53 protein-coding genes, 1 tRNA gene and 1 pseudogene (2 of these 55 cut by a window edge) are annotated in these 57,387 nt (G+C 68.5%); 40 read left to right on the top strand and 15 right to left on the bottom strand.

Going from position 1 to position 57,387, the window contains the following annotated elements:
* The 4 genes in view from ileS to ndk are tightly spaced (each overlapping or abutting the next) and all read left to right on the top strand, a layout consistent with a single transcriptional unit that may run on beyond the window.
* On the top strand, positions 1-894 hold the 3' end of the coding sequence (ileS, locus tag CXY76_RS16770) for an isoleucine--tRNA ligase (RefSeq protein WP_104166536.1). Its footprint begins 2,532 nt before the window's first position; 894 of the gene's 3,426 nt are visible here — the last part of the coding sequence; the start codon falls outside the window, past its left edge; the stop codon is at positions 892-894.
* Entirely contained in the window at positions 887-2,257 is a 1,371-nt protein-coding gene (locus tag CXY76_RS16765; RefSeq protein ID WP_104166534.1) for a folylpolyglutamate synthase/dihydrofolate synthase family protein, read from the top strand. Before ileS ends, CXY76_RS16765 begins: the two co-directional genes overlap by 8 nt.
* Positions 2,254-2,595 (top strand): DUF4233 domain-containing protein, encoded by a 342-nt coding sequence (locus CXY76_RS16760; RefSeq protein WP_158253927.1) that lies wholly within the window; start codon positions 2,254-2,256, stop codon positions 2,593-2,595. The genes CXY76_RS16765 and CXY76_RS16760 overlap by 4 nt, the downstream gene beginning before the upstream one ends.
* Entirely contained in the window at positions 2,592-3,011 is a 420-nt protein-coding gene (gene ndk, locus CXY76_RS16755) for a nucleoside-diphosphate kinase (RefSeq protein ID WP_088456374.1), read from the top strand. The genes CXY76_RS16760 and ndk overlap by 4 nt, the downstream gene beginning before the upstream one ends.
* Before the next feature lie 99 nt (positions 3,012-3,110).
* Here ndk and CXY76_RS16750 read toward each other — a convergent pair whose 3' ends face one another.
* The gene (locus CXY76_RS16750) at positions 3,111-3,710 is read right to left on the bottom strand and encodes a vitamin K epoxide reductase family protein (RefSeq protein ID WP_104166530.1); all 600 of its coding nucleotides are present in this window, start codon (positions 3,708-3,710) and stop codon (positions 3,111-3,113) included.
* Between the two features lie 278 nt (positions 3,711-3,988).
* Here CXY76_RS16750 and CXY76_RS16745 point away from each other — a divergent pair, with 278 nt between their 5' ends.
* From CXY76_RS16745 to CXY76_RS16730, 4 genes are all read left to right on the top strand, one after another.
* Entirely contained in the window at positions 3,989-6,643 is a 2,655-nt protein-coding gene (locus CXY76_RS16745; protein WP_104166528.1) for an Rne/Rng family ribonuclease, read from the top strand.
* 118 nt (positions 6,644-6,761) lie between these two features.
* Positions 6,762-7,823 carry a permease gene (locus CXY76_RS16740; RefSeq protein ID WP_104166526.1) on the top strand — a complete coding sequence of 354 codons (1,062 nt, stop codon included), beginning with the start codon at positions 6,762-6,764 and terminating at the stop codon, positions 7,821-7,823.
* Positions 7,813-8,595, top strand: a complete 783-nt coding sequence (locus tag CXY76_RS16735) for a TIGR03943 family protein (protein ID WP_104166524.1) — start codon at positions 7,813-7,815, stop codon at positions 8,593-8,595. Before CXY76_RS16740 ends, CXY76_RS16735 begins: the two co-directional genes overlap by 11 nt.
* Positions 8,585-10,039 (top strand): hypothetical protein, encoded by a 1,455-nt coding sequence (locus CXY76_RS16730; RefSeq protein WP_104166522.1) that lies wholly within the window; start codon positions 8,585-8,587, stop codon positions 10,037-10,039. Before CXY76_RS16735 ends, CXY76_RS16730 begins: the two co-directional genes overlap by 11 nt.
* A gap of 6 nt (positions 10,040-10,045) precedes the next feature.
* Here the strand turns inward: CXY76_RS16730 and CXY76_RS16725 are convergent, their stop codons facing one another.
* A complete protein-coding gene (locus CXY76_RS16725) occupies positions 10,046-10,309 on the bottom strand; it encodes a DUF4031 domain-containing protein (protein ID WP_104166520.1) in 264 nt (87 codons plus the stop codon).
* Between the two features lie 260 nt (positions 10,310-10,569).
* Between CXY76_RS16725 and rplU the strand changes: the two genes are divergently transcribed.
* The 11 genes from rplU (at position 10,570) to CXY76_RS16670 (ending at position 18,419) form a co-directional block, all read left to right on the top strand.
* Entirely contained in the window at positions 10,570-10,878 is a 309-nt protein-coding gene (gene rplU, locus CXY76_RS16720) for a 50S ribosomal protein L21 (RefSeq protein ID WP_066595881.1), read from the top strand.
* Positions 10,879-10,896: 18 nt separating this feature from the next.
* Positions 10,897-11,154, top strand: a complete 258-nt coding sequence (rpmA, locus tag CXY76_RS16715) for a 50S ribosomal protein L27 (RefSeq protein ID WP_066595878.1) — start codon at positions 10,897-10,899, stop codon at positions 11,152-11,154.
* 84 nt (positions 11,155-11,238) lie between these two features.
* On the top strand, positions 11,239-12,822 hold the full coding sequence (gene obgE, locus CXY76_RS16710) for a GTPase ObgE (RefSeq protein WP_104166518.1): 1,584 nt from the start codon (positions 11,239-11,241) through the stop codon (positions 12,820-12,822).
* Positions 12,819-13,625 carry a glutamate 5-kinase gene (gene proB, locus CXY76_RS16705; protein ID WP_104166516.1) on the top strand — a complete coding sequence of 269 codons (807 nt, stop codon included), beginning with the start codon at positions 12,819-12,821 and terminating at the stop codon, positions 13,623-13,625. The genes obgE and proB (CXY76_RS16705) overlap by 4 nt, the downstream gene beginning before the upstream one ends.
* A gap of 52 nt (positions 13,626-13,677) precedes the next feature.
* A complete protein-coding gene (gene proB, locus CXY76_RS16700; RefSeq protein WP_104166514.1) occupies positions 13,678-14,487 on the top strand; it encodes a glutamate 5-kinase in 810 nt (269 codons plus the stop codon).
* Positions 14,488-14,491: 4 nt separating this feature from the next.
* Positions 14,492-15,832 carry a glutamate-5-semialdehyde dehydrogenase gene (locus tag CXY76_RS16695; protein WP_104166512.1) on the top strand — a complete coding sequence of 447 codons (1,341 nt, stop codon included), beginning with the start codon at positions 14,492-14,494 and terminating at the stop codon, positions 15,830-15,832.
* Between the two features lie 124 nt (positions 15,833-15,956).
* On the top strand, positions 15,957-16,163 hold the full coding sequence (locus CXY76_RS16690) for a hypothetical protein (protein ID WP_104166510.1): 207 nt from the start codon (positions 15,957-15,959) through the stop codon (positions 16,161-16,163).
* Between the two features lie 2 nt (positions 16,164-16,165).
* Positions 16,166-16,768, top strand: a complete 603-nt coding sequence (gene nadD / locus CXY76_RS16685; protein ID WP_255408488.1) for a nicotinate-nucleotide adenylyltransferase — start codon at positions 16,166-16,168, stop codon at positions 16,766-16,768.
* Entirely contained in the window at positions 16,765-17,730 is a 966-nt protein-coding gene (locus CXY76_RS16680; protein ID WP_146073478.1) for a hypothetical protein, read from the top strand. The genes nadD and CXY76_RS16680 overlap by 4 nt, the downstream gene beginning before the upstream one ends.
* 55 nt (positions 17,731-17,785) lie before the next feature.
* The gene (rsfS, locus tag CXY76_RS16675) at positions 17,786-18,250 is read left to right on the top strand and encodes a ribosome silencing factor (protein ID WP_104166506.1); all 465 of its coding nucleotides are present in this window, start codon (positions 17,786-17,788) and stop codon (positions 18,248-18,250) included.
* 93 nt (positions 18,251-18,343) lie between these two features.
* A tRNA-Ala gene (locus tag CXY76_RS16670) sits at positions 18,344-18,419 on the top strand.
* A gap of 134 nt (positions 18,420-18,553) precedes the next feature.
* Here CXY76_RS16670 and CXY76_RS16665 read toward each other — a convergent pair.
* Both CXY76_RS16665 and CXY76_RS16660 read right to left on the bottom strand, forming a co-directional pair.
* A complete protein-coding gene (locus tag CXY76_RS16665; protein ID WP_104166504.1) occupies positions 18,554-19,348 on the bottom strand; it encodes a PspA/IM30 family protein in 795 nt (264 codons plus the stop codon).
* Positions 19,345-20,004 carry a hypothetical protein gene (locus CXY76_RS16660; protein WP_146073477.1) on the bottom strand — a complete coding sequence of 220 codons (660 nt, stop codon included), beginning with the start codon at positions 20,002-20,004 and terminating at the stop codon, positions 19,345-19,347. The genes CXY76_RS16665 and CXY76_RS16660 overlap by 4 nt, the downstream gene beginning before the upstream one ends.
* Before the next feature lie 247 nt (positions 20,005-20,251).
* On the opposite strand from CXY76_RS16660, the gene CXY76_RS16655 reads away from it, so the two are divergent.
* The 3 genes from CXY76_RS16655 to CXY76_RS16645 all read left to right on the top strand — a co-directional run bounded on the left by CXY76_RS16655 (position 20,252) and on the right by CXY76_RS16645 (position 21,631).
* A complete protein-coding gene (locus CXY76_RS16655; protein WP_104166500.1) occupies positions 20,252-20,602 on the top strand; it encodes a zinc ribbon domain-containing protein YjdM in 351 nt (116 codons plus the stop codon).
* Between the two features lie 70 nt (positions 20,603-20,672).
* Positions 20,673-21,188: a heme-binding protein gene (locus CXY76_RS16650; protein ID WP_104166498.1), complete on the top strand. Its 516-nt coding sequence runs from the start codon at positions 20,673-20,675 to the stop codon at positions 21,186-21,188.
* Positions 21,189-21,208: 20 nt separating this feature from the next.
* Entirely contained in the window at positions 21,209-21,631 is a 423-nt protein-coding gene (locus CXY76_RS16645) for a YchJ family protein (RefSeq protein WP_104166496.1), read from the top strand.
* A 30-nt stretch (positions 21,632-21,661) separates the two neighbouring features.
* Here the strand turns inward: CXY76_RS16645 and CXY76_RS16640 are convergent, their stop codons facing one another.
* A complete protein-coding gene (locus tag CXY76_RS16640) occupies positions 21,662-22,864 on the bottom strand; it encodes a PLP-dependent aspartate aminotransferase family protein (protein ID WP_104166494.1) in 1,203 nt (400 codons plus the stop codon).
* Between the two features lie 118 nt (positions 22,865-22,982).
* Between CXY76_RS16640 and CXY76_RS16635 the strand changes: the two genes are divergently transcribed.
* The 8 genes from CXY76_RS16635 to CXY76_RS16600 all read left to right on the top strand — a co-directional run bounded on the left by CXY76_RS16635 (position 22,983) and on the right by CXY76_RS16600 (position 34,964).
* Complete coding sequence (locus CXY76_RS16635) at positions 22,983-24,668, top strand: ABC-F family ATP-binding cassette domain-containing protein (RefSeq protein ID WP_104166492.1); 1,686 nt, start codon at positions 22,983-22,985, stop codon at positions 24,666-24,668.
* Between the two features lie 93 nt (positions 24,669-24,761).
* Positions 24,762-26,192, top strand: a complete 1,431-nt coding sequence (locus CXY76_RS16630) for an FAD-binding oxidoreductase (RefSeq protein WP_104166490.1) — start codon at positions 24,762-24,764, stop codon at positions 26,190-26,192.
* A gap of 82 nt (positions 26,193-26,274) precedes the next feature.
* Positions 26,275-27,309 (top strand): LLM class flavin-dependent oxidoreductase, encoded by a 1,035-nt coding sequence (locus CXY76_RS16625; RefSeq protein ID WP_104166488.1) that lies wholly within the window; start codon positions 26,275-26,277, stop codon positions 27,307-27,309.
* Positions 27,310-27,415: 106 nt separating this feature from the next.
* Positions 27,416-29,644, top strand: coding sequence for a glycogen debranching protein GlgX (gene glgX / locus CXY76_RS16620; protein WP_104166486.1), 2,229 nt, complete (start codon positions 27,416-27,418; stop codon positions 29,642-29,644).
* 5 nt (positions 29,645-29,649) lie between these two features.
* Positions 29,650-31,965, top strand: a complete 2,316-nt coding sequence (gene treY / locus CXY76_RS16615) for a malto-oligosyltrehalose synthase (RefSeq protein WP_104166484.1) — start codon at positions 29,650-29,652, stop codon at positions 31,963-31,965.
* The gene (treZ, locus tag CXY76_RS16610) at positions 31,962-33,728 is read left to right on the top strand and encodes a malto-oligosyltrehalose trehalohydrolase (protein ID WP_104166482.1); all 1,767 of its coding nucleotides are present in this window, start codon (positions 31,962-31,964) and stop codon (positions 33,726-33,728) included. The genes treY and treZ overlap by 4 nt, the downstream gene beginning before the upstream one ends.
* Positions 33,729-33,796: 68 nt before the next feature.
* Positions 33,797-34,351, top strand: coding sequence for a hypothetical protein (locus CXY76_RS16605; protein WP_104166480.1), 555 nt, complete (start codon positions 33,797-33,799; stop codon positions 34,349-34,351).
* A gap of 40 nt (positions 34,352-34,391) precedes the next feature.
* Entirely contained in the window at positions 34,392-34,964 is a 573-nt protein-coding gene (locus CXY76_RS16600) for a hypothetical protein (protein WP_104166478.1), read from the top strand.
* A 271-nt stretch (positions 34,965-35,235) separates the two neighbouring features.
* On the opposite strand, the gene CXY76_RS16595 is transcribed toward CXY76_RS16600, so the two are convergent.
* Positions 35,236-36,096: an oxygenase MpaB family protein gene (locus CXY76_RS16595; RefSeq protein ID WP_104166476.1), complete on the bottom strand. Its 861-nt coding sequence runs from the start codon at positions 36,094-36,096 to the stop codon at positions 35,236-35,238.
* Between the two features lie 175 nt (positions 36,097-36,271).
* Between CXY76_RS16595 and CXY76_RS16590 the strand changes: the two genes are divergently transcribed.
* Complete coding sequence (locus tag CXY76_RS16590; protein ID WP_104166474.1) at positions 36,272-36,832, top strand: YceI family protein; 561 nt, start codon at positions 36,272-36,274, stop codon at positions 36,830-36,832.
* A 350-nt stretch (positions 36,833-37,182) separates the two neighbouring features.
* Here the strand turns inward: CXY76_RS16590 and CXY76_RS16585 are convergent, their stop codons facing one another.
* The 4 genes from CXY76_RS16585 to sepH are packed head-to-tail and all read right to left on the bottom strand — an operon-like array spanning position 37,183 to position 41,258.
* Positions 37,183-37,875 (bottom strand): TMEM175 family protein, encoded by a 693-nt coding sequence (locus CXY76_RS16585; RefSeq protein ID WP_104166472.1) that lies wholly within the window; start codon positions 37,873-37,875, stop codon positions 37,183-37,185.
* A 9-nt stretch (positions 37,876-37,884) separates the two neighbouring features.
* Complete coding sequence (locus CXY76_RS16580; protein WP_369826168.1) at positions 37,885-38,928, bottom strand: aromatic acid exporter family protein; 1,044 nt, start codon at positions 38,926-38,928, stop codon at positions 37,885-37,887.
* Between the two features lie 51 nt (positions 38,929-38,979).
* Positions 38,980-40,113 carry a winged helix DNA-binding domain-containing protein gene (locus CXY76_RS16575; RefSeq protein WP_104166470.1) on the bottom strand — a complete coding sequence of 378 codons (1,134 nt, stop codon included), beginning with the start codon at positions 40,111-40,113 and terminating at the stop codon, positions 38,980-38,982.
* Positions 40,114-40,142: 29 nt separating this feature from the next.
* Entirely contained in the window at positions 40,143-41,258 is a 1,116-nt protein-coding gene (gene sepH, locus CXY76_RS16570; protein WP_104166468.1) for a septation protein SepH, read from the bottom strand.
* 196 nt (positions 41,259-41,454) lie between these two features.
* Between sepH and CXY76_RS16565 the strand changes: the two genes are divergently transcribed.
* On the top strand, positions 41,455-41,748 hold the full coding sequence (locus CXY76_RS16565) for a DUF4193 domain-containing protein (RefSeq protein WP_066599570.1): 294 nt from the start codon (positions 41,455-41,457) through the stop codon (positions 41,746-41,748).
* 6 nt (positions 41,749-41,754) lie between these two features.
* Here CXY76_RS16565 and CXY76_RS16560 read toward each other — a convergent pair whose 3' ends face one another.
* On the bottom strand, positions 41,755-42,210 hold the full coding sequence (locus CXY76_RS16560; RefSeq protein WP_104166466.1) for a DUF3093 domain-containing protein: 456 nt from the start codon (positions 42,208-42,210) through the stop codon (positions 41,755-41,757).
* Between the two features lie 38 nt (positions 42,211-42,248).
* On the opposite strand from CXY76_RS16560, the gene dut reads away from it, so the two are divergent.
* The 7 genes from dut to CXY76_RS16525 all read left to right on the top strand — a co-directional run bounded on the left by dut (position 42,249) and on the right by CXY76_RS16525 (position 50,813).
* Positions 42,249-42,761, top strand: a complete 513-nt coding sequence (dut, locus tag CXY76_RS16555; RefSeq protein WP_104166464.1) for a dUTP diphosphatase — start codon at positions 42,249-42,251, stop codon at positions 42,759-42,761.
* Positions 42,762-42,847: 86 nt separating this feature from the next.
* The gene (locus CXY76_RS16550; RefSeq protein ID WP_104167337.1) at positions 42,848-43,450 is read left to right on the top strand and encodes a DUF3710 domain-containing protein; all 603 of its coding nucleotides are present in this window, start codon (positions 42,848-42,850) and stop codon (positions 43,448-43,450) included.
* A gap of 31 nt (positions 43,451-43,481) precedes the next feature.
* Positions 43,482-44,294 (top strand): DUF3159 domain-containing protein, encoded by an 813-nt coding sequence (locus CXY76_RS16545; RefSeq protein ID WP_104166462.1) that lies wholly within the window; start codon positions 43,482-43,484, stop codon positions 44,292-44,294.
* A 121-nt stretch (positions 44,295-44,415) separates the two neighbouring features.
* The gene (gene acnA, locus CXY76_RS16540) at positions 44,416-47,235 is read left to right on the top strand and encodes an aconitate hydratase AcnA (RefSeq protein WP_104166460.1); all 2,820 of its coding nucleotides are present in this window, start codon (positions 44,416-44,418) and stop codon (positions 47,233-47,235) included.
* Positions 47,236-47,345: 110 nt separating this feature from the next.
* Positions 47,346-49,307, top strand: coding sequence for a 1-deoxy-D-xylulose-5-phosphate synthase (dxs, locus tag CXY76_RS16535; protein ID WP_104166458.1), 1,962 nt, complete (start codon positions 47,346-47,348; stop codon positions 49,305-49,307).
* A gap of 151 nt (positions 49,308-49,458) precedes the next feature.
* Positions 49,459-49,836 carry a MerR family transcriptional regulator gene (locus CXY76_RS16530; RefSeq protein ID WP_104166456.1) on the top strand — a complete coding sequence of 126 codons (378 nt, stop codon included), beginning with the start codon at positions 49,459-49,461 and terminating at the stop codon, positions 49,834-49,836.
* A complete protein-coding gene (locus tag CXY76_RS16525; RefSeq protein WP_104166454.1) occupies positions 49,833-50,813 on the top strand; it encodes an aldo/keto reductase in 981 nt (326 codons plus the stop codon). Before CXY76_RS16530 ends, CXY76_RS16525 begins: the two co-directional genes overlap by 4 nt.
* Positions 50,814-50,913: 100 nt before the next feature.
* Here CXY76_RS16525 and CXY76_RS16520 read toward each other — a convergent pair whose 3' ends face one another.
* From CXY76_RS16520 to CXY76_RS16505, 4 genes and pseudogenes are all read right to left on the bottom strand, one after another.
* On the bottom strand, positions 50,914-53,106 hold the full coding sequence (locus tag CXY76_RS16520) for a 3-hydroxyacyl-CoA dehydrogenase NAD-binding domain-containing protein (RefSeq protein ID WP_104166452.1): 2,193 nt from the start codon (positions 53,104-53,106) through the stop codon (positions 50,914-50,916).
* On the bottom strand, positions 53,103-54,308 hold the full coding sequence (locus tag CXY76_RS16515; RefSeq protein ID WP_104166450.1) for a thiolase family protein: 1,206 nt from the start codon (positions 54,306-54,308) through the stop codon (positions 53,103-53,105). The genes CXY76_RS16520 and CXY76_RS16515 overlap by 4 nt, the downstream gene beginning before the upstream one ends.
* Positions 54,309-54,385: 77 nt before the next feature.
* The gene (locus CXY76_RS16510; protein WP_233200062.1) at positions 54,386-55,582 is read right to left on the bottom strand and encodes an HRDC domain-containing protein; all 1,197 of its coding nucleotides are present in this window, start codon (positions 55,580-55,582) and stop codon (positions 54,386-54,388) included.
* A 523-nt stretch (positions 55,583-56,105) separates the two neighbouring features.
* Positions 56,106-56,660, bottom strand: a pseudogene (locus CXY76_RS16505) (DUF3000 domain-containing protein); the annotation flags it as partial.
* 64 nt (positions 56,661-56,724) lie between these two features.
* Here CXY76_RS16505 and CXY76_RS16500 point away from each other — a divergent pair.
* Positions 56,725-57,387: the 5' portion of a S9 family peptidase gene (locus tag CXY76_RS16500; RefSeq protein WP_104166448.1), read on the top strand. 573 nt of this gene lie beyond the right edge of the window; 663 of the gene's 1,236 nt are visible here — the first part of the coding sequence; its start codon is at positions 56,725-56,727; the stop codon falls past the right edge of the window.

The following is a 57,387-nucleotide window of genomic DNA, read 5'->3' as shown; positions in this document are numbered from 1 at the left end:
GTGCACCTCACCGACTGGCCGGACGCTGCGGTGTTCCCCGCCGATCCCGGCCTGGTCACGGCGATGGACCAGGTGCGCCTGGTCAGCTCCACAGTGCTGTCGCTGCGCAAGAAGGCCGGCCTGCGGGTGCGCCTACCGCTGGCGAACCTCACCGTCGTCACCACCGACACGGCCGCCCTGGCCGGGTTCGAGGGCATCCTGCGCGACGAGCTGAACGTCAAGGCCGTCACCCTTGTCGAACAATCGGCCGACAGCGCAGAGAGCTACGGCATCACCTCCAAGCTCACCGTCAACGCCCGCGCCGCCGGCCCGCGCCTGGGCAAGCAGGTGCAGCAGGTCATCAAGGCCGCCCGCACCGGGGACTGGTCGGAGACCGACGGCGTCGTCACCGCCGGCGGCATCGAGCTGGCCACGGGGGAGTACGAGCTGGAACTCCAGGCCGCCTCCACGGCCGCGGACGCCGAATCGGTGCTGAACAGTTCGGCACTCGCGCTTCTCGCCGGCGGCGGCTTTGTGCTGTTGGAGACCACCACCACGCCCGAACTCGAGGCGGAGGGCCTGGCCCGCGACCTCATCCGCGCCGTTCAGGACACCCGCAAGTCGGCCGGTTTCGAGGTCAGCGACCGCATCCGACTCGACCTGGTGTTCTTCGCCGATACCGACGCCGACACCTTCGCCCTGGCGGCGGGCGTCGACGTCGCCGGTGAAACCCTCGCCACCCGCTTCACCGCGCATTCCGCCCCGGCTGACACCGCCGGCACCCCGTCCGAATGGCTGCCGGGCCTGACCGGCTCGATCGTGGAGCACTACGTGCGCTTCGAAGCCAACCACTACGCGAACCACGGACCGGTCATCGTTGCCGTCGCCCGCGACAAAGGAACCATCAATGTCTGACGACTACTACCCCGACGAATTCCGTGACGCCGGCGACGCCGTGCTCGCCGCACTGCTCGAGCGAGTGGGCGAGAGCTCACCCCAGCCGCGGTTGCAGGCCACCCGCCGGGCGGTCGAACTGCTCGGCGACCCGCAGAACTCCTACCCGATCATCCACGTGACCGGCACGAACGGTAAGACCAGCACCAGCCGCATCATCGAGAGCATCCTGCGCGCCTACGGGCTGCGCACCGGCCTGCTGGTGAGCCCGCACCTCGTGCGGCTCAACGAACGCATCGTGATCGACGGGCAGAGCATCACCGACGAGGCCCTGGCCGCGAATTGGGCCGACATCCAGCCCTACCTGCTCATGGTCGACGCCGAACTCACCACCGCCGGTGACGAACCGCTCACCTTTTTCGAGGCCCTCACCGTTCTGGCCTTCGCCTGCTTCGCGGATGCGCCGGTCGATGTGGTCGTGCTCGAGGTCGGCATGGGCGGCGAATGGGACTCCACCAACGTCGCTGACGGGCAGGTGGCCGTGTTCACCCCGATCGCGCTGGACCACACCAAGCGGCTTGGGAGCACCATCTCCGAGATCGCCCGCACCAAGTCCGGCATCATCAAGCCCGCAGCGGCCGTCGTGACCGCCGCGCAGCCGCCGGAGGCCATGACCGAGCTGAGCCGGGCGGCCGAGCTCACCGAGTCGACCCTCGTGGGCGAGGGAAGCGAATTCGCCCTCCTCGCCAGCCACGTGGCCGTCGGCGGCCAGCTCATCTCGGTGCGCGGCATCGCCGGCACCTACTCCGAACTCTTCCTGCCGCTCTACGGCACCCACCAGGCCCAGAACGCGGCCGTGGCCATCGCCGCCGTCGAGTCGTTCCTCGGCGCGGGCAGCCAGGCCCTCGTCGAAGACATCCTGGTGGAGGGCCTCGCCACGGCCACCTCGCCGGGACGGCTGCAGCTGGTCGGCATCGAGCCGACCGTGCTCGTCGACGCCGCGCACAACCCGCACGGGGCCCTCGCCCTGTCCGCGGCCCTGGAGAGCTACTTCGACTTCGACGAGATCGTGGTCGTGGTAGGCATCCTCGCCGACAAGGACGCCGCAGGCATCATCGAGGCCCTGCGCCCCGCCGTGGCCCGCTTCCACGTGACGCAGTCGCACTCCGAGCGCGCGATCCCGGTCGACGACCTCGCCGACCTCGTCGCCGAGCACGTCGGCGACGCCGACACCTTCAGGTTCGGTGACCTCGCCCAGGCCCTCGACGCGGCTCGCGGCTGGGCCCAGGACGCCCCCAAGCGTGCGGTGCTCGTCGCCGGGTCGATCACCCTCGTCGGTGACGCCGTGGCGTTGGCCGACGCGGGGGACTGGATGACCAAGTGAGAAGCGGATCGGTGCGGCGCTCGCTCGCCTCGATCGTGCTCGGCTTCGAGCTGATCGTGGTGTTCCTGGCCACGCTGGTGATTTTCGGGCTCAGCGACCTGCCGGCCTGGGTCACCCTCGGCGGCGGAGCGCTGCTCTGCCTCATCATGGTCGCCACCCTCGGCTTGCTACGGTACAACTGGGCCTACACGATCGGCTGGGCCGTCCAGGTCGTCATCGTCGCCACCGGATTCCTCAACCCGGCGATGTTCGTCGTCGGGGCACTCTTCGCCGGCATGTGGGTCTACTGCATGATCACCGGCTCCCGCATAGACAGACAGCACAAGGAGAACTCATGACGAACGTTCAGGAAACACTCGTATTGGTCAAGCCCGACGGCGTGGCCCGCAATCTGTCCGGCGAAATCCTTCGCCGCATCGAGGCGAAGGGTTACTCCCTCGTCGACATCAAGCTTGTGCAGGCCGAGCGATCCCTCCTCGCCGAGCACTACGCCGAGCACGCCGGTAAGCCGTTCTTCGAGCCGCTCGTCGAGTTCATGGAAAGCGGTTCGATCCTGGCGCTGCGTGTCGCCGGCGACCGCGTGATCGAGGGCTTCCGCGCCCTGGCCGGCACCACCGACCCCACCACGGCAGCCCCGGGAACCATCCGCGGCGACCTGGGCAGGGACTGGGGCCTGAAGGTTCAGCAGAACCTCGTGCACGGTTCGGACTCGCCCGAGTCCGCGGCCCGCGAGCTGGCCCTCTGGTTCGCCTAGACCTCGTCTTCCCAGAAGCCTGACGGCCTCGTCCCGCGTTGCGGGCGGGGCCGTTTCTTCGTGCGCCGCCTTGTCGCTCCACGCGAAGGTGGGCGAGGGCTAGAGGCGGTGGAGGAAGTCCATTTGGAGCTGGGCGATCGTCGCGGCTACGAGGTAGCAGACGATGGTGATCACGAATATCCAGGAGTACGCGCCGGCCGCCAGCCGCCGCACGCGGGCCGAGCCCGGGATGATGCCGGTCTTGAGGTTGTACAGGGTCACGGCCAGGAACACCGGGATGGTGACCGTCCAGGTGACCATGCACCACGGGCACAACACGTCGAGCACGAAGAAGCTCTGACCCATCAGCCAGATGACGAAGGCCAGCGCACCGGCGACCCCCAGGTTCAAGCCCAGCCAGAACCACCGGGCGAAACGGGCGCCGGAGAGGATCGCCGCTCCGATGGTGATCACCACGCTCCAGCCGGCCACCCCGATCAACGGGTTCGGGAAGCCGAACACCGCGCCCTGCCAGGAGCCGAGATTGGTGCTGCAGCCGACCAGGACACTGAAGTTGCAGGACAGCTGCGCGGTGGGATCCTCCAGCATCGTGAACTTGTCCAGCGTGAGCGCGAATGCCGCCGCGAAGCCGATTGCCCCCGCGAGAATCAGGAAAACGGCGAGACCGATCGGAGGCTTTTTTGACGTGGTGAATGGCACATTCGGATTATGCCATGTGTCGCGTGCGCGTCCCTGAGAATGCGTGCGATAATCGAAACAGTCGTTTGAGCCGCGCTCAAACCGATGCCATAAGGCTTAATGGGCGGCATTCGCCCAGATTTATTGGTCCTAGACCAAAGGTATTTGCAACCAGAGCCAAGAGCCGGTTGCGGCACGCAATAGGATTCGCGGGGTTTTCGCGCAAGCGAAAGCATCGCACGAGAGAGCAACCGAGTGGGTGGCGCGGTCACCCACAGCGGTCAAGGAGCGCACCAGTGATGGTGGAAGACAACGACAACAAGAAGCGCAAGGGCCTCTTCGGCACTCGCAAAACAACCAGGAAGGCGGCACCGGCCAAGCAGCTCGAACCGATCGGTGAGACGCCCGGCGTCCCCGCTCAGATCGACCCGGCCGTGACGCCGGAGTCACCGTCGGCCCCGGCCGACCGAGTGGAGCAGGCCCCGGCCGACCAGGCGTCAGCGGCGACGGACCAGCAGGTGGCATTCCCCGCCCTGCCGACACCGTTCGACGAGACCGTCGAGGTTGTTCGCCGACCGACGACGTCCCTGATCTTCCAGGCGCCGGCGATCCTGCCGGCCCCGGTCCGGTCCGGCGGCCGCCAGCTCGACGACGAGGATGACGACGCAGAAGAGGGCTCGACGGTGCGCCGCCGCGCCCGCCGTCGCACCGGCGAAGAGGGCCGCAGCGACGACCCCGCGAACACCGTGGTGCGGGTGCGGACCCCCCGCGAGCCGGAGCTGATCACCGAACCCCAGCGGATCAAGGGCTCCACCCGCCTGGAGGCGAAGAAGCAGCGCCGCCGCGACGGCCGTGACGCCGGCCGCCGCCGTCCGGTCATCACGGAGGCCGAGTTCCTCGCCCGCCGCGAGTCGGTCGACCGCGCCATGGTCGTGCGTGCCAAGCACAACAAGATCCAGATCGGCGTTCTCGAAGACGGCGTGCTCGTCGAGCACTACGTGGCCAAGAACCAGGATGCGTCGCTCATCGGCAACGTCTACCTCGGCCGCGTGCAGAACGTGCTGCCGAGCATGGAAGCCGCCTTCGTCGACATCGGACGCGGCCGCAACGCCGTGCTGTACTCCGGTGAGGTCGACTGGGACGCCGCCGCCGTCAACTCCCCGGGGAACGCCCAGACCCGCCGCATCGAACTGGCCCTCAAGCCCGGCGACAAGGTGCTCGTGCAGGTCACCAAGGACCCGATCGGCCACAAGGGCGCCCGGCTCACCAGCCAGGTCTCCCTGCCCGGCCGGTACCTCGTCTACGTGCCCAACGGGTCGATGAACGGCATCAGCCGCAAGCTGCCCGACACCGAGCGCGCCCGGTTGAAGAAGATCCTCAAGGAGGTCCTGCCCGACAACGTGGGCGTCATCGTGCGCACCGCCGCCGAGGGCGCGACCGACGAACAGCTCACCCTCGACGTCAATCGCCTCACCGCGCAGTGGGCCTCCATCGCCAAGCAGGTCGAGACCGTGTCGGGCCCGGCCCTGCTGCACAGCGAGCCCGACCTGCTCATCAAGATCGTGCGTGACGTCTTCAACGAGGACTTCCACAAGATGGTCATCTCCGGCGACGACGCCCAGGAGGTCATCGAGTCCTACCTGCGCCAGGTGGCTCCCGACCTTGTCGAGCGCGTCCAGCGCTACGAGGGCGAACGCGACGCGTTCGACGAATACCGCATCTCCGAACAGATCGAAAAGGCCCTGGACCGTAAGGTCTGGCTGCCGTCGGGCGGTTCGCTCGTGATCGACCGCACCGAGGCGATGACCGTGGTCGACGTCAACACCGGCAAGTTCGTCGGATCCGGCGGCAACCTCGAGGAGACCGTCACCAAGAACAACCTCGAAGCGGCCGACGAGATCGTGCGCCAGCTGCGCCTGCGCGACATCGGCGGCATCATCGTGGTCGACTTCATCGACATGGTCCTCGAGTCCAACCGGGACCTGGTGCTCCGCCGTCTCGTCGAATGCCTCAGCCGCGACCGCACCAAGCACCAGGTGGCCGAGGTCACCTCGCTCGGGCTCGTGCAGATGACCCGCAAGAAGCTCGGTCTGGGCCTGCTTGAGTCATTCAGCGAGAACTGCGAGGCCTGCGCCGGACGTGGAATCGTCATCCACCACGACCCCGTCGTCAAGCACCGCCAGACCGCTCAGCCCGCTCAGGAGCGCCGCCCCCGCAGCAAGTCAAACGGCAACGGCGGCTCCGGCCACGACGCCGGCAACTCGGGCCAGCGCGGCAACGGCAACCAGAACTCGGGTCAGGCGCACGCCGCACCCGCGCAGACGGATGCCGCCAAGGCTGGCCACGGCACGCACGGAATCACCGAGGACGCCAAGCACGCCCTCGCGCTGATCGCCGCGCGCACCATCAGCCGTTCACTGACCGGCTCGATCCCCGTGATCGCGCCGACCGAGACCGCTGCCCCGGCTGCCGAGGCTGCCGCCCCGGCCGCCGAGCCCGACGCCGCGACCGAGGCCGAGAGCTTCGAGACCGCACCCACGTCCCGTTCGACGTCGCGCGGCAACCGTTCGGGCAGTCGTTCGGGTGGCCGCACCGGCCAGCCGACCGACAGCGCGCCCTCCGCACAGCCCGAGCAGGCGTCCACCAGCCCGGCCGCCGCAGAGCCCGAACCCGCCGCCCCGGCGGTTCAGGCCCCGACCCTGGCTCCGGAGGCCGTTCCGGCCGACTCGGCCGAGGGTGTCGCGATTCTGGACATCCCCGTGCAGAAGTCACCGCGCAGCCGTCGTCCGGTGAGCAAGCAGGTCACCGACCAGCTGCTCGATTCGGTGCTCGAAGCCCTGCCGGAGCCCAAGCAGCCCGGCCAGGGCCGGTCGCGCAGCCGCCGGGTCACTACCGCCGGCGGTCCGACCGCCACCGCGCAGCCGATCGTGGCTCCCACGCAGGACAACCTCTAACGGTCGTCGGCCCTCAACGGCCCAACTGCGGTGCCGCCCCGTCCGGGCGGCACCGCAGTTGTCGTCTGGGCCTGTCGTCATGACCGGTCCGGTCACCTGGCACAGGTAAGATCGACGGATGCACAGGGATCGGGGGGCGGTGCGGCGCGTGCCCACCGGACTCATCCTCGGTGTGGCGCTGGTGGCCGCCGCGTTCGCGATCCGCGGCGTCAGCCCGGCCTTCACCGGCTGGGGACTCCCGGACCGCGCCCAGGACACCATCACCCTCGCCCTGAGCGTGATCATCGAATCAGCCCCATTCGTCTTCCTCGGCATCCTGCTGTCCACGGTGGTGCAGGTGTGGCTTCCGCACGGGTTCATCACCCGGTTCCTGCCCCGCCAGCCCCTGCTGCGCCGCGCCTGCATCTCGCTGCTGGGCATGTTCTTCCCGGTCTGCGAATGCGGCAACGTGCCGCTGGCGCGCGGATTCATGGTGGGCGGCTTCACGGTGCCGGAATCGATCACCTTCCTCCTCGCGGCGCCCATCCTGAACCCGATCACGATCATCACCACCCACCAGGCTTTCGGCTGGGGAGATGGGATTCTTCTCACCCGCATCGTGGCCGGCTTCGTGATCGCCAACGTGATCGGTTGGCTCTTCAGCCGGCACCCGGATCCGGACAGCCTCCTGACCCGCACGTTCTCGGCGTCCTGCGCACTGCCGGATGCGTCAGGGCACGACGACGGGCGCGCCGGCGGCCAGCACGAGGGGCACAGCCACACCCATGGTGCCCGTGCGGGCCGCATCGAAAGGTCGGTGGACCTCTTCACCCGCGAAACCGCGGTGATCATGCCCGCCCTGTTCATCGGATCGCTGATCGCGGCCCTCACCCAGGTTTTCGTGCCCCGCTCGGTGCTGTTGGCACTGGGCAGCAACCCGGTCTGGTCGGTGCTGGCCATGATCGCCCTGGCCTTCATCGTCGCGGTCTGCTCCAACGTCGACGCCTTCTTCGTGCTGTCCTTCGGCAGCACCTTCATGCCGGGCGGCATCGCCGCCTTTCTCACCTTCGGAGCCATGATCGACGTCAAGATGCTCGCCCTGATGCGCACCACCTTCACCACCCGCACCCTCGTGCAGATCACCGCGCTGGTGGCGCTGATGAGCACGGCCGCCGGACTGCTGGTGAACTATGTCGCCTAAGGACAAGCTGGCCGGCTACCTGGCCGAGCGCTGGCGCGGCATCGGCCTGAGCCTGGTGATCGTGGTGGCCACCATCTGGCTCGGCGCCACGGGACAGCTCGGGTTGTACATCCACCCGCGCTACTTCATCTTCACCACGGTGATGGCCCTGCTCGGCCTCGTGTTCGTGGTGGCCAGCTTCGTCTTCCGCACCCCGGCGGCCGGGGAGCCGGAGCCGGCCGGCCGCGGGTCCGCCGGTCGGCGGACCCTGGCATTGGGTGGCAGCGCCCTGCTCCTGGTCGTCGCGGCGGTCACGGTGCTGGCCCTGCCGCCGGCCACCCTGACCAGCGCCACGGCCACCCAACGCGAGGTCAACTCCGGTGGGCTGGACAGCGAGGCCGCCGCAGAGGAGGCCGCCGCCCTGGTGGGCACCGGCGACTACGAACGCTTGAGCGTGAAGGAATGGGTGTCGCTCCTGGCCCAGTCCGAGGACCCCGCCCTCTACGCCGACAAGACGGCCAGCATCACCGGCTTCGTCCTGCCGGACGCCGCAGATCCCGACAACGTCTTCTACGTCGCCCGGTTCGTGGTCACCTGCTGCGCCGTCGACGCCCAGCCCATCGGTGTCGCCGTCTACCAGCCTGGCTGGCAGGCCAGCTACGACACCGACGACTGGGTGCAGGTGACCGGCACCTTCGTGAGCAACCCGAGCGCCCGATCCAGTGACACCCTCGCCGTGCTGCCCACCTCCATCGAGCCCGTCGACCAGCCGAGCGACCCGTATGTCTACTGACCCGACGTCGGCTCCGCTGCGCACACCCGATCCGGCCGCGACTGCCGCGAGCCGGCGGTTCCGCCGCACCCTCGCGGCCCTGCTCACCGGCCTGATCGTGCTGTGCCTGGGCCTGGTGGCCGTCAACCTGCTCAACGGACCCCGCCTGACCGGTTCACACGTGGACACGAGCGCCGTCGTCACCGCGGCCAACCAGCGGCTGGTGCTCGAGACGAACCAGCAGCTCACCGAGGTGAGCGCTGACCAGGTCACCGTCAGCCCCGCCGGCGTCGTGGACGTGCAGACCAGGAACGACTCCATCGTGATCGTCTTTCCCCAGCCGCTCGCCTACGACACCGAGTACACGGTGTCCGTGAGCGACGTCACCGGCCCGTTCGCCGACAGGTCAAGCGACCTGGCCGTCTCCTTCCGTACCGACGAAGCGCCGCTCTTCCTGCTCAGCCGGTCCCCGGCCCAGGCCGGCGAGTCGACCAAGGCACCGGACCGGATCGTGCGCACAACCGTGGGATCCGCCGAGACCACTGTCGCGTTCAGCGCCCCGTACATCCAGTCGTTCGTTCCCGTGGGCGATGAACTCGTGGTGGTCACCGTCACCGACGATCTCAGCAACGCGCTCAGCCTGGTGGACCGCGACGGCCGCGCCGCCGAACTCACCCTGCCGGGCACCGGGACCGTGCAGGACCTGCAGGCCTCCCCGTCCTCGAGCACCGTCGGCTTCCGATTCAGCAGCGCCCCGGGGGCGGGAGGCCACGTCTACGACAACACCCTGTTCCTGCTCGACCTCACCCGCGGCACCGTCGACACCGTGGCCGGGCTCGATGGTGAGCCCGTGCAGGCCATCGCCTGGGGGTTCATGGCCAACCGGCCCGAGGTCGTGGCGCAACTCTTCGACACCACCCTGCTGCTGATCGACCCGCGCGCAGCGGCCGACACGGTGCCCATCCCCATCGGCCAGTTCCCCAACCTCAACGCGTTCGCGCCCGACGGGCTGCGCATCGCCGTGTCCGACCAGGACCGCCAGTACATCCTCGACCTGTCCACGGGCGCCGAGGCGGCGATCGTGCCGCAGGATGTCGCCGGCACCACCCCGTACACCGCCGAACTGCGCTTCCTCACCGGGGGAGAGGGATACGTGCAGAGGGTGGCCGAATTCGACCAGGCGACCGGGCGGGTGCGGCAGTCGCTGATCCTCGTCACAGGGGACCCGGCCGCCCCGACGACCCGGGTGGTCTACGAACCCGTGTTGCCGAACGAGACCATCGTGGGATTCGCCATCTCACCCAACGACCAGTACCTGGCGATCCAGACCGTGCCGAACAGCCAGGCCCAGGTGACGGATGGTTACCCCGTCGACCCGCAGGCCATCACGGCGACGACACTGTTCGTGGACCTGGCGACCGGGGCCATCAGCCGCAGCATCGTGGGCATCGACGCCACCTGGTGAGCAACGTCAGCGGTCCTTGCCGCGCACGCGCAGGCCGCTCGCTCGCAGCCGGGTGACGAGGCCGCGGAAGTCCACGGGTTCCGCTCCGGCCGCCACCAGGGCGTCGTAGCGATCCCGGGGCACGTCGTAGTGGTCCAGATCGAACCCGCGCCGGGGGATACCCTGGGCGGCCGCGAAGGCGTGCAGCTCCTCGAGGGAGGCGTCGCTCACCAGGTGCGACCAGAGCGTGCCGTGAGCCGCCCAGGCCGGCTGGTCGATCAGTATGCCCATGCTGAAAGTGTATGGACAATCCCGGCCCTAAGCTTGCCCACGGCGGCACCCTCGAACAGAGGGCGCGACACGCCCTCTCGAGGTGGTTTGACCGGGGCAATCCGATCCGCTAAAGTCGAGTGTTGGTGTGCGAAGGACTCTGTCCACGTAGCACCCAAGGTTTTCTGAAGTGACATGGTCCGACTTGGTCCATGTGCACTCGGTAACTTTCCATCATAGGAATCGGAGCCCCCGGGGTTCCCCAGAGATAGGTACGTAAAGTGGTTTACGCAGTTGTGCGCGCCGGTGGGCGGCAGGAGAAGGTAGAGGTCGGGACCATCGTAACGATGGACCGAATCAAGGCTGACAAGGACGGCAACGTCGAGCTGGCCGCCGTGCTTCTCGTCGACGGCGACAAGATCACCTCTGACTCGACGTCGCTGGCCAACGTCAAGGTCACCGCCGAGGTCCTCAACGACCTTCGCGGCCCGAAGATCGTCATCCAGAAGTTCAAGAACAAGACCGGTTACAAGAAGCGTCAGGGGCACCGTCAGGAGCTCACTCGCGTTCAGGTCACCGGCATCGCCTAGGCCTGAGGAGAATAACAAATGGCACACAAAAAAGGTGCGAGTTCCACTCGCAACGGTCGTGACTCCAACGCTCAGCGCCTCGGCGTGAAGCGCTTCGGTGGTCAGGTTGTCGGCGCGGGCGAGATCATCGTCCGTCAGCGTGGCACCCACTTCCACCCCGGCGTGAACGTCGGCCGTGGTGGCGACGACACTCTCTTCGCTCTCGAAGCCGGCTCGGTCGAGTTCGGCGCCAAGGGTGGCCGCAAGGTCGTCAACATCGTGGTAGCTGCCGCTTAGGCATCCACACAGCTTTTCAGCATGAGGGCGGGCTTCGGCTCGTCCTCATGTTTGTTTGTATCGCCACCTGAAAGGGGCATTCCCATGGCCACGTTCGTTGACCAAGTCACGCTGCACCTGCGAGCGGGCAACGGAGGAAACGGTTGTGTCTCGGTCAAACGCGAGAAGTTCAAGCCTCTCGCCGGCCCCGATGGCGGAAACGGCGGCAACGGTGGCGACATCGTGCTCGTCGCCGACCCGCAGGTGACCACCCTGCTCGCCTTCCACCGTTCGCCGCACCGCAGCTCCGCGAACGGCGGCCCAGGCATGGGTGACCACCGCAACGGCTACGGCAGCGACATCATCGAGCTGTCGGTGCCGCTGGGCACCGTCGTCAAGGACGTCGAGGGCAACGAACTCGCCGACATGACCGAGCCCGGCTACCGCATCGTCGTCGCCGCGGGTGGTCAGGGCGGACTCGGCAACGCCGCGCTCGCCTCCACCAAGCGCAAGGCCCCGGGATTCGCACTGCTCGGCACCCACGGCTTCGAGGGAGACGTCTACCTCGAACTCAAGACCGTGGCGGACATCGCACTCGTCGGCTACCCCTCGGCCGGAAAGTCCAGCCTGATCGCCGCCATCTCGGCAGCCCGGCCCAAGATCGCCGACTACCCCTTCACCACCCTGCAGCCCAACCTCGGCGTCGTGGATGCCGGTGAGGTGCGCTACACCGTCGCTGACGTGCCCGGCCTCATCGAGGGCGCCAGCGAGGGCAAGGGACTCGGCCTGGAATTCCTGCGCCACGTTGAGCGCTGCACCGCACTCCTGCACGTGCTCGACTGCGCCACCCTCGACCCCGGCCGCGACCCGATCAGCGACCTGGACATCATCCTCGGCGAACTCGCCGCGTACCCGGTGCCCGAGGGCCAGACGCCCCTGCTCGAGCGTCCCCAGCTGGTCGCGCTGAACAAGATCGATGTTCCGGAGGGCCGCGAGCTCGCCGACTTCGTGAAGGCCGAACTCGAAGAGCGCGGCTACCGCGTCTTCGAGATCTCCACGGTCAGCCACGAGGGACTGCGCCAGCTGAACTTCGCCCTGGCCGAGACCGTCGAGGCCGGCCGGATCTCCAGCGCCGAAGCCGCGGCCCTCAAGCCGCGTATCGTCATCCGCCCCAAGGCCGTCGACGACAGCGGCTTCATCGTGCGCGTCGAGGGTGGCACGTTCGGCAACATCTTCCGCATCCTCGGCACCAAGCCCGAACGCTGGGTGCAGCAGACCGACTTCAAGAACGACGAGGCCGTCGGCTTTCTCGCGGACAGGCTGGCCAAGCTCGGCACCGAGGACGAACTGTTCAAGGCCGGCGCTGTCGCCGGTTCCACTGTCGTCATCGGCCCTGGCGACGGCATGATCTTCGACTGGGAGCCCACCCTCACCTCCACTGCCGAGCTGATCACCGCCCCGCGTGGCACCGACAGCCGCATGGACGACTCCAAGCGCCGCACCAGCAACGAACGTCGCGAGGAATACCTCAAGCGCATGGACGCCAAGTCGGCCGCGCGTGCGGAGCTCATCCGCGAGCGCGAAGCCGGCATGTGGTCCACCGGCGAAGAGGAGTACAACGCCGGCGAAGGCGAAGTCACCGAGAACAACGCCGCCCGGCGGCGCCTCAAGGAGGGAGACTCCGAATGAGCTCCCACGAGCGCGCCCGGATCTCCACGGCACGGAGAGTCGTTGTGAAGGTCGGCTCGTCGTCGATAACGGGTGACAACGCCGACCAGATCGGCCCGCTCATCGAAACGTTGGCGAAGTTGCATGACCGTGGCGCCGAAGTCGTCCTGGTCTCCTCCGGGGCGGTTCCCAGCGGGATGCGACACCTGGGCCTGGAAGACCGCCCGGCGGATCTGGCCACCCAGCAGGCCGCGGCATCCGTCGGACAGAACGTGCTCGCCGCCACGTACCAGAAGACTCTCGATCGGCACGGCATTTCCGCCGGGCAGGTGCTGCTCACCGAGGGAGATCTCCTCAACGAGCCGCACCGCAGCAACACCCGCCGAGCGGTCAACCGTCTGCTCGACCTGCGCATCCTGCCGATCGTGAACGAAAACGACACCGTGGCCACCTACGGCCTGAGGTTCGGCGACAACGACCGGCTGGCGGCGATGCTGTCCGTGCTGATCCGGGCCGACCTGCTGGTGCTGCTCAGCGATGTCGATGCCCTGTACACCAAGCCGCCGCACCTGCCGGGTGCCGAGCGGATCGACGACATCGGTTTCGACCAGGAACTCGTCGGCATGGAGTTCGGCGGAAGCAACGGGCCCGGCGTCGGCACCGGCGGTGCGAACACCAAGGTCAAGGCCGCCAGGCTGGCAGCGTCCGCCGGAACAGCCGTGCTCGTCACCGCTGCCGGATTGGCGGGGCCCGCCCTCCGCGGCGAACACGTCGGCACCTGGTTCGAACCTGCGCCGATGGCACCCGGACGGGCGCTGTTGTGACCCGGCCACGCGTCATCGCCGCCCGGCCCAGTATGCCTGGGTGCGTGTGTGAATGAGCGTTCTGACCAGGGACGGGGTGTCCGGTGCCGCACGCATCGTGGTCAAGGTGGGCTCCTCCTCGATTAGCGGCGCCAACGCCGGCCAGATACCGCGATTGGTCGACGCCCTCGCGGGCGCCCACGGCCGTGGCACTGAGGTCGTCCTGGTGTCATCCGGAGCGATCGCCACCGGAATGCCGTACCTGCACCTCGACGAGCGTCCCACCGACCTGGCCACCCAGCAGGCCGCGGCCTCCGTGGGTCAGAATCTGCTCGTCTTTCGCTACCAGGAGAGCCTGGACCGTTACGACATCGTCGCCGGTCAGGTTCTGCTCACCGCGGGGGACCTCGAGAATCCGTCCCACCGCAGCAATGCCCAACGCGCCATGGACCGTCTCCTGGGCCTGCGTATCCTGCCGATCGTCAACGAGAACGACACCGTCGCCACTCACGAGATCCGGTTCGGCGACAACGACAGGCTCGCCGCCCTCGTCGCCACCCTCGTCAGGGCCGACCTTCTCGTTCTGCTCAGCGACGTGGATGCGCTCTTCACCCGGCCCCCGCACCTGCCCGGCGCCGAACGGATCGAGCACGTGGCACTGGGCGACACCCTGCCCGGCGTCGAATTCGGCTCCTCCCAGTCCGGGGTGGGAACGGGCGGCGCCGGCACCAAGGTGTCCGCCGCCCGGATCGCCGCTGAGGCCGGCACGGCGGTCCTGGTGACGTCGACGGCGCTGGTCGCCGAGGCCCTCCGTGGCGACCGGATCGGCACCTGGTTCGAGCCCGCCGACCCGGCACGCCTGCAGCGGCCTGCCGTAGGCTGAGGGCATGACGCAGACCTCTCCCGCCGAACTTCCCGCCGCCGGAGTGCCCGCCGCCGAACTTCCCCTCGCCGGACTGCCCGGATCCGCTCCAGACGCCGACGGCTCCTTCACGGCCTTGCTTGTCGCGGGCCGTGCGGCTTCGCTCGCGCTGGCGTCCGCACCGACCCAGGTGAAGAACCAGGCCCTCCGCGGAATCGCCACGGCGTTGCGCGAGAACGTGGCGCAGATCATCGCCGCCAACGCCCTCGACCTGGCCGCCGGCACCGAGAACGGCCTCAGCGCAGCTCTGCTGGACCGGCTGAGCCTGGACGAAGCGCGCATCCGGTCGCTGGCCGACGCCGTCGACGAGATCGAAGGCCTGACCGACCCTGTCGGCCAGGTGGTGCGGGGCAGCAGCCTGGCCAACGGTGTCAAGATCAGCCAGGTGCGCGTGCCGTTCGGCGTCGTCGGCGTCATCTACGAGGCGCGCCCGAACGTGACCGTGGACATCGCCGCACTGGCCCTCAAGAGCGGGAACGCCGCCGTGCTGCGCGGCGGCTCCGCCGCCGAGAACTCCAACCGGGTGCTCGTCGCCCTGATCCAGGGGGCGCTGGTCGCCACCGGCCTGCCGGGGGAGTCCGTGCAGACCATCGACCCGTTCGGCCGGGCCGGGGCGACGGCGCTGATGCAGGCCCGCGGACAGGTAGACGTGCTCATCCCGCGCGGAAGCGCCGGGCTGATCCAGGCCGTCGTGACCGAGTCGACGGTGCCCGTGATCGAAACCGGCGCCGGTGTTGTGCACATCTTCCTGGACGCCTCCGCGAACGAACAGTGGGCAGCGGACATCGTGCACAACTCCAAGGTGCAACGGCCCAGCGTCTGCAACGCCGTGGAGACGGTCCTCGTTCACGAGCAGGCCGCCGGACGGGTGCTGCCCGGAGTGCTGGCCAAGCTCGCCGGAGCCGGCGTCACCATCCACGGCGATGCCGCGGTGCGCGCCCTCTACCCGGCGGCCGTTCCCGCGACAGACGAAGACTGGGCAACCGAATACATGAGCCTGGACCTGTCCGTCGCCGTGGTGGCCGACCTCGACGCCGCGATCGCCCACATCCGCCGGTACTCGACCGGGCACACCGAATCGATCATCACCAACGACATCGTCAACGCGGAGCGCTTCCTCAACGAGGTCGACTCGGCCGCGGTCATGGTCAACACATCCACCCGGTTCACCGACGGCGGCGAGTTCGGATTCGGCGCCGAGGTCGGGATCTCCACCCAAAAGCTGCACGCTCGCGGACCGATGGGCCTGCCGGAGCTCACCAGCACCAAGTGGATCGTGCGCGGTACCGGCCAGATCCGCCACTAGGGCCAGATCCAGGGCGAGGGCCCGTGCCGCTCGCCTGCGCGATCGGATGCTCCCGCTAGACTGGTCGCGGTACCGCTGCCGCCCGCCCACGCAGCGCGAAAAAGTATTCCTGAACGGAGATTCCATGTTGTTCGTGACCGCTGTCCTTGCCGAGGTTGAGCACACCCAGCTGCCCGTCGCGACCTGGGTCTACGGCCTCGTTGCCCTCATCGTGTTCGCCGCCCTCGGTGTCGTCGTCTGGAGCTTCCGCGACGTCGCCAACCGCCACAGTGCCAAGGCCAACGCCTACGCCGCCGCACACGGTGGCGCAGCCAGCCACGGCGGCCACTGAGAATCGGTGCCGTGACTCGGAACCGCCCGCGCATCGGAGTGATGGGCGGTACCTTCGACCCCATCCACCACGGGCACCTCGTCGCAGCCAGCGAGGTTGCGCAGAGCTTCGACCTTGACGAAGTCATCTTCGTGCCCACGGGGCAGCCGTGGCAGAAGGCCGACGTGACGCGGGCCGAACACCGGTACCTGATGACCGTCATCGCCACGGCGTCCAACCCCCGGTTCACGGTCAGTCGCGTCGACGTCGACCGGACCGGCCCGACGTTCACGATCGACACCCTCCGCGACCTGCACGCAGAACGCCCGGACGCCGAGCTGTTCTTCATCACCGGCGCCGACGCGATTACCCAGATTCTGGGCTGGAAAGACGTCGCCGAGCTGTGGAAACTGGCCCATTTCGTGGCTGTGAGTCGACCGGGTCACGACCTGAGCATTTCAGGATTGCCCAACCAGGACGTAAGCTTGCTGGAGGTTCCGGCTCTGGCGATCTCGTCTACTGACTGCCGGGCACGCGTGAACCGGGGTTTCCCGGTCTGGTACTTGGTCCCCGACGGGGTTGTCCAGTACATCTCAAAGCACCATCTGTATCGGAGTGTGGCATGACGTTGGGTAATAGCCCGCAGCCACTGACGCGACGACAGTTGCGCGAGTTGGCTCGGGAGCACGAGCCGGCTGCGGCTGATTCCGCTTCGGAAGAGGAAAACTCCACCGGCGATACCGGCGAGCCCGCGGATGCGCCGGCTGCCGCCGACGTGGCCGCAGCGCCTGACGATGCCAAGCCTGTCGAGTCCGCGCCTGTTGAGTCCGAGCCGCACCACTCGCGGCACACCTCCGAGGCCGCCGCCCCGGTGCCGAGCCCCGAGGCTCCGGCCATCGTCGACGACGGCCGCACCCTCACGCGTCGTGAGATGCGGGCCCTGCAGGCCGCCTCGTCAGCGAGTGCCGCCGACGCGGTGTCCGGCCAGGAGCCGGTCGCCCCTGCCCCGGTCTCGGCGCCCCGCTCCGCCCCCGCCGACGACCAACCGCGCACTGATGCGCCGGACGCGGTCAACTCCCTCAACCCGCCGATCGGCCATTGGTCCGTTGACCGCGAGGACGACAGCCACATCGAGACCATCGGGCGCCGCGACGACGCCACCTTCGACGACCTCGTAGGCCGCGGCGTCGGCGCCGGCGGAATGCCCACGACCACCAACGCCCTGATCCTGCCGTCCATCCCGCGTCAGGGCCCCGGCGGACCCATCACCAGCACCGGCGAGATCATGATCACGGGTTCGATCGACCTGCCGCGAAGCCTCGGCGCCACCGGTCAGCACCCCAACCTGTACGACTCGTCGGAAATGGACCGCATGCTCGACCAGCTCGACGAGGGCGGTCACCACAACGATGTGGCACCCGTGAGCGCCAGCCGCGCCGTGAGCACCCACACGTCCACGCGGGGCGTGATGACGCCGCCTCGCAAGCGCGGCGCCTCCCTGCCGACGGTTCTCGCGATCACCGCCGCGGTGCTCGCCATCGGCGTACTGTCGCTCTTCGTCGTCGGTTACGCCTTCAATATCTACTAATGCCCTATTCACCCATGCCATCCTTTTCGCTTTTACTAACTCAGGGATTCAATCGATGACCGCTTCTGCCCACGCTCTCGAGCTCCTCAAGGTGGCTGCCGCCGCCGCCGACTCGAAAGCGGGGGAGGACCTCGTTGCCATTGACGTCTCCAACCCGTTGCCGTTGGCCGACATCTTCCTCATTGTCACGGGACGCTCTGAACGCAACGTCGTCGCGATCGCCGGCGAAATCGAGGACAAACTGATCGAGGCCGGCTACAAGCCGCTTCGCCGCGAGGGCCGCGCAGAGGGACGCTGGATTCTCGTCGACTTCGGCGACCTCGTCGTTCACGTGTTCCACGAGGAAGAGCGCGTCTACTACTCGCTCGAGCGCCTGTGGAAGGACTGCCCGGTCATCCCGATCGACCAGGCCAGCGCCCGCGCCATCGACGAGTCCGACGAATCCAACACCTCCGACACAACCTCCGCAGACAGCGCCGCACAGACGTCTGTCGACGGCGTGGATGTCGATCTGCCGTAGAAATTGACGCCGCGGACTAGCGTTTGGTTCGCGAGCACTCAAAACATGTAGTAACCTAATGAAGTTGTTTCGGAGGAATTCGAAACAAAGTCTGGGTCCGTGGCGCAGCTGGTAGCGCACCTGCATGGCATGCAGGGGGTCAGGGGTTCGAATCCCCTCGGATCCACCAAGCAGAATAAAAACCCCCGATGACAATAGTCATCGGGGGTTTTTTGCGTCCGCTGTCCGACCCGGGAAAAAGATTCCTGGAATATTTATTTGATATTTTTTGCCGGGTCCGAGCCGGGATGTTGTCGACCGGCCTCAGGGGGAGTCCGGACCAGTCCCGGTCGTTCCCTTCCCGATACTGAGCCACGCGTCCGGCCCCGCTCCCCGCGACCCGGCCGGCCGGCCCTGCCGAGCGGCCCTGGCATCCTTCATGGCCCGCAGCTGCCGCTCGACCTCGGCCGAGGTCGCACCGGACGACAGCTGCCGCTCCAGGTCGGCATCGGGTGGGGCGGTGAGATCGGTGAGGGCGCCGCTGGCGAGCAGTTCGTCGGTTGCGGCGGCGCGAGCCTGCATTTGGGCGATCCGGTCCTTGGCCCTGTCCAGGCTGACCCCCACCTCGCTCATCTGGGAGCCGAGGCCGGCCGCGGCCTCGTTCGCCTTCACCTGCGCCTGGGAGGCCGCATAGCTGGCCTTGATGCTCTCCTTCTCGGTGCGGAACGCGGCGACCCTCTCGGCCAGACGCCGTTCGTTGTCCTGCAGCTGCCCCTGCTGTTTCTGCAGGAGGGTGTACTGGTCACGGAGTGAGGCCACCTGACCCTCGAGGAGAGACCGGCGTTCCAACGCGGTCCTGGCGAGGTCTTCACGGCCCTGGGTCAGGGCGGCCTCGGCCTGGTCGGCCAGGCGTTGGTGCCGGGCGCCCATCTCCTGACCCTGCAGCTCGATCCGTTTCTTCGCCGTCGCAACCTCGGCCAGTCCCAGCCTCACGTCCTGCAGCATCCGCACCAACTGCTCGTAACTGTCATCGAGGGCTTCGCGGGGGTCCTCCAGCCGGTCCAGGGTGCGCGATGCCTTGCTGCGGAAGATGACACGCAGCCGGTTGGTGAAGGTCATAGGGTGCTCCTCTTGTCGAACCGGTGCGCCGATGTGCGCTGCACTGCTGTCCGCTGCCCCGCGATCTGGTGGCCTGACCTGTACGGCTCCGGATCCGGCAACCCGTCCAGCAGGGTGAGGGCGTGCAGCTCCGCCACTCCGGCGTCGACAGCGGCGATCTCGCGATCGACATCCGCGCCCAGTGTCGTGAGAGTGTCATCGGTGCGCACACCGAGGCCGGCGGCGACAACGGAGCGGACCCGTCGGACCAACTCGGTGATCTGGTCGACGCGCCGCCCGGCCACCGGGAGGGTCTCGGCGAGCACGACCGGATCCCGTTCGGTGGCCAGCAGCAGCAACTGGGATTCCACTCGGGTCCCCTCGTTCTGTAACCGACCCACGAGCCTCTGCAATTCACCGCGCGGGCCTCCGCTCTGCACCGCGAGGTCAACGGCGGCCTGCCCGCTGGCGAGTGATTCCCGTAGCCGCAACCGGAGCCGCAGGATCTCGTGTTGCGGGCCGAAACTCACCCGCGTGCGAACGCGCAGCACGGCACCGTTGACGGCGCTGCTGCGCCGTATCCTCCGGTACAGCACCCGCACGATGACGATGACCGTCACGGTGGACACGACCATGATCGCCGCGAGGGCGATCAGTACCTCAGCCAGGACGCTCACGTCGACCACCACCGGCCTCGTCCGGTCGCCAGCGGCGGATTCGAAAGGAGGTGCAGGGTCATGTGTCCACCTTCATCCCAGGGCTCGTGCGGTGCCGAATCGATCGACGGCACGCTCTACCGGGCAAAATACGCTCATTAGCGTGGAGTTGTCAGGGAAATGCCCGGTTCTTCTCTGAACGCCTCTGGACCCCGACGATTCACCGGGCGGGACCATCGACTCTGGGTCCCGGCTCTACGATGGGGAGGTGACTGAGACCCTGCCGCCGTGCCCGGAATGCTCCAGCGATCTGACCTACGAGATGGGGGCGCTGCTGGTCTGCCCGCTCTGCGGGAACGAGTGGGCGGCAGAGTCCGAGGCTGCCGGTGAGCCGGCGCAGAATGCCGCCATCACCGACGCCTACGGCAGCGTGCTCGCCGACGGCGACTCGGTGACCATCATCAAGGACCTCAAACTCAAGGGCAGCTCGACAGTCATCAAGGTCGGCACCAAGGTGCGAGGCATCCGGCTGCGCCAGGGCGTGGGCGATCACGACATCGAATGCCGGATCGAGGGCGTGAGCATGCAGCTCAAGTCCGGCGTCGTCAAGAAGGCCTAGTCTCGCCCCAGTAGTCAAGGGGTGCACAGATCCACCCCCAACTGGGGGGTTACGGATTACACTCCCCGATATGACCGAGCGGCAGCAGTACACCGTGGTGCGTGCCTTTCCAGGCTTCGATGTGCGCCGCTATCCGGACTGTGTGCTCGTGCAGGTGCAGGTCGACGGGGACTTCACGCGAGCGGCCAGCCGGGGCTTCCGGCCGCTCCAGGACTATCTCGACGGCAACAATCGGTCTGCCACGACGATTCCTATGACGCCACCGGTGCTGCATGAGCGGGCGGGGGAGTCCGGGCACCTGATCAGCTGCGTGTTGCCGGGTGAGTCTGACCCCGGCAGCGTCCCCATGCCGCTCGACGAGAGGCTGCGAATCCTCGTCCTACCGGCCCACGAGGCCGCAGCGCTTCGTTTCGGCGGGGGCTGGAGCACGAAACGGTTCACCGAACACGGTCGGTCGCTGCTCGGGTCCCTGACAGCCGCTGATCTTCTGCCGGACGGGCCGGTCTACTACGCACGGTTCGACCCGCCGTTCCGGCCGGGCCTCCTGGGGCACAACGAGGCGTTGGTGCGAGTGACCTCGGCCTGACAGTCGCCGATAATGGCTGTGTGCCTCCTACAGAACCCGCAGCCCGATCAGACTCGTTCCCGGCCGCTCCCGTGCGGTGTCCGTGCGGCAGCGGCAACGGCTACGACGACTGCTGCGGGCGCCTGCACCGGGGCGACACCCGCGCCGCAACGGCCGAGCAACTCATGCGATCACGCTATTCGGCCTTCGTGGTCGGCGACGACGGCTATCTCCTGCGCACCTGGCATCCCCGCACCCGGCCCGACGCCGTTGAGCTGGACCCGTCGGTGCGGTGGATGCGTCTCGACATCGACCGGACCGAGAGGGGCGCTCTGTTCGACACCACGGGCATCGTGGAATTCACCGCACACTCGCGCCAGGACGGCCGGCGGGCTCAGCAGCACGAAATCAGCCGATTCGAGAAGGTGACCGGCGCGTGGCTGTACCTGGACGCCGTCGACTGACGTGACGGAGTCGTCGGTGCGCCGGGCGCGTCAGGCGAAGGTCTCGTCGAGGGCGGCCGAGAGGTCACCGATCAGGTCGTCGGCGTCTTCCAGGCCCACCGAGAGGCGCAGATGGCCGAGCCGCCGGAATTCCTCCGGGTAGTAGGCGGCCCGTGGCCCGGCGCCGGATACGTGCACGATGAGGCTCTCGTCGTGGCCGAGCGAGACCGCTGAGGTGATCATCCGCAGCGCAGCGACGAACCGGTTCTGCGTCGCGGGGTCTCCGTCAATCGCGAAGGCGAGCATCCCGCCGAACCCGTGCGGGAACTGCCGGACTGCCGCGTCGTGCTGGGGGTGGCCGGGCAGGCCGGGGTAGGCCACGTACGCCACCCGGGGATCGGCGTCGAGGAACTCAGCCACCCGTTGGGCGGACTCGGTGTGCTGGCGGATCCGCAACGGCAGGGTGACCGAGCCGCGCATGATCAGCCAGGCGTTGAACGGACTGATCACCCCGCCCACGTCGACCATCGCCTCCGACTTGATGCGCTGGATCAGCCCGCGTGAGCCGATGACGGCACCGCCCATGGCGTCGCCGTGGCCGTTGATGTATTTCGTGAGGGAATGCACCACCAGGTCAGCCCCGAGCTCGAGGGGGCGCAGCACCGGCGGCGGGGTGAACGTCGAGTCCACCGACAGGAGCACGCCGGCCGCACGGGTGACGGCCGCCACGGCGGCGATGTCGGTGACCCTGGTCGTGGGGTTGGCGATGGCCTCGACGTGCACCAGCCGGGTCTCCGGCCTGATCGCCGCCGCCACCGCGGCCGGGTCGCTGGTGTCGACGAAGGTCGCCAGGATGCCGTACTTCTCGGGCAACAGCTCCCTGAACAGTATGAAGGTGGCCTCATAGGCGACGTCGGACACCACCACGTGGTCTCCCGTGCGGAGGAACGTGAAGAACACGGCGTGCAGGGCGGCCACGCCGCTGGCCAGGGTGACGGCGTCCTCGCCCCGGTCGAGCAGGGCCAGCTTCTGCTGCAGGCCCAGCTGGTTGACCCCGCTGTTGCGCGTGTAGAGCGGCACCTCGGTGCCCGACCAGCTGATCGACGACGGATCCTCCGGCAGCGCATAGGAGTTAGCCATCACGATCGGGGTGCGCACCGCGCCCGTTCCCGAGTCGATGGCGTTGCCGGCATGCACGGCCTGGCTGAACGCGGCGAGGGTCTGCGGCACATGTTTGTCGGGGCGAGGCGTCATGTGGCCAGCGTAGGCGCAGCCGCCGCGCCGCTGCCGGACGATGACGCTTCGCGACACCGGCGCCGTTCAAACGGGAGGCCGTCCGGATACGAGGCCGTCCAGATGGGAAACTGGACCCATGACCGCAACACTCGTCGCCAAGGCCCTGGCCGGTGGCTACGCCCACCGCACACTGTTCGACTCCCTCGACCTCACCGTCGCACCCGGCGACGTCGTCGGTGTCGTCGGCGTGAACGGTGCGGGCAAGTCCACCCTGCTGCGCCTGCTCGCCGGCCTCGACGAGCCGCAGGGCGGCTCGGTGGCACTGTCACCGGCGGATGCCTTCGTCGGCTGGTTGCCCCAGGAACACGAACGTGTGCCGGGGGAGACCGTGGCGGAGTACATCGGTCGGCGCACGGGCTGCGCCCAGGCGACCAGGGAGATGGACGCCGCTGCCACTGCCCTGGCCGAACCTGCCGCACCGGGCGGGGCGGACCCGGCGGATGTCTACTCGGTGGCGCTGGACCGTTGGCTGGCCAGCGGTGCGGCCGACCTCGACGACAGGCTCCCCGCCGTGCTGTACGACCTCGGTCTCACCCTCGACGCCGACGTGGCCGCGGATGCGCTGATGACCTCGCTCTCCGGCGGCCAGGCCGCCCGGGTGGGGCTGGCCGCTCTGCTGCTGTCCAGGTTCGACATCGTGCTGCTCGACGAGCCCACCAACGACCTCGACCTCGACGGGCTCGAACGCCTCGAAGGCTTCGTCACGGGCCTCCGCGGCGGAGTCGTGCTGGTCAGCCACGACCGGGAGTTCCTGGCCCGTTCGGTCACCAAGATCCTGGAACTCGACCTCGCCCAGGGCGCCAACCGGGTCTTCGGCGGCGGCTACCAGTCCTACCTGGAGGAGCGCGAGACGGCCAGAGCCCAGAAACGTGCCGACTACGACGAGTTCGCCGACAAAAAGGCCGACCTGGTCGGCCGCGCCAGGACCCAGCGGGAGTGGTCCAGCCAGGGTGTGCGCAACGCCATGAAGAAGTCCCCTGACAACGACAAGATCCGCCGCAAGGCGGCCGCCGAATCCAGCGAGAAGCAGGCGCAGAAGGTACGCCAGATGGAAAGCCGGATCAGCCGTCTCGACGAGGTCGACGAACCGCGCAAGGAATGGCAGCTCGAGTTCACCATCGGCGCCGCGCCGCGCTCGAGCAGCGTGGTCTCGATCCTGAACGAAGCGATCATCCACCAGGGCGACTTCGTTTTCGGTCCGGTCTCCCTGCAGGTCAACGCGGGGGAGCGCATCGGCATCACCGGACCCAACGGGGCCGGCAAGACCACGCTGCTGCGCGCCCTGCTGGGCCGCCGTGCGGCCGACTCCGGCTCGGCGAGCCTGGGCGCGAGCGTCGCCATCGGCGAGATCGACCAGGCCAGGGCCAGCGTCACCGGCGGGCAGACCCTGGTGGCCATCTTCGAGGAGCGGTTGCCCGATCTGGCCGCCGGCGAGATCCGCACCCTGCTCGCCAAGTTCGGCCTCACCGCTGACCACGTCAGCCGGCCCGCCGACGCCCTCTCACCCGGTGAACGCACCCGCGCCGGTCTCGCCCTGCTGCAGGCCACCGGCGTAAACCTCCTGGTGCTCGACGAACCCACCAACCACCTCGACCTCGCCGCGATCGAACAGCTGGAGCAGGCCCTCGAGTCCTACACGGGCACCCTGCTGCTGGTCACCCACGACCGGCGGATGCTGGCCACCGTGCGTCTCGATCGGCACTGGGCGGTCGACGCCGGGCAGGTGACCGAGATCACGACGGGCGTTGCCGTCGGGCGCTGAGGGTGCTGTCATGGACGCGGACGCCGGAACCGGGGGCAGGCCGGCGCTGCTGAACCGTCGCCGATCCAACGCCGATACAACGGAGGAAGCCCGATGAACTCCCCGTCCGACCCGCACGCCACCCACCGTTCCCTGCTCTCCCGGCTGCGCACCAGCATCTCGGGCGAGCTGATCGATAGCGCCGATCCCCGCTACGACGACGCCAGGCGGGTCTGGAACGGCATGATCGACCGGCGGCCGATCGCCATAGTACGGGCCGGCTCGGTCGCCGACATCGCCCCCACGCTCGCCCTGGCCTCCGAACAGGGGCTGCCGCTCGCCGTGCGCGGCGGCGGCCACAACGTCGCCGGCAACGGTACCGTCGACGACGGCCTGGTCCTCGACCTCTCCGCACTCAACAGTGTCGAGGTGGACGCCCAGGCCCGCACGGTGAGCGTGGCGGCCGGAGCGAGTCTCGCGCAGGTCGACCGCGCCACTGAAGGAGCCAACCTCGCCGTTCCGGTCGGGGTGGTCTCGAACACCGGCATCGCGGGTCTGACCCTGGGCGGTGGGGTGGGATGGCTCACCCGGGCTCACGGGCTCACCATCGACAACCTCCTCTCGGCCGAGGTGGTGACCGTGGCCGGGAGCATCGTCACGGCGAGCGCGACCGAGAACCCCGAGTTGTTCTGGGGGCTTCGGGGCGGCGGCGGGAATTTCGGTGTCGTCACCGAGTTCACCTTCCGGGCGCACCCGATCCCCGCACTGCCGTTCACCGGCACCTTCGTCTATCCGATGCCCCAGTGGGAGTCCGCCCTGCACGCCTACGAGGTGTGGACCAGGGACCTGCCGGACGAACTGACCAGCGTGCTGACCTTCACGGTGCCGCCGCCACTGATGGGGCTCGGCTCCGAACCCCTCCTGCTGCTGGGGTTCGCCTGGGCGACCGACGACACCGCACGGGCGGAGCAGATCGTCGACAGGCTGCGCCGCGCGGCGCCGCCCGCGATGGAGGCCACCGAGCCCGTCAGCTGGCCGGCCTGGCAGTCCTCCGTCGACGCGATCTTCCCCAAGGGAGTGCGCGGCTATTGGCGAAACACCTCCTTCGAGAGCCTGGACACCGACGTGATCGCCGCCCTGATCCGCAGGGGCACCGAGCAGACCTGGATCGGCACAGGCTTCGACATCCACCACCTGGGCGGCGCCTTTGGCCGTGTGCCGGAGGATGCGACGCCGTTCCCGAGCCGCGCCGCCCGGTACTGGCTGAACATCTACGGATTCTGGGCCGAACCCGACGACGATCTGTCGCGGACGGCCTTCATCCGCGACTTCGGCGCGGAGATGGAACCGCTCGGCTCCGGCGGCCGGTACCTGAACTTCCTCGGCGAGGAACGCGACGCCGACCCCGTGCAGCAGGCGCAGCAGGTCTATGGCGCGACCAAGCTGGAACGCCTGGCGGTCCTCAAGCGCGAGTACGACCCGCAGAACCTGCTCCGGCGCAATCACAACATCCTGCCGGCCGTGATCTCCGGCGACACCGACTGACACACCGGAATAGACCGGTGTCCCGTCCGGTTGGGCCCTAGTATGCGTATGCATACAAACTGATCGGAAGGGCGCACCACACATGGCACCGACACTGGAACTGGGTCTCGACACGTTCGGCGACGTCACCTACGCCGCGGACGGCAGCCTGCTCAGCCACGCCCAGGTGCTGCGCAACGTCGTCGCCGAGGCCGTGCTCGCCGACCAGGTGGGCCTGAGCTTCTTCGGCATCGGCGAACACCACCGCGAGGACTTCGCCGTCTCCGCGCCCGAGGTGGTGCTGGCCGCCATCGCCGGGCAGACCAGCACCATCAAGCTCGGCTCCGCCGTCACCGTGCTGAGCTCCGACGACCCCGTGCGCGTGTTCCAGCGTTTCGCCACCCTCGACGCCGTCTCCAACGGCCGCGCGGAGGTCATCCTCGGCCGTGGTTCGTTCACCGAGTCCTTCCCCCTGTTCGGCCTGGACCTCAGCGACTACGAGCAGCTGTTCGAAGAAAAGCTGGAGCTGTTCGCCGAATTACTCAAGGAAGCGCCGGTGACCTGGTCTGGCAGCACCCGCGGCGCCCTGACCGAGCAGCGGGTGTTCCCGCCGACCGAGTCAGGCTCCATCCGCACCTGGATCGGCGTCGGCGGCAGCCCGCAGTCCGTGGTGCGTGCCGCCCACTACGGGCTGCCGTTGATGCTCGCCATCATCGGTGGGGAGCCCCTCGCCTTCGCGCAGTTCACCGACCTCTACCACCGTGCCCTCGACCAGTTCGGCAAGGACCCGCAACCCATCGGCGAACACTCACCCGGCTACATCGCCGCGACCGACGAGCAGGCGCGCGAGGAGATGTGGCCGCACTACCGCGCCATGCAGGACCGGATCGGCCGCGAGCGCGGTTGGGGCCCGGCCACCAGGGCCCGGTTCGAGCAGGATGCCGGCCCCGACGGAGCCCTGTTCGTGGGCTCCCCGCAGACCGTCGCCACCAAGATCGCCAAAATGGCCACGGGACTCTCGCTGTCCCGTTTCGACCTCAAGTACAGCCTGGGCACCCTCTCGCACGAGAAGCTGATGACCAGTATCGAGCTCTACGGCACCGAGGTGGCCCCCCTGGTACACGAAATCATGGCCTGACGGGAGTTTCGCGTGCCCCGGACGGGGTAGCGTAAACACGTGGGCCCGGCTCGGGCAAACCACCCACCTTCATCCTTTCGTTATCACCTTCCTCGAGGAGTACACCGTGGAAACCTGGCCCGGATCTGCCTACCCGCTTGGCGCAACCTATGACGGAAGCGGCACCAACTTCGCTCTGTTCAGTGAGGCCGCCGAGCGCGTGGAGCTCTGCCTGTTCGACGAGAACGGCGCCGAAACCCCCATCGAAGTGCGGGAGTCCAGCGCCTTCGTCTGGCACTGCTACCTGCCGGAGGTGCAGCCGGGGCAGCGCTACGGCTACCGGGTGCACGGCGAGTACAACCCCAGCGAGGGCAAGCGCGCCAACCCCAACAAGCTGCTGCTCGACCCGTACGCCAAGGCCACCTGCGGCGTCATGGACTGGGACCAGGCACTGTTCTCGTACAACTTCGGCGACCCCGACTCCCGCAACGACGAGGACTCCGCCCCGCACATGATGCTCGGCGTCGTCGTCAACCCGTTCTTCGACTGGACCGGCGACCGCTCCCCGCGCACCCCGTACAGCGAGTCGGTCATCTACGAGGCCCACGTCAAGGGCCTCACGCAGCTGCAGCAGGAGGTGCCGGAATCCCAGCGCGGCACCTACGCGGCCGTCGCGCATCCGTCGGTCATCGAGCACCTGCAAAAGCTCGGCGTCACCGCGATCGAGCTGATGCCGGTGCACCAGTTCGTCAACGACTCCACCCTGCAGGACCAGGGCCTCAGCAACTACTGGGGCTACAACACCATCGGCTTCTTCGCCCCGCACAACGCCTACTCCTCCAGCGGTGACCTCGGCCAGCAGGTGCAGGAGTTCAAGGGCATGGTCAAGAACCTGCACGCCGCCGGCATCGAGGTCATCCTCGACGTGGTCTACAACCACACCGCCGAGGGCAACCACCTGGGCCCGACCATCTCGTTCAAGGGCATCGACAACGCCGCCTACTACCGGCTGATGGACGACGACGGCCGCTACTACATGGACTACACCGGCACCGGCAACACGCTCAACGTGCGCCACCCGCACTCGCTGCAGCTGATCATGGACTCGCTGCGCTACTGGGCCATCGAGATGCACGTCGACGGTTTCCGCTTCGACCTGGCCAGCGCCCTGGCCCGCGACCTGTACGACGTCGACAAGCTGTCCACCTTCTTCGAGCTCGTGCAGCAGGACCCCATCGTCTCCCAGGTCAAGCTGATCGCCGAGCCCTGGGATGTCGGCCCCGGCGGTTACCAGGTGGGCAACTTCCCGCCGCAGTGGACGGAATGGAACGGCAAGTACCGCGACACCGTGCGCGACTTCTGGCGCGGCGAACCGTCCACCCTGGGCGAATTCGCCTCCCGCATCTCCGGCTCCGCCGACCTGTACGAGCACTCCGGCCGCCGCCCCGTCGCGTCGATCAACTTCGTCACCGCGCACGACGGCTTCACCCTCAACGACCTGGTGTCGTACAACGAGAAGCACAACGACGCCAACGGCGAGGACAACAACGACGGCGAAAGCCACAACCGCTCCTGGAACGCCGGCGTGGAGGGACCCACCGACGACGACACCATCCGGAGCCTGCGCGGCCGCCAGCAGCGCAACTTCATCGCCACGATGCTGCTCTCCCAGGGTGTCCCGATGATCCTGCACGGCGACGAACTCGGCCGCACCCAGCACGGCAACAACAACACCTACGCCCAGGACTCCGAACTGAGCTGGATCCACTGGGACGAGGCGGACCAGCCGCTGATCGAGTTCACCTCCGCCGTCGTGCGCCTGCGCAAGGAACACCCCACCTTCCGCCGCAGCCGGTTCTTCGACGGCCACCCCGGCACCCGCGCCGAGGGCGACCCGCTGGCCGATATCGTCTGGCTGAACACCGACGGCCAGGAGATGCGGGCCGAGGACTGGGACGAGAGCCGCTCGCGCACCGTGAGCATGTTCCTGAACGGCCAGGGCATCCGGGAACGCGACTCCCGCGGCCGTGAGGTCACCGACGTGAACTTCATCCTGCTGTTCAACGCTGACGCCGAAGACGTCGAATTCACCCTGCCGAGCGAGGAGTACTCGCCCGCCTGGGAGATCGTGATCGACACCGGGGGAGAGGGCGCCGACTCGGAGCCCCGACCCGCCGGCGCCACCCACACCGTGATGGGCCGCTCGCTCGTCGTGCTGCGCGAGTACCACCTCCCCGAGGTAGCTCCGGATCACTCCGTCGCCGCGTCGCTGGCGAGCCACCCGTCGCCGCCGACGTCGACCCTGACCCTGCCGGTGCTGCCGGACCCGTATTCCTCGACCGAAGGACACGCGTAACCGATATGAGCATCCCGGTATCCACCTATCGCCTGCAGATCACGTCGGCCTTCGATCTGGATGCGGCGGCGGGCGTGCTCGACTACGTCAACCGGCTCGGCGCCGACTGGCTCTACCTCTCGCCGCTGCTCACGGCTGAGGAGGGTTCCGACCACGGCTACGACGTGATCGACCACGGCAGCATCGACCCGGCCCGCGGCGGCCCGGAGGCCCTCGCCCGCTTGTCGGAGCGAGTGGCCGCGGCCGGTCGCGGCATCCTGGTGGACATCGTGCCCAACCACGTGGGCGTCCAGACGCCGCACAGCAACGCCTGGTGGTGGGACCTGCTCCGAGGCGGGCAGGGTTCGCGCTATGCCGAGGCCTTCGACGTGGACTGGCCCGCGGGCAACGGGCGGCTGCTGCTGCCGGTGCTCGGCGACGGCGCCACCGAGCTCGACCAGCTCACCGTGGTGGGCGACGAGCTGCACTACTACGACAACAGGTTCCCGATCGCCCCAGGCACCGCGGACGACGGCGCCGCCGCCGCCGTGGTGCACGACCGGCAGCACTACGAACTGGTCAGCTGGCGCCGCGCGGACACCGACCTGAACTACCGCCGCTTCTTCGCGGTGAACACCCTCGCCGGCGTGCGCGTCGAGGTGCCGTGGGTCTTCGACGAATCCCACCGCGAGATCCTGCGCTGGGTGCAGACCGGTCAGGTGCAGGGCCTGCGGGTCGACCACCCGGACGGCCTCGCCGACCCGGCCGGCTATCTCGACAGGCTGCACGCTGCCATGCCCGACGGCTACCTGTTGGTGGAGAAGATCCTGGAGGGCCGCGAACAGCTGCCCAGCAGCTGGTCGACCGACGGCACCACAGGTTATGACGCCCTCGCCGACTTCGACAGGGTCCTCGTCGACCCCGCCGGTCAGGACGCCCTGGACGCCCTGGAGGCCACCCTGCAGGGCGGCGCCGTCTCCTGGACCGAACTGGTCTACACCGGCAAACGGGCCATCGCCGACGGCATCCTGCAGAGTGAGGTGCGCCGACTCGACCGCCTGATCCCCGAGGTGCCCGATGCCGCGGACGCCCTCGCCGAACTGATCGCCTGGTTCCCGGTCTACCGCTCCTACCTGCCCGTCGGCCGTCACGAGCTCGATACCGCCGTGCGGCTGGCCCGGCAGCGCCGCCCCGACCTCGACGCCACCATCACCGCGCTCCTGCCGTACCTCACCGACCCCGCACACCCCGCGGCGGTGCGCTTCCAGCAGACCTCGGGGATGGTGATGGCCAAGGGTGTCGAAGACACCGCCTATTACCGCTACAGCCGGCTCACCTCCCTCAACGAGGTCGGCGCGGACCCGAGCGAGTTCGCGGTGTCGGTCGACGAGTTCCACCGCCGCCAGCAGACGCGGTTGGCCGTGGCGCCCGCCTCCCAGACCACGCTGTCGACCCACGACACCAAGCGCGGCGAAGACGTGCGAGCCCGCATCTCGGTACTCGCCGAGATCCCGGACGAGTGGGCCGGCGTGCTCGCCGAGCTGCGTGCCCTGGCTCCGCTCGGCGACGCCCCGTTCGAAAACCTGCTCTGGCAGGTCATCGTGGGCTCCTGGCCCGCCTCCACCGACCGTCTCATCGGCTACGCCGAGAAGGCGTCCAGGGAAGCGAACCTCTCCACCACCTGGACCGCGCCGAACGAGGACTTCGAAAACCGGATGCGCGCGCTGGTTCGCGACCTCGCCGTTGACGGGCCCCTGGCCCGCATCGTCACCTCCTTCGTGGACCGGGTGAAGCAGGCCGGCTGGAGCAACTCGCTCTCCCTCAAGCTCATCCAGCTCACTGCGCCAGGCGTACCCGACGTCTACCAGGGCAGCGAACTCTGGGAGATGTCACTCGTCGACCCCGACAACCGCCGCCCGGTCGACTACACAGTGCGACGGGACTACCTGGACCGCGTCAGCGCGGGCTGGCTGCCCCCGATCGACGAGACCGGCGCCGCCAAACTGCTGGTCACTACGAGCGCCCTGCGCCTCCGGCGCGACCGGCCTGAGCTGTTCGGCAGGCACGCACCCGTCGAGGCGTTCGGCCCGGCCGCCGCGCAAGTGGTGGCGTACGATCGCGGCGGCGCCGTGACCGTGGCCACCCGGCTGCCCGTCGCGCTGGCCCGCACCGGCTGGGGCGACACCACGATCATGCTCGCCGGGCACGACTGGCAGGATGCGCTCACCGGCGCCCGCTTCGCCGGCGGCCAGGTGCGCCTGGCCGACCTGCTGTCTCGCTACCCGGTCGCGCTGCTGATCCCCGCCGCCGCATCCGCCGCTACCGAGGAGGCCACCCCGTGACGACAGCCAACCCCGCCAACACCACCGTCCCGATCGACGTGTGGGCGCCGGGCGCCGAGACCGTCCGGCTGGCCGCCGGCGACACCACCGCGCCGATGACCCGCGACGACGCGGGCTGGTGGCACGGCAGCCTTCCCGGCGCCCCCGACGGTGTCGACTACGGCTTCCTGGTGGACGGCGCCGGCCCGTTCCCCGACCCGCGGTCCCGCCGCCAGCCGCACGGCGTGCACGAACTCTCCCGCACCTTCGACCCGGCCGCGCACTCCTGGCAGGACGGCGCCTGGACCGGCCGCCAGCTCGCCGGCGCCACCATCTACGAGCTGCACATCGGCACGTTCACCCCCGAGGGCACCCTCGAGGCCGCGGCCGGACGGCTCGACCACCTCGTGTCGCTCGGTGTGGACTTCGTCGAGCTGCTGCCGGTGAACGGCTTCAACGGCACGCACAACTGGGGCTATGACGGCGTGCTCTGGTACGCCGTGCACGAGGGCTACGGCGGCCCGGCCGCGTACCAGCGCTTCGTCGACGCCTGCCACGCGGCCGGCATCGGCGTCATCCAGGACGTGGTGCACAACCACCTGGGCCCCAGCGGCAACTACCTGCCCAACTTCGGCCCCTATCTCAGCGACGCCGAGGGCAACACCTGGGGCGCCTCGGTCAACCTTGACGGCCAGGACTCCGACGAGGTGCGCCGGTACATCATCGACAGCGCGCTGATGTGGCTGCGCGACTACCACGTCGACGGCCTGCGCCTGGACGCCGTGCACGCCCTCAAGGACCACTCCGCCGTGCACCTGCTCGAACAGCTCGCCGGTGAGGTCGCGGTGCTCAGCGCCCACGTCGGGCGCCCGCTCACCCTCATCGCCGAATCCGACCTCAACGACCCCAAGCTGATCACCCCCCGTGAAGCGAACGGGTACGGACTCGACGCCCAGTGGAGCGACGACTTCCACCACGCCGTGCACGTCGCCCTCACCGGCGAGACCGTGGGGTACTACGCCGACTTCGCGCCTCTCGGCGCCCTGGCGAAGGTGCTCACCCGCGGGTTCTTCCACGACGGCACCCTGTCCACCTTCCGCGGCCGCCAGCACGGCCGTCCGGTCGACATCGAACGGATGCCCGCCTGGCGCCTCGTCGTCGCATCGCAGAACCACGACCAGATCGGCAACCGGGCCATCGGCGACAGGCTCAGCGCCCAGCTCGACACCGGCCAGCTCGGCATCGCCGCCGCGCTGACCCTGCTCGGCCCGTTCACCCCGATGCTGTTCATGGGCGAGGAGTGGGGCGCGCGCACACCGTGGCAGTTCTTCACCTCGCATCCAGAGCCCGAACTCGGCCTGGCCACCGCAGAAGGCCGCATCGGCGAGTTCGCCCGCATGGGCTGGGACCCGGCCGTGGTGCCCGACCCCCAGGACCCGGGCACGTTCGAGCGGTCCAAACTGGACTGGTCCGAGCCAGAGCGAGGCGACTCCGCTCGTCTCCTGGCGTTCTACCGTGACCTCGCGGCTCTCCGCCGCCGCCTCGCCGACCTGACCGATCCACGGTTCGCTCGGGTCGCGGTAGCCTACGACGAAGCGGACGGCTGGCTGCGGCTGTCCCGCGGCGAGACCGAGATCGTGATCAACCTCTCCACGAGTGCACAGTCCGTTCCGGTCACGGCGCAGGGCGTCCAGCTCGCCTTTGCCGACAACGCCGATGCGGCACCCCGGCTCGACGCCGGCCGGGTGTTGTTGCCGCCGCACTCGATCGCGGTGCTCGCCTAGCTCCATCAACTCGTCAGCTCCACTTGCCAGTACCACTGACCAGTACCACTGACCATCGAGGAGGACCAATGGGCCATTTCCTATCCCCGCAGACGGCGGCCGCTCTGGCCCGGCTGGCAGCGCTGGACGCCGACGCGTCGGCGCCGCCGCTGGAGCGGATGCGCGCCATCCGCGCCGCGTTGCACCACCTCGATGCCGATCCCGCCGCCCTGGCGAGCGTCCGCGATGCCCTGGCAGGCGGGGCGGGCTGGCCGGAGATCGCGGATGCGGCCGGGCTCAAGCCCACCGCGGCCAAGTGGCGCTGGCAGGGCACCGACGACGACATCGCCGCCCGCCTGGATGCCGGCCGCAAGCGCAGCGCGCGGCCCAGCAGCGTTCCGACCGACCTGCCCGGGCACTCGGTGGCCGAGGCGGCCGGACTGCTCGGCGTCAGCGTGCAGGCGGTGTATCTGCAGGTGAGCAAGGGTAAGCTGATCAGCCGCACCGTCGAGCTGGCGGATGGCCGCAGCTACAAACGCGTCTTCCTGCCGGGGGACGCGCTACCCTCGACGACAGAATCCGCAAAAACAGATTCCGCAACGACAACCCCCTCAACGACACGCCCCTCAACGACAAAGCCTTGAGACATCACCCGGGCTACCGAAACCCACCCACGGAGTGACCATGACTGATCAGAGCTATGACCCGTTCGACCGCACGTTCCCCCTCGACACCTCGACCACGACCGAACGCCTGCCGATGCCGGGTAGTCAGCCGGCAGGCGACGGACCGACAGGCGACGGGCCGGGGGACCCCGCAGAGGCCCCGGCCCCGACCCGGGCCAAGGCCCGCAGCCGCACCCTGCTCTCCGATCTCAGGACTGGACCGCCGCAGCGGGCGGCGTTGGTGGTGCTCGTGGGAATCGCCGTCCTGACGATCGCCTTCATCTTCATGATCTTCGTGAACGTCTCCAACGAGAGCATCATCGCCCTCGCCGTCATCGCCACGCCGATCGCCTCGATGGTGGCGGCGTACTACGCCGTCACCCTGAGCATCCAGCAGGTCGCGACCGAGCGTGCCGACAAGGAGAAGGCCCTCACCAAGCTCGCGGCCGTCGAGGCCGGTGCCCGCGAGACCGAGGTCTGGGCGTCCCAGATGGAGTCCGGGCTTCGGGTCGCGATGGCCAAGCTCGACGGCGCCGGTGTGTCCACCGTCGCGGTCACCCGTGCGGCGGGCACCCCGGACGACTTCTTCTAGACCGCTGTGGCCGTGCTCCGGCATGGGTGCGCGTCCGGCGCGCTGGACCGCACATCGGCGCTTGCCCCGCGTAGCGGCGCTTGCCCCGCGTAGCGGGCCACTGTCGGCACTCTGATGCTGTCGCGCGGGTGCCGCGCCGCTATGCGGGTGGCGCGCCACCCGCATAGCGGCGCCTGGCCCGCAGACCTCGCTACGCGGAACAGACGCCGCAACGCGGGCAATTCGCCATCCAGGCCGAGTCCCGAGGTGCCGCGCAGCTCAACTGCTCCGGTCAGGGCCTGGCGGTGCCGTCCGGTTCCGCTGCAGCGCGTTCCTCGGCCGCCAGCGCCCGCCCTGCCCGCAGATAGTGCCGCATCGGGGCCTGCCGCAGCCGCGCCGGGAGGCGGGGATAGACCAGGCGGACGACGCCGATCACGGCGTTGTACCGGCGCTGGCGAGCGGGGGACCAGGGCAGCTCGAAGAGAGCTCGTTCGGCCGGCTGCAGGAGCCCCGTTGTGACCAGGCGCGCCAGCGGCATCGCCAGGCGCAGCCACACCGGTCCGGTCGTGGGGTGCAGGAGTTGCCTGGCCACCGACCGTGTCGTCTCGTCCGTGGCCAGCCGGGAGGTTGCGCGGCTCCAATACGCGGCGAAGGCCGCCCGGTCCGCCGGCCACAGTCCGGGCGGCACCTGCAGCGCCGTGCCGAGCACGCCATAGTCCCGGTAGACGGACTCGGCGTCGGCAGCGGGAAGCGGTCCGTAGACCAGCTCGTGCACCCGGGTCGCTGATTCGTACAGGGTGGCGGCCACCCAGAGCTGCAACTGCGGATCGAAGGCGTTGTACGCCGGGGCGGCCAGGGACTGGGTGCCGTGCACCGGGCGATGGGCCAGGGAGACCCGGCGCACAGCTGCGGCCCGGTCGATGGGTGTGCCGCACGTGACGGCGTACACGTAGGAGAGCGTGCCGCTCAGCCGGCTCGTCGGTCTGGCGGCGAAGTCGCTGTGCCGGGCGACGCCGTGCCCGACGGCGGGGTTGGCGAGCTGCAGGAGGATCGCGCGACCGCCGCCGAGAACGAGAACGCTCTCCGGGGCCAGATCGCGGATGCCCAGATCTCGAATGCTGGACGCCGGACTGGGCGTGGACGCTGTTGCCATCGTGGGCTCCTTTCGACAGGCCGAGCCTAGTTCCCCCGCCGCCGGGTCCGGGACGACGGACGTTCCTGAACCGTTCACATCTTTTCTCGGCATTGATGGAATATCCTGTAGTCCTATGCGCTTGCATATACCTGAGGGCAGCGAATCCACCGCCCCCACGGACTTGAGGAGCACCATGAGCGACATCACCACCACCACCATCCCCGGCTACAAAGCGGGAACCTGGACCATCGACCCCACCCACAGCGTGGTCGGATTCAGCATCCGTCACATCATGATCAGCAAGGTCAAGGGCACGTTCGAGACCTTCAACGCCACCTTCGTCACCACCGAGAACCCCCTCGAGACCAGCGTCACAGCGTCCGCCGTCGTCGCGTCCATCAACACCAACGAGGCCAACCGCGACGGCCACCTGCGCACCGGCGACTTCTTCGACGCCGAGACCTACCCGACCATCGACTTCGTGTCGACCGGCGTGCGCGTCGTCAAGGGCGACTACCTCGTCGACGGCAACCTCACCATCAAGGGCGTCACCAAGCCCGTCACCTTCGACTTCGAGTTCGGTGGCTTCGGCGGCGACCCCTACGGCAACTACAAGTTCGGCGCCACGGCCACGACCGAGGTCGCCCGTGCAGACTTCGGTCTCTCCTACAACGCGGCCCTCGAGACCGGCGGCATGCTGCTGGGCGACAAGGTCACCATCACCCTCGAACTGCAGGGCGCCCTCCAGGCCTAAGCACTTCTTTCGCGAGAACGGGGATCCCACCTGGTGGGGTTCCCGTTTTTGCGTATCGACACCGTTACGTCCGCCTCAGCCGCCTGAGGGCTTTCGCGCGGTCCGGTGTGCGCCTCAGCACTCCCGTGCGCCGCAGGACCGGCAAGCTCGGCGTCGGAATGCACGACGCCGATGCCCGAATACGCCGTCGGTGTAGGCGCTGTAGGCGCCCGGTGGACAGCACCGTACGCGCGGTGCGCGGGGCAGCCTACTCGCCGGTGATCTCCTCGCGAACCCGCCGCAGGGCATCCACCACAATTCAGTCTCACCGACGACGCGGCCCTCGAGGCCCCTGCGTGCAGGTCCTTGCCTCAGCCGGCCACCGCTTCGTCCGGCGTGGCCCGCAGGACCCCGGTGCGGCGCAACACCAGGGTGATGAGCGGATCAAGGGCGAACAGGAAGAACGCGGGGGAGCCGACCAGCGTCGCCAGGAGCACGACCGCGAACGCCTGCGCGAGCGCACTGACGTTGTTCATCCTGGCGTTGTGGACCGCGGCGGCCGAGGCGCCCCGCACGAGTCGCCGGCGGGGCGAGCTGGCGTGGAACCACTGCCACGTGCTGAAGACCAGGATCACGAAGAAGTTCAGGGGCAGCAGGGTGCGGCCCAGCAGGAACCGGCTGAGTTCGTCGTTGAGGCTCGTCGTGAACGGAACCAGGACCACGCCGAGGAGGCGGAAATTGTTGAGCCAGATAATGGTGGTGTCCACGCGGGGGATGAATTCGAACTGACGTACGTGGATGAGCCACAGCAGGCTGAGCAGCAGAAAGCTGATGACCACGTTCAGGACGCTCGGCGCCAACAGGTTGATCTGCCGCAGGAACTCGGCATTCGACGTCACGACGCCGATGCTGTCCACGGAGACGTTCAGCACCAGCAGCGTGGCGGCAATGGCGAAGACTCCGTCGGTGTACGACTCCAGACGCCGGGTGGAGAGAACCGTCCGTCGGGCCGCCATCGCCGTCGTCGGCGCAGCGTGGCGCTCGGGCTCCGGGCTGCTCGACATGCGGGCAGCCTACTCGCCGGTGATCTCCTCGCGCACCCGTCGCAGGTCCTCCATCAGGGCGCCGATCAGGATCCAGTGCTGGGGATGCGGGGTCATGATCATCAGTGGCGCCGTCAGGGCGAGGGGCTCGAGCGCCGGAGCCGCCGAGTCGGCCGGCTTCCTGTCCGACGGCACGGTGAGCAACCGTAGATCGTGCGCGGCCCGTTCCAGCTCGATGGCGAAGGCCTGCACGGTGGGCTCGAGGTGCAGGGAGTCGTCGTAGTGGTCCCGCAGCGCCCTCGTCATGCCCAGCGCCCTGGTGACCAGGGGGACGAGGCGGGCATAGAGGTCGGTGTCGGCGTCGAGAACCTCCCGGTGCCTTGCCTGGCGGGGATTGAGGGTCAGGCTCTCCTCGGCCTGGCTGATGGCCCGTTCGGCCTTGGCCAGCATGGGCCGCAGCAGTCGGGCCTGGATCATCAGGCTCTCAAGATCGGTGTATTTCTGCGGGCTCAGCAGCGCGGTGGCCACCCGGTCAAAGGTCGCGGCCACCTCGAGGGTGAGTCGGGTCACCGCGTCGTGTGCGGGCGTGAGCAGCACCGGCGGAACGATCAAGGCGTTGACGATGACAGCGATCGCGGCGCCGAGGATGGTCTCGATGATGCGGTCCCTGGCGTAGGTCGGTGTGGCGGCGCCCAACACGAGCACGAGCATCGCGCTGATCGGGATCTGATTGGCCGAACCCGGGGACAGCTTCAGAGCCCAGGCCAACAGGATGCAGAGCACGATCGCCCCGAGAACGATCCAGCTGTCCTGGCCGAACAAGAGCCCGATGCCCAGGGCGACCAAGACTCCGCCGACCACGCCGAGGCTGCGTTCCAGGGCCCGTCCCAGGGACTGGTTGATGCTGGGCTGAACGACGAAGATGGCGGCCATTGCAGCGAAGATGGGCAGCTCGCCGGGCAGGAGCCACAGCGAGATGACCCAGGCCAGGACCACGGCGACCGAGGTCTTGAGGGTCTGCAGCAGCGGGATCCGTCTGGACACTCGCAAGCTGGTCGTTATTCGCACTGTCATAGGGTACAAGGCGCGAGCCACCGGCCGGATCACCGGTCCCGGCCGGGATGGCTACTGCGCGGCGGGAACGGTCGTCGGGGCCGGGAGCACCTGCACCGGGCGGCCGAGGAAGCGCGCGTATTCCTGCAGGGCACGCTCGGCGGCCGGGAGGGATTCGGTGCTCTGCGCGGTGAAGGGCGTGGGCTGGACCGTGATCGCCCGGGGCCGCCAGTCGCGGCGCCAGGTGCCGAAAACCCGTCCGCCGCGCACCAGGAGCGGGAGGAAAATGCCGTTCTTGCCCGGGACGACCGTGGTCAGCTTCTCGGGCTCGATCGCGAAGCTGCGGTCCCGGTAGCCGAGCAGGTATTCGTCGAAGGCGGGTAGGGCCAGCACGGCGTTCGGACCACGCCCCGGCGCGGCGCGGCGAAGCGGGCCGAGGTCGGAGCGCTGGGGAAGCAGGTGGCGCACGCCGTCGACGTCGAGCGCGTCAAGCTGCTCTCCCGCAACGGCGAGGGCGGTCTTGGCGTCGGTCATGGTGAGCTGGGACCACCAGGCGAAGTCGGTCAGGGGAGCCGGCCCGTGCCCGGCCAGGTATCGCAGCAGGTATTCGCCGAGTGCCTGGTCGCGTTCGAGCTGCCGGGGCCGGGGGACCCATTCCGCCAGCAGCACCAGCATCTGCTGGGCGTCGAGCTGCCGACCCCAGCAGAGGGTTCCCGACTGGGCGAGGTGCCAGATCAGGTGATAGCCCCGCTGGCCGTCGGTGCTGATCCCGTGGCTCTCCAGCAACGCCAGGAAGCCTGCCCTGGTGAGCTCCCGCCCACCGCTGAGGGCATTCTCGGCCACGGTGCGGGAGCGTTCGATGGTGGCCTCGTCCAGGCCCAGGTCGCGGCGCCTGGTTGCCGCACCGGCCCAGAGCCTGGGGGTGGTGAGCCCGAGCAGCCAGGCCAGGTCCGGCGCCGGCACCAGGTGCAGGGTTCCCCGCATCGGCCAGGAGCGCACGATGCGGCCGGAATCGATCAGCCTGTCGACGTCGGCGGAGGTGCATCCGGGTGCGCGCACGGCGACGGCCCACTTGGCCCAGCGGAGGTCCTGCGCCTGCACGGCCAGCAGCCGGTCGACGACCAGCGCGGGATCGCTGACCGACCCGGTCAGCGCCTGGCTGGCCAGGCGACGCCGGGTGATGTCGGAGCGGGAAGCGCGCGTCATACGACCGCAGCCTATGACTCAGGCGGTGATCAGGCCAGGTCGTCGTCGGTGCGTGCGCCGAAGACGATCTCGTCCCAGCTGGGCATCGATGCCCGGCCACGGCGACCGGTCTGACCGGTGCGCGGTTGGCCCGTCGCGGCCTGAGTGGCCCACACATTGCGGGTTTCCTCGGGCGCGGCGGCGGCCGGCTCGGCGGCCGGGGGAGCGTCGTCGACCAGGCGGATCCCGGACTCGGCCGGGGCCCGCTCGGAGCGGCGGGTGTCCACTACGGGTGTGACGGGCGTTTCGGTCTCCCCGGCGGCCGCCTCACGCTCGCCGCGGCGGCGGCGCAACGACTCGAGCAGGTCAGCGGTCTCGCTCAGGCTCTGCGGCGGTTCGGCCGCACGCTTGATGGCGGCCTTGGACACGGCCTCCGTCGTTCCGGCCGAGCGGGCGTACGGCACCGGATCGTGCAACGGAGCCGTGTCGTTGAGGATGTCGTCGGCGAGGGATTCCTTGAACGTGAAGGCGCCGCTGTCGAACCGGCTCACGTCGGCCAGGCTGGTTTCGGCGCCGACGGCACGCAGCCGGGGGATCAGGGCGCCCTTGAGCTCACCCTGCTGGGAGAGCGCTATGGCCTCACTGCCGATCGGCGAGAGGGTGTTCTTCTTCGGTTCGAAGCCCCACCGGGCGTCGTGGTCGATGTCGTCCGCCGTGAAGGCGAGCTTGACGATCCACCCCGCGCCGGGTTCCTTCCAGCTGGCCCACCGTTCGTTGGACGCCCCGAGCGACGCCAGGCGTTCCCGGATGACGCTGCCGAAGTTGGCCTGCTCGTCGATGGGATCGGGGTCGATCGCGGTGTGCACGGGCACGCTCAAAGCGCTCGACACTATGTACTCGCGTTCGGCGACCACGGGGCCCTCGAAGCGCTTGACGAAGTCCAGCGACGCACCGGTCACTGCAGCGACGTCCTCCGCGGACATGCCGGCACGGATGTGCGCCTGCACCTCCCGGGGCGACAACTTGGGACGAACGGACGCATCCGTTTGGGTTTGGCGAAGCCGGGACTGGAGAACCGCATCGATGGGGATCCGAAAACGATCACCCACCTCTGACGCTGCAAGCAGCGCGCCGTTCTCGACTCCGATAACTTTCAAATCCTGCATGGCGAAAGCCCTCTCGCGGTTACTGATGGCCCAACCTTGCCATGCAATGTGGTCATTTCCGGGGAATACTGCGGGCGTGCCGCAAGTTGCTCCCATTGCCAACCTGAAAGGTTGGTGATTGGTTTGCTATTCCGCACGGATTGTTGCAAACTATGGCCGCCGATTTCGTTTATCGGCGTTAATGAAATGGATGGGCATGGCAACCGATTACGACGCACCGCGAAAGACCGAAGACGACTCAGAGTCGATTGAGGCCCTCAAGGAGCGTGTACCCGACAAGATGTCTGGTGTCGTTGATGTTGACGACTCCGACAACCCCGGTGGCTTCGACCTCCCGGGCGCCGATCTGTCCGACCTCGACCTCGACGTCGTCGTCCTGCCCCCGCAGGCCGACGAGTTCACCTGCGTGGAGTGCTTCCTCGTGAAGCACCGTTCGCAGATGTCGCACGAGACCAAGCTCGGCCCGGTCTGCCTGGAGTGCGACGCCTAAGCGCGCTTAGTTACTTGATGCTGGCCGTCGCGATCCATTGATCGCGGCGGCCATTTTCTGTGGCCGGCGACTGGACACCAGCCAGTACGGTGCAGCATCGGTGGGGTCCACAAGCGGGATCCGCACCACGGGCGCGATCCAACCGCGGATCAACAACCACGCGCGGGCATCCAGCTTCTGGCCCCGCTCGAGCGTGGCGTCCGCACCCTCGAGGGGCACGGCCTCACCGAGCAGGCGGGTCTCGATGCGCGCCCGGCCGGCGGTGAGGACTCCGTCGGACACCGTAACCGTCGGCGACGCCAGCACCAGCAGCAGGGCGCTGCCGAGGTAGAGGCCGGCGCCGGTCAGGATCCCCGCCAGCACCGAGATCGGCAGGAAGACCAGGAGGCTCGCGGGGATCACAAGCGCGATGATGATGAAGAGCCACGGGGATGGCCAGAGTTTTTCGCGATAATCGGGCATGGGTCTATTCGACCAGATAACTGCACTACCCTCGACACGTGGCTGAAAGCGTCGAAGTTCTGATTACCGCGTCCGTGCTCCCGACCTACGCCCATCCGGGTGACGCCGGAGCCGACCTGCATGCCTCGGAGGCGTTGGTCCTGGCTCCCGGTGAACGGGCCCTCGTCGGAACCGGTGTGTCGATAGCGCTGCCGGACGGCTACGCGGCCTTCGTGGTCCCGCGCAGCGGCCTGGCGGTCAAGCACGGCATCACCGTCGTGAACTCGCCGGGAACCGTCGACGCCGGCTACCGCGGCGAGGTCAAGGTCTGCCTGCTCAACACCGACCCGGTCACGCCGTTCCCCATCACCGTCGGCGACCGCATCGCCCAACTCATCGTCCTCCCGGTGGCGCGGGCGGTCTTCGTGCCGGTCGAACGCCTTCCCGGCAGTATGCGTGGAGAGGGCGGCTTCGGCTCGACCGGCGTCGCGCCGGGCGCTGCGGCAGACCGCGCCCCCCACACCGAAACGTCCGCCCCGACGGACGCCCACCGAAGCGGAGAAACCCTGTGAGTGACAAAGTGAATCCCGACACGCGCTCGAGCACCAACGAAACGGCCGGCCCGGACAGCACCGAGCTCGCCGGAGCCGAGCAGCAGATCCCCGACCTGCACGCCAAGTCCGCACCCGTCGACCGTGACGTCGACGGCCCCCTCGACGAGTCCGAGGCGAACCCGGTACGCCCATACGTCGACCTCGGCGGCGTGAAGATCCTTCCGCGCGAAGGCCTGCACCTGCGGCTCGAGATCGAAGAGGGCTCCAAGCGTGTCGTCGCCATCGGCCTGGACTACGCCGGATCGACCCTTCAGGTTCAGCCCTTCGCCGCGCCGCGCTCCAGTGGCCTGTGGCAGGAGATCCGCACCCAGATCGCCGACCAGATCGCCAAGCAGGGCGGCTCCACCACTCCCCGTGAAGGTCCGTTCGGCCCGGAACTCGTCGCCGAGATCCCCGTCGCGGCCGGCCAGGGTCCCGCCGGGACCACTCGGCTGGCCCGCTTCATCGGCGTCGACGGCCCGCGCTGGTTCCTCCGCGGCGTCATCGCCGGCGAGGGCGCCATCAACCCGGAAGCCGCAGCGCAGATCGAAGACCTGTTCCGCAGCATCGTCGTGGTTCGCGGTTCCGCCCCGATGCCGCCGCGCGACCTCATTCCACTGCGGATGCCGGCCACCCCGGCCGGTAAGCCCGAACCCACCGGCGCCTGATCTGTCAGGTGCTCTCACCGAAAGTCACCTGATGACGGATTCCCTCTCCGGGCCAGAACCCGAACCGCGTAAGTCGTCCCACGGCACCGACGGCACGAGCGGCCCCGGCAGTGCCGGCAATGGTGGCAGTGCCGGCACCCCGGCCGAGCCCGCCGGCGCACTCGCCGACGGCATGGCCGCGGCCGCCCGACGCGCCGGGTTCAGCCCGGCCGCCGACGGGGAGCCCATCAGTGGCCACGCGCTGCTGGCGGCGATGGGCGGCATCCGCGGCCTGGTCGAGGCCGTCCTGCCCGGCCTGGTCTTCCTGGTCACCTACACCCTCACCCGTGAGCTGATCCCGTCCCTGATCGCTCCGGTGATCATCGGTGTGATCTTCTTCGTGCTCCGGCTGGCCCGCAAGCAGACCGTCACCCAGGCCCTCGGCGGACTCGTCGGTATCGGCCTCAGCGCCGTTCTCGCCCTGTTCACCGGCCGCGCGGAAGACTACTACCTGCCGGGTTTCTGGACCAATGGGGTCTACGGCGCGGCCCTGCTGGTTTCCGCCCTCATCGGCTGGCCGCTTCTCGGCGTGGCGGTCGGGTTCCTGATGGGGGAGCAGCTCGCCTGGCGGTCCGATCCGTCCAAACGACGGGTCCTGACGATCCTCACCTTCATGTGGGCCGGACTGTTCATCCTGCGCCTGGCCGTGCAGCTTCCCCTGTACTACTCAGGCAACGTCGAGTGGTTGGGCGCGACCAAGCTGCTCATGGGCATCCCTCTGTATGCGCCGCTCCTCGTGGTCTCCTGGCTGATGGTGCGTTCGGTGTACGCGGCCACCGCCGCCGCCGAACGGCCGGTGCTATAGTTATCTCGACGTCAAGATAGTTTGCGGTAAGGCTACCCTTGCTGGCAGAACCCGGCGTCAGTTAGTCAGGATTGAGGATTGCGGACGGTTTCCCGTCGGTTTCCACGAAGGAGAGGGCATCGTGTCTGCTGTTAATAGTTTTGGAGCTCGGGACACCCTGCGCGTCGGTTCGACGGACTACGAAGTCTTTCGCCTGGACGCCGTCAAGGGATTCGAGAAGCTGCCGTTCAGCCTCAAGGTGCTGCTGGAGAATCTCCTCCGCACCGAAGACGGCGCCAACATCACCGCGGATCACATCCGCGCACTGGGCGCGTGGGTCCCCACCAGCGATCCCGACACCGAGATCCAGTTCACGCCCGCACGTGTGATCATGCAGGACTTCACCGGCGTGCCGTGCATCGTCGACCTCGCCACCATGCGTGAGGCCGTCGCCGACCTCGGCGGCGACCCCAACAAGATCAACCCGCTCGCCCCGGCGGAGCTCGTCATCGACCACTCGGTCATCGCCGACCTGTTCGGCAGCGAGAACGCCCTCGAGCGCAACGTGGAGATCGAGTACGAGCGCAACGGTGAGCGCTACCAGTTCCTGCGCTGGGGCCAGACCGCGTTCGACGACTTCAAGGTCGTCCCGCCGGGAACCGGCATCGTGCACCAGGTCAACATCGAGTACCTGGCCCGCGTCACGTTCACCCGTGAGGTCAACGGCATCCTGCGCGCCTACCCCGACACCTGCGTCGGCACCGACTCGCACACCACGATGGTCAACGGCCTGGGCGTGCTCGGCTGGGGCGTCGGCGGCATCGAGGCCGAGGCGGCCATGCTGGGCCAGCCCGTGTCGATGCTGATCCCCAAGGTCGTCGGCTTCAAGCTCAATGGCTCCATCCCCACCGGCGTCACCGCAACGGATGTGGTGCTCACCATCACCCAGATCCTGCGCCGCCACGGCGTGGTCGGTAAATTCGTCGAATTCTACGGCGAGGGCGTCGCCCAGGTCCCGCTGGCCAACCGCGCCACCATCGGCAACATGAGCCCGGAGTTCGGCTCCACGGCGGCCATGTTCCCCATCGACGACGTCACCCTCGGCTACCTGCGCCTCACCGGTCGCAGCGAGGAGCAGGTCGCTCTCGTCGAGGCGTACTCGAAGCTGCAGGGCCTGTGGCACGACCCCGCCCAGGAGCCCGTCTTCAGCGAGTACCTCGAGCTGGACCTCGGCACCGTCGTACCGTCGATCGCCGGCCCGAAGCGTCCGCAGGACCGGGTGGAGCTCACCAACGCCAAGTCGCAGTTCGAGATCGACCTGCAGAACTACGCCACCCATGACCTGTCCATGGTGGACGCGGCCGTCGAGGCGTCGTTCCCGGCGTCTGACCCCATCGGTTTCACTGCCGAGGACGAACAGAGCGCGCACCAGATCTCCCACCAGCACGTGAGCCACGCTCCCGTCTCGGTGTCGAGCCCCGTGCCGATCACCACGGCCGACGGCACGAGCTACACGCTGGACCACGGTGCAGTTGCCGTCGCGGCCATCACCTCCTGCACTAACACGTCGAACCCCTCGGTCATGCTCGCCGCCGGCCTGCTGGCGCGGAACGCCGTGAAGAAGGGCCTGAAGTCCAAGCCCTGGGTCAAGACCACCCTGGCGCCGGGCTCCAAGGTCGTCACGGACTACTACGCGAAGGCCGGCCTCACCGACGACCTCGAGGCCCTGGGCTTCTACACCGTCGGCTACGGCTGCACGGTCTGCATCGGCAACACCGGACCGCTGATCGATGAGGTTTCGGCCGCGATCAACGACAACGACCTGGCCGTCACCGCGGTGCTCTCCGGAAACCGCAACTTCGAGGGCCGGATCAGCCCGGACGTCAAGATGAACTACCTGGCCAGCCCGCCGCTGGTCATCGCATACGCCCTGGCCGGTTCGATGAACTTCGATTTCGACACCGACGCCCTCGGTAAGGACACCGACGGCAACGACGTCTTCCTCAAGGACATCTGGCCGGACTCCGCCGAGGTGCAGTCCACGATTGACAGCTCGATCGACACGGCGATGTTCACCAAGGAATACGGTGAGGTCTTCGAGGGCGACGAGCGCTGGCGTGCACTGCCGACGCCGGACAGCGAGGTCTTCGAGTGGGACCCCAAGTCCACCTATGTGCGGAAGCCCCCGTACTTCGACGGCATGACCCTGGAGACCACGCCGGTCTCCGACATCGTCGATGCCAGGGTCCTCGCCAAGCTCGGCGACTCGGTCACCACCGACCACATCAGCCCGGCCGGCAACATCAAGGCCGACAGCCCGGCCGGTGCGTACCTGATGGAGCACGGCGTCGAGCGTGCCGACTTCAACTCCTACGGCTCGCGCCGCGGTAACCACGAGATCATGATCCGCGGAACGTTCGCCAACATCCGGCTGCGCAACCAGCTGCTGGACGGCGTCGAGGGCGGCTACACGCGTGACTTCACCAAGCCGGACGCACCGCAGTCGTTCATCTACGACGCCAGCCAGAACTACCAGGCTGCCGGCACCCCGCTGGTGATCTTCGGCGGCAAGGAGTACGGTTCCGGCTCGTCGCGGGACTGGGCGGCCAAGGGCACCAGCCTGCTGGGCGTCAAGGCCGTCATCACCGAGAGCTTCGAGCGCATCCACCGCTCCAACCTGATCGGCATGGGTGTGGTCCCGCTGCAGTTCCCGGCCGGCGAATCCTGGTCGAGCCTGGGCCTGGACGGCACCGAAAGCGTGTCGATCAGCGGCCTGGAGGAACTCAACGCCGGCAGCACGCCGAAGACCGTGCACGTCGTCGCGACGCCGACGGCACACTCGGCAGCGGGCAAGCCCGTCGTCGAGTTCGACGCCGTGGTGCGCATCGACACCCCGGGCGAGGCCGACTACTACCGCAACGGCGGCATCCTGCAGTACGTGCTGCGTTCCCTGGTCGGATAGCTTCACAGACTGGTAAGACAGCTGGCGCGTAGACTCGGTTCATTCGATCTGCGCGCCAGTTCTTTCTCAGCACGCGACGCGAAGCACTCAGAACGCGAAAGGTAGTGCCCATGACCCTTCTGGAGACGATCCACGGTCCCCGGGACCTCGACGGCCTCACGAAGGACCAGCTGGAAGAGCTGGCTGCGGAGGTCCGGACCTTCCTGGTCGCGGAGATCTCGAAGACCGGCGGGCACCTGGGCCCCAACCTCGGCGTGGTCGAGATGACCATCGCCATCCACCGGATCTTCGATTCGCCGCGCGACGCCATCGTCTTCGACACCGGTCACCAGTCCTACGTGCACAAGATGCTCACCGGTCGGCAGGACTTCAGCCGGCTGCGCCAGTCCGACGGCCTGGCCGGCTACCCGCAGCGCAGCGAATCCGTGCACGACATCGTCGAGAGCTCGCACGCCTCCAGCTCGCTGTCCTGGGCCGACGGGATCTCCCGCGCCTTCGAGATGACCGGGCAGAGCGACCGGCACGTCATCGCCGTCGTCGGCGACGGGTCGCTCACGGGAGGCATGACCTGGGAAGCGCTGAACAACATCAGCGACGACAACAACCGCCGCCTGATCATCGTGATCAACGACAACGGCCGCTCCTACGCGCCCACCATCGGCGGCATGGCCAGGTTCCTCAACACCGTGCGACTGCGCCGCAGCTACCGGGCCGCCTACCTCTCCAGCCGGGAGGCCTTCGACCACATGGGCGCGCCGGCCCGCGCCATCTTCCGCGGCGTGCGCGGCGGCCTGCACGGCTTCCTCAGCCGCTTCTCCAACAACGAGGCGCTGTACTCCAACCTCGACATCAAGTACATCGGCCCGGTCGACGGCCACGACATGGAGGCCATGCTCGAGGCACTGCGCCAGGCCAAGGACTACGGCGCTCCCGTGATCGTGCACACCATCACCCAGAAGGGCAAGGGCTACGATCCCGCCGTGCAGGATGTCGCCGACCAGTTCCACGCCGTCGGCGTCATCGACCCCGAGACCGGTGAACCCACCGAATCCGCGGGAGCACCGTCGTGGACCTCGGTCTTCGCCGACGAGCTGCTGAGCCTGGCCACCGACAACCCCAAGCTGGTGGCGATCACCGCGGCCATGCTGCGTCCCACCGGCCTGCACAAGATGGCCGAACGGTTCCCCGAGCGGGTGCACGACGTCGGCATCGCCGAACAGCACGCGGTGACCAGCGCCGCCGGGCTCGCGTTCGGCGGCTTGCACCCCGTCGTGGCCCTCTACGCCACCTTCATCAACCGTGCCTTCGACCAGGTCCTGATGGACGTCGCCCTGCACCGGGCCGGCGTCACCTTCGTGCTGGACCGGGCCGGGGTCACCGGGCCGGACGGTCCCAGCCACCACGGCATGTGGGATCTCGCGATCCTGCAGGTCATCCCGCACATCCGGCTCGCCGCACCGCGCGACTCCACTCGCCTGCGTGAAGAACTCGCCGAGGCCGTCCTCGTCGACGACGCTCCCACGGTGCTCCGATTCCCCAAGGGCAGCACCGGCGTCGAGTTCGACGCTCTGGAGCGGCTGTCCGACGGCGTCGACGTGCTCCTGCGCAGCAGCCAGCAGGACGTGCTGATCGTCACCGTCGGTCCGATGGCCGGCATGGGCCTCGAGGTCGCTGAGCGGCTCGCCGCCCAGGGCATCGGTGCGACGGTCGTCGATCCGCGCTGGGTGGTCCCGGTGCCGCAGAGCATCATCGAGCTCGCCGCCCAGCACCGCATCGTGGTGAGCATCGAAGACGGCATCCGGGTGGGCGGTATCGGCACCCGCATCCGCCAGGACCTGCGCGAGGCCGGCGTCGACACCGCCGTCACCGAGCTGGGCCTGCCTGACGAGTTCCTCGACCACGGCACCCGCGCCGAGATTCTCGAGCGGGTCGGCCTGACGCCCCAGCACATCGCCCGTGATGTCGTCGCGATGGTGCTCGGCAGCAAGCTGCCGCACGCCCGCGCCCTGCCCGCCGACGCCGGCCGATCCGAAACCGGCACCATCCCCCTGCAGCGCGCCCCCCGCGACTAACGGCATCGCCCGCCCGTCAGATTCCGCGAAAGCGGCCAAGTGGTTGCTTCCGCGGTGGTGAAGCAGCCACACGACCGCTTTCGTGAAGTCGGCGCGGCCGGATCGGGACGCCGCTTGACTTAGAGTGCGCTCGAGGTTTTAGGGTTCCAGCATGACCCCAACCGACGAACAGCTTTCGATCTCTGAGGTCGCCGAGCGAACCGGACTGAGCGCCCACACACTGCGGTACTACGAGCGGGCGGGCCTGATGCTCGCACCCATCCATCGGGCTTCGTCCACCCACCGGGCCTACTCGGCGCGGGACGTGACCTGGATCATCTTCCTGACCCGGCTGCGCAGCACCTCCCTGCCCATCGCTTCGGTGAAGGAGTACGCCGACCTCGCACGGCGCGGCGAAGACACCATGCCGGACCGTCTCGAGCTGCTGCAACGGCACCGCGTCTCCGTGGTGGCACAGCTCGCCGACATTCAGGCGAGCCTCGCCGCCATCGACTACAAGATCTCCCTCTACGAAAGGACCACCGTATGAAGCACGTCACCCTGGGCGCCGATTCGCCCCTCGAGGTCGGCCGGCTCGGACTCGGCTGCATGGGCATGTCCGCGTTCTACTCTGGCGCCGGCACCGATGAGGCCGAGTCGATCCGCACCATCCGGAGGGCCATCGACCTCGGGGTCACCCTGTTTGACACCGCCGAAATCTACGGCCCGCACCTGAACGAGGAGCTCCTCGGACGGGCCCTGGCGGGCCGCCGGGACGACGTGGTCATCGCCACGAAGTTCGGCACCATTCAGCATCGCACCGACGGCTCCAGGGGACTGGACGGCAGCCCGGAGAACGTGCGCCTGTCCGTCCACGGGTCGCTGGCCCGTCTCGGCACCGACCACATCGACCTGTACTACCAGCACCGCATGGACCCCGGCGTGCCCGTCGAAGACACCGTCGGCACCCTCGCCGAGCTCATCAGCGAGGGCCTGATCGGCCACTACGGCCTGTCAGAGGCCGCGCCGGACACCATCAGGCGGGCGCACGCCGTTCACCCCGTCACGGCGCTGCAGACCGAGTACTCGCTGTGGAGCCGCGACCCGGAGGCGGAGCTGCTGCCCCTGGTGCGGGAGCTCGGGATCGGTTTTGTGCCGTACTCGCCGCTCGGCCGGGGCTTTTTGACCGGGGCCATCCGCTCGCTCGACCAGCTCGATGAGGATGATTTCCGGCGCAGCAATCCCCGGTTCGCCGGTGCCAACCTCGCCGCCAACATCCGCATCGTGGAGCAGGTCGACGCAGTCGCCACCGACCTCGACGCCACGCCGGCCCAGGTGGCCCTGGCCTGGCTGCTCGCCCAGGGGAACGACATCGCCCCGATCCCCGGCACCAAGAGGGCCGACCGGCTCGAGGAGAACGTCGCGGCGGATGCGCTGGTGCTCAGCGATACCCAGCTCGCGGCCCTGTCCGCGATCGGTGCGCCCGTCGGAGACCGCTACGCCGACATGACGCCGCTGAACCGGTAGTAACCGGTTGCCCACCCGCATCTGTTGCCGAATCGGACAATTGTGGCCGGCACACCGGCCACAATTGTCCGCACGGGTAACAGTTGTGTCGACTCGCCCGCTAGCTCAGCACGGGAGTGCTGCTCGCCGGGGCCGCGGAGCCGACGCCGCGCACCATCGGGGTGTGGAACGTGCCGCCGAAGACCCGCTCGCTGGCGCCGACCCTGTCGAGGTACGGGGTGATCCCGCCCATCTGGAACGGCCAGCCCGCGCCGAGGAGCATGCACAGGTCGATGTCCTCCGGCGCGTGCACCACGTCGTCGTCGAGCATCCGCTTGATCTCGTCGGCGAGGCCGTCCTCCACCCGGCGCAGGATCTGCTCCGCCGTGATCGGCGTCGTGCCGCCGGCCACGATCTTGACGGCACCCTTGTCGAAGCCGGTGATCTTGCCGCTGGAGTTGCGGTCGAGGATCTTGCCGTGTTCGGCCAGGCGGTGCAGGTTGGTGCTCTCGAAGAACCGGTCAGGGAACGCGGCGTGATGGGTGTCCAGCACGTGCGCGCCGACCTTGAGGCCCACCAGCTCCAGCAGCTCGAACGGTGTCATCGGCAGGCCGAACGAGGCGAGGGCGCCGTTGACGACCTCGAACGGGGTGCCGGTGTCGACGGCGTGCATGGCCTCGCCGAGCAGCTTGGCCAGCACCCGGTTGACGACGAAGCCCGGGGTGTCGCGGGTGATGACGGCGTTCTTCCGCAACTTGGCGGCGATCACCATCGCGGTCGAGAGGGTGGCCTCATCGGTTGTGGGAGTGTTCACGACCTCGATGAGCGGCATCACGGCGACGGGGTTGAAGAAGTGGAAACCGACCAGGCGTTCGGGGTGGGCCAGCTTCGCGCCGATCTGTTCCACCGACAGCGATGAGGTGTTGGTGGCCAGCACGGCGGTGGGGGAGATGTGCTTCTCGATCTCGGCGAAGACGTCCTGTTTCACCCCGAGCTCCTCGAAGACCGCTTCGATGACCCAGTCGGCGTCGGCGAAATCGGCCTTGTCGGTGGTGCCCGTCACCAGGGCGCGCAGCCGGTTCGCCTCGTCGGAACTGATCCGGCCCTTGTCCTGCAGGGTCTGGATCTCGCCGTGGATGTAGGCCACTCCCTTGTCGACCCGGGCCTGGTCGAGGTCGGTGATCACGACGGGCACCTTCAGCCGGCGCACGAAGAGCAGCGCGAACTGGCTGGCCATCAGGCCGGCGCCGATGACGCCGACCTTGCCGATGGGGCGGGCCAGGGCCTTGTCCGGGGCTCCGGCCGGGCGCTTGGCGCGTTTTTGCACCAGGTTGAAGGAGTAGATGCTCGCGGGTAGCTGATCGCCGGAAATGAGGTCGGCAAGGGCGTCGTCCTCCCGGGCGAATGCTTCGGCCTTGGTGCCGGACTTGGCTGCCTTGATCAGGTCCAGGGCGGCGTATGGCGAGGCGGCCACGGTGCCGATGCGGGACTCGAGCATCTTGCGGGCAATGCCGATGGCGGCGTCCCACTTGACCAAACGCTCGATCTTGCCTGGCGCGTTGGGCCGGCTCACGGTGACGTTGCCGGCGATGACACCGTCGGCCCACCGGATGGAGTCCTCCAGGAAGGTCACCGACCTGAACATGGTGTCGGCGATGCCCAGCTTGAGCGCGTCAGGACCGGTCAGGGTGCGGTTGTTCTTCAGCGGGTTCTCGACGATGACCTTGAGGGCGTTCTCGATGCCGACCAGGTTGGGCAGCAGGTAGGACCCGCCCCAGCCGGGGATCAGGCCGAGGAAGACCTCGGGAAGCGCGATGGCCGGGACGCTCTCGTCGACGGTGCGGTAGTCGGCGTTCAAGGCCACCTCGAGGCCGCCGCCCAGGGCGAGGCCGTTGATGAACACGAACGACGGCACTCCGAGGGTGCTCAGCTTGCCCAGTGAAAAGTGACCGAGCTGGGCGAGCAGCTTGCCCACCTCGCGGGACGGGATCTCGCTGACCTTGCTGAGGTCGGCTCCGGCCGCGAGGATGAACGGCTTGCCCGTGACGGCCACACCGTGGATCTCGCCCCGCCCGGCGCGAGCGGTGAGCTCGTCCATGACGGCACTGAATTCCAGGAGTGTGACGGGGCCGAGCGTATTGGGCCGGGTGTGGTCCCGCCCGTTGTCGAGCGTCAGGAGGGCGAGGGTGCGTCCGCCGGACAGCGGGACATCCCGGACGAGCGAGTGGGTGACGACTTCGTCACCCGACACCACAACGAGCGGGGAGAAGTCCACGGTGGCGTAGTCGATGGGGGTGCTGGTCGTGGAGGTCATCGCTTGGCTGCCTTCTTGTTGAAGTGCGGGTTTTCCCAGATAACGGTGCCGCCCTGGCCGAGGCCGATGCACATGGCGGTGAGGCCGTAACGCACCTCGGGGTGCTCGGCGAACTGGCTGGCGAGCTGGTTCATCAGGCGCACGCCCGACGAGGCGAGCGGATGGCCGATGGCGATGGCTCCGCCGTACTCGTTGACGCGGGGATCGTCGTCGTCGATGCCGAAGTGATCAAGGAAGGAGATCACCTGCACCGCGAACGCCTCGTTCAGCTCGAAGAGGCCGATATCGGTGATCGACAGGCCGGCCTTGCGCAGCGCCTTCTCGGTGGACGGCACGGGCCCCAGGCCCATCACCTCCGGCTCGACACCGGCGAAGGCGAAGCTCACGAGCTTCATCTTCACACTGAGGCCGAGTTCCTTGGCGGCGCCGCCGCTGGCCAGAAGGCAGGCGGTGGCGCCGTCGTTCAGGCCGGATGCGTTGCCGGCGGTGATGCGCCCGTGCGGGCGGAACGGCGTCTTGAGGCCGGCGAGGCCCTCGAGCGTGGTCTCGGGGCGTGGCGCTTCGTCCCGGGTGGCCAGGCCCCAGCCGGCGGCGCTGCGGGTGGCGATGGACACCAGGTCCGGCTGGATCTTGCCGGCTTCGTACGCGGCCGCGACCTTCTGCTGGCTGCGCAGGGCATACCGGTCGGAACGGTCCTTGGTGTACTCGGGGAACCGGTCGTGGATGCGTTCGGCGGTCGCGCCCATGTTGAGGGCGTCCTCACTGACCAGGCGTTCGCTGAGGAATCGGGGGTTCGGGTCTACCCCGGCGCCCATCGGGTGGCGACCCATGTGTTCGACACCGCCGGCGATGGCGAGGTCGTAGGCGCCGAAGCCGATCGCGGCGCCCATGGTGGTGACCGAGGTCATCGCCCCCGCGCACATACGATCGATGGCGAAGCCGGGCACCGTGACGGGCAGGCCCGCCAGCAGGGCCGCCGTGCGACCGAGGGTGAGCCCCTGGTCACCGGCCTGGGTGGTCGCCGCGATGGCGACATCATCGATGCGTTCGCCCGGTACGGACGGGTTGCGCTCCATTAGTCCGGTGATCGCCTTGACGACCAGGTCGTCGGCGCGGGTATTCCAGTACATACCCTTCTCGCCGGCACGACCGAACGGGGTGCGAACCCCGTCCACGAAGACGACTTCAGTTCTCTCGGCCACTTTGCCTCCATCACTCAAAACAGGTATCGCACGATCCTAGGGTGACGGATTAACCGGTGTGAATCCTTTGACTGTTCCTACGAATCCGCGTCCGAGGGAACGGAGGTGCTTTGGTGGACTTCCACAAAGGCATCCGCGATTAGTTGTGCAGTGGCCTCAATCTGCCAGGTTCGCGCGCCGAGCCCGGCGAGGGCCTCGCCGACGGCATCGGCGCCGGCCGGCTCCGGCGGCTGCCACGACACCCGACGCAGATGGTCGGGGGTGAGCAGATTCTCCAACGGCACCGCGCGCTCTTCGGAGGCCGCCGTCAGGGCGGCCCTGGCGGCCTTGTACCGCAGGTCGGCGTCGGGATTGCGGTCCGCCCAGGCGCGGGGCGGCGGCAGGGCGTCGCCGTTGGCCTTCACGGAGGGCAGGTCGACGCTGGCGAGGCCACGCAGAATGGCCTTCCACCACCTGTCGAGTTCGGTTCGGCTGGCGCGACCGTTGAATTCGCGCAGCTCGGCGAGGGCGTTCCGGGTCGCGGGCAGCAGGCGTGCTGCGGCCACGAGCGACGCGTCGGGAACCAACCGGCCGGGGGAGACGTCGAGCTCCTGGGCGAGAGCGTCCCTGGCGACCCACAGTTCGCGGGCCACCGCCAGATTGCGCTGGCCGCGCACGGCGTGCAGCCCGGACAGGCGGCGCCACGGCTCCGCGCGGGCCGGCTTTGCCTCCTTGGCGAGCACCGCGGCGAACTCCTGGTCGGCGATCTCGGTCTTGCCGGATTCCACGAGCAGGTCGACCATGCTGTCGCGGAGGTCGGGGAGCAGCTCCACATCCAGTGCCGCGTACACCAGCCAGCTTTCGGGCAGCGGCCGGGTCGACCAGTTGGCCGCGGAGTGTTCCTTGGCCAGGTGGATGCCGAGGAGTTCCTCGACCACGGTGCCGAGTCCCACGCGGGGAAGGCCGAGCAGGCGTGCCGCGAGCTCGGTGTCGAAGATGTGGGCGGGGTCGAGGCCGACCTCGCGGAGACAGGCCAGATCCTGACTCGCTGCGTGCAGGATCCATTCCTGACCGGCGAGTGCGTCGTTGAGTTCGCTGAAGTCGCCGATAGCCGGTGGATCGAACAGGAAGGTGCCGGCATCCCGGCGGAAGATCTGGATCAGGTAGGCGCGCTGGGAGTAGGTGAAGCCCGATGCGCGTTCAGCATCGATGCCGATCGGGCCGGTTCCCTGGGCGAGCATGTCGAGTGCCGCGAGATAGGCCGCGCGGGAGTCGATGACCTGATGGGTGACCACGGGCCGGTCAACCACGGGATGCACGGTGTGCCGAGAGATACGCAACGCCCGACAGGTTCGGTGCAGTGCTGTTCAAAGCAGTACTGGTCACTGCCGTGCTGCTCAAAGCCACGGGGTTCAGACCCAGGCCGCCGTTCTGGCCGGTTTCGGTTCCGACTGTATTTCCTGCCATGACGTTCATTCCCGCGGTCTCCCTGCCGGCGCGTTCAGCGCCCGGCGCATCGAGGCCGGCGAAATCGCCACCGGCCGTTTCCCTGCCGGCAGACTCGCGGCCGCCGGCGGCCACTCCCAGCGTATGCAATCCCGGGCCGGTTCGCAGAACGGAGGACGCCCGCGGTCCGATCTGATCCACCGGGCCGAGCGTGATCCCGGACGTGCCCTCTTCCGAGGTGCCCTGTTCCGACCTGCCCTGCTCCGACCTGCCCTGTTCCTCGGCGCCGGATGGATGCCCATGCCGAGCGGAGGAAGAGGTAGCGGAGGAGGAGGAAGCGGAGGGGTGGCCGTGCCGGGGCGGTGCGGGCAGCTCGCTGGCGGGCGGGAGGCCGGCGAGCATGCACAGCAGCTCTCCCCACCCTTCCACGTGTGCGGCGAGGTCGTTGTCCAACGGGCTCCACGACGCCCGCAGCTCGATCTGGGCGCCATCGCCCTGAGCGGCGAGCTCGCCGAAGCCCGAGGAAAGGATCTTGGTAGCGGTGCCGGAGGCGGCGGTGTAGTTCGCGCCGCGGGCGTCCAGGGCGTCCACCAACCAGGCCCAGGCGACTTCGGCGAGGAACGGATCGACTCCGATGTCGGTCTCGAGCGGAGCCTGGGCGAAGCAGACGACCCGGAACGGCCCTCCCCAACTTTCGGGTTCGTCGGGGTCATAGAGCAAGATGAAGCGTCCGGTGCCGAAGTCGGAGTCGCTGCCGTGCCGCACCGGCGTGACGTCCGCGGACAACGCGACGGCGTACGGGGCGAGGTTTCCGGGGGCCGAAATCTCGGTGACCACCAGCTCCGGGCGCGGGCTGGAAGAACGGATAGCGTCGAGCGCCGCGGCAAACTGCGCAGGGCGGTGGGGCTGATCCTCTGAATCGGGCACGTCTGCAGACTAGAGTTTTTTCCGTGCGCTGGTGCGAGGCACGCCGAGCAGCGCGGAGGTAGGCATGACAGGGATCGGTGCAGGAGCGGAATCCAGGCGCGGCCTGGCGTCGGCAGGGCTGGTGATCGCGGGCGGCGTCGTCGCGGTGAGCGCCGCCGCGACGCTGGCGGTCGGAGTGCTGGCCGGTGTCATGGCGCGGCGCATCGTGACCCCGCCGACGAAACGCGCCGACGACACGAGGGTGTTCGATGTCGACGTCAGTGCCGGCACCATCACGCTCGAAGCCACGAAGGATGCGGTCCTTCCTGGCGACTACAGCTTCTGGTTCGCCGGCGACTCCGGTCATGCGCGGCTGGGCGCCATCGAGGCACGCACGGCGACGACGGTGACCCGCCGCATCCTGACCGTGGACTTCGGTGACCTCGGCTCCGCAACCCGAGGCCGTCTGGGCGGGTACTCCTTCCTCGGTCCGTGGGACCTCGGGCTCGAGTTCTCCAATGTGACGGTGCCGACCGAGCTGGGGGATGCTCCCGCCTGGCTGATCCCCGCTGCGGAACCCTCCGGACGCTGGGTGATCCAGGTCCACGGCCGCGGGGTTCGTCGGCACGAGACGCTGCGGGCCGTTCCGGTCTTCAACGCCGCCGGCTACTCATGCCTGCTGGTGTCCTACCGCAACGACGGTGAAGCGCCGCCGAGCGCCGACGGCCGGTTCGGGCTCGGCGACACC

The sequence above is a fragment of the Cryobacterium sp. N22 genome (assembly GCF_002929555.1).
GTDB lineage: Bacteria > Actinomycetota > Actinomycetes > Actinomycetales > Microbacteriaceae > Cryobacterium.
The sequence above is the reverse complement of the archived record's forward strand: the minus strand, read 5'-3'. Positions and strand labels throughout refer to the sequence as shown.

Bases quoted from the DNA above. Each gene is read 5' to 3' on its own strand.
- CXY76_RS16520 (WP_104166452.1), bottom strand. From the start codon at position 53,106: ATGACCTCCACGACCAGCACCCCCATCGACTACGCCACCGTGGACTTC.
- CXY76_RS16690 (WP_104166510.1), top strand. From the start codon at position 15,957: ATGTTGTTCGTGACCGCTGTCCTTGCCGAGGTTGAGCACACCCAGCTG.
- proB (WP_104166514.1), top strand. From the start codon at position 13,678: ATGAGCGTTCTGACCAGGGACGGGGTGTCCGGTGCCGCACGCATCGTG.
- CXY76_RS16525 (WP_104166454.1), top strand. From the start codon at position 49,833: ATGAAGCACGTCACCCTGGGCGCCGATTCGCCCCTCGAGGTCGGCCGG.
- CXY76_RS16650 (WP_104166498.1), top strand. From the start codon at position 20,673: ATGACCGAGCGGCAGCAGTACACCGTGGTGCGTGCCTTTCCAGGCTTC.
- CXY76_RS16590 (WP_104166474.1), top strand. From the start codon at position 36,272: ATGAGCGACATCACCACCACCACCATCCCCGGCTACAAAGCGGGAACC.
- treY (WP_104166484.1), top strand. From the start codon at position 29,650: ATGAGCATCCCGGTATCCACCTATCGCCTGCAGATCACGTCGGCCTTC.
- CXY76_RS16765 (WP_104166534.1), top strand. From the start codon at position 887: ATGTCTGACGACTACTACCCCGACGAATTCCGTGACGCCGGCGACGCC.
- CXY76_RS16640 (WP_104166494.1), bottom strand. From the start codon at position 22,864: ATGACGCCTCGCCCCGACAAACATGTGCCGCAGACCCTCGCCGCGTTC.
- CXY76_RS16625 (WP_104166488.1), top strand. From the start codon at position 26,275: ATGGCACCGACACTGGAACTGGGTCTCGACACGTTCGGCGACGTCACC.
- CXY76_RS16665 (WP_104166504.1), bottom strand. From the start codon at position 19,348: ATGACCTTCACCAACCGGCTGCGTGTCATCTTCCGCAGCAAGGCATCG.
- rpmA (WP_066595878.1), top strand. From the start codon at position 10,897: ATGGCACACAAAAAAGGTGCGAGTTCCACTCGCAACGGTCGTGACTCC.
- rsfS (WP_104166506.1), top strand. From the start codon at position 17,786: ATGACCGCTTCTGCCCACGCTCTCGAGCTCCTCAAGGTGGCTGCCGCC.
- CXY76_RS16605 (WP_104166480.1), top strand. From the start codon at position 33,797: ATGGGCCATTTCCTATCCCCGCAGACGGCGGCCGCTCTGGCCCGGCTG.
- CXY76_RS16680 (WP_146073478.1), top strand. From the start codon at position 16,765: ATGACGTTGGGTAATAGCCCGCAGCCACTGACGCGACGACAGTTGCGC.
- CXY76_RS16530 (WP_104166456.1), top strand. From the start codon at position 49,459: ATGACCCCAACCGACGAACAGCTTTCGATCTCTGAGGTCGCCGAGCGA.
- CXY76_RS16600 (WP_104166478.1), top strand. From the start codon at position 34,392: ATGACTGATCAGAGCTATGACCCGTTCGACCGCACGTTCCCCCTCGAC.
- CXY76_RS16635 (WP_104166492.1), top strand. From the start codon at position 22,983: ATGACCGCAACACTCGTCGCCAAGGCCCTGGCCGGTGGCTACGCCCAC.
- CXY76_RS16630 (WP_104166490.1), top strand. From the start codon at position 24,762: ATGAACTCCCCGTCCGACCCGCACGCCACCCACCGTTCCCTGCTCTCC.
- CXY76_RS16575 (WP_104166470.1), bottom strand. From the start codon at position 40,113: ATGACGCGCGCTTCCCGCTCCGACATCACCCGGCGTCGCCTGGCCAGC.
- CXY76_RS16745 (WP_104166528.1), top strand. From the start codon at position 3,989: ATGGTGGAAGACAACGACAACAAGAAGCGCAAGGGCCTCTTCGGCACT.
- CXY76_RS16725 (WP_104166520.1), bottom strand. From the start codon at position 10,309: ATGGGCATACTGATCGACCAGCCGGCCTGGGCGGCTCACGGCACGCTC.
- CXY76_RS16560 (WP_104166466.1), bottom strand. From the start codon at position 42,210: ATGCCCGATTATCGCGAAAAACTCTGGCCATCCCCGTGGCTCTTCATC.
- obgE (WP_104166518.1), top strand. From the start codon at position 11,239: ATGGCCACGTTCGTTGACCAAGTCACGCTGCACCTGCGAGCGGGCAAC.
- CXY76_RS16565 (WP_066599570.1), top strand. From the start codon at position 41,455: ATGGCAACCGATTACGACGCACCGCGAAAGACCGAAGACGACTCAGAG.
- CXY76_RS16730 (WP_104166522.1), top strand. From the start codon at position 8,585: ATGTCTACTGACCCGACGTCGGCTCCGCTGCGCACACCCGATCCGGCC.
- CXY76_RS16585 (WP_104166472.1), bottom strand. From the start codon at position 37,875: ATGTCGAGCAGCCCGGAGCCCGAGCGCCACGCTGCGCCGACGACGGCG.
- proB (WP_104166516.1), top strand. From the start codon at position 12,819: ATGAGCTCCCACGAGCGCGCCCGGATCTCCACGGCACGGAGAGTCGTT.
- ndk (WP_088456374.1), top strand. From the start codon at position 2,592: ATGACGAACGTTCAGGAAACACTCGTATTGGTCAAGCCCGACGGCGTG.
- CXY76_RS16580 (WP_369826168.1), bottom strand. From the start codon at position 38,928: ATGACAGTGCGAATAACGACCAGCTTGCGAGTGTCCAGACGGATCCCG.
- CXY76_RS16740 (WP_104166526.1), top strand. From the start codon at position 6,762: ATGCACAGGGATCGGGGGGCGGTGCGGCGCGTGCCCACCGGACTCATC.
- dxs (WP_104166458.1), top strand. From the start codon at position 47,346: ATGACCCTTCTGGAGACGATCCACGGTCCCCGGGACCTCGACGGCCTC.
- sepH (WP_104166468.1), bottom strand. From the start codon at position 41,258: ATGCAGGATTTGAAAGTTATCGGAGTCGAGAACGGCGCGCTGCTTGCA.
- CXY76_RS16545 (WP_104166462.1), top strand. From the start codon at position 43,482: ATGACGGATTCCCTCTCCGGGCCAGAACCCGAACCGCGTAAGTCGTCC.
- CXY76_RS16735 (WP_104166524.1), top strand. From the start codon at position 7,813: ATGTCGCCTAAGGACAAGCTGGCCGGCTACCTGGCCGAGCGCTGGCGC.
- CXY76_RS16595 (WP_104166476.1), bottom strand. From the start codon at position 36,096: ATGGCAACAGCGTCCACGCCCAGTCCGGCGTCCAGCATTCGAGATCTG.
- CXY76_RS16695 (WP_104166512.1), top strand. From the start codon at position 14,492: ATGACGCAGACCTCTCCCGCCGAACTTCCCGCCGCCGGAGTGCCCGCC.